Raw genomic sequence first — 57,362 nt, 5'->3', positions numbered from 1 at the left:
AAATCTTCAGCGCTTGGTACCGCTACCGGCCCGCAGCACCATAGCGCAACGCGAACTGCCAGCCCAGCTCGGCCAGCGGCACGGCCTTCCGGCCCGTCTCCATGGCATCGGCCGCGGCCGCGTTGCCCTGGCGGGCGCGCTGGCCGATGCCGTGCATGATCGCCGCGAGCCGGAAGAAGTTGTAGGCAAGATAGAAGTCCCAGTGTTCGAGCGCGTGCGTGCCGTTGCTCTCGCCATACCAGCGCAGGTAGGCCTGCTCGTTGGGAATGCCGAGCGCCTGCAGGTCCAGTCCGCCGATGCCGCGCCACAGGTCGGCCGGGATATGCCAGCTCATGCAGTGGTAGGCCAGGTCAGCCAGCGGGTCGCCCAGCGTGGACAGCTCCCAGTCCAGCACGCCCAGCACGCGCGGCTCGGTCGGGTGGAACACCAGGTTGTCCATGCGGTAGTCGCCGTGCACGAGGCAGGTCCGGTCGGCATCGGGAACGTGGTGCGGCAGCCATTCGGCCAGCGCCGCCAGTGCCGGGTTGCCGTCCATGCCGGCATCGCGGCACTGGGCGGACCAGCGTGCGAGCTGGCGCGCCACGTAGCCGCCGGTGCGCCCGTAATCCTGCAGGCCGGCGGCGCGGTAGTCCACCCGGTGCAGCGCGCCGATCACGCGGTTCATCTCGCGGTAGTGGGCGGCGCGCCGCCCGCGTGCCACACCGGGCAGCGACTGGTCGTAGATGACGCGGCCCTGCAGGAAGTCCATCACGTAGAACGCGCTGCCCACGACGGCGAGGTCTTCGCTGTACAGGTGGACCCGCGGCACCGGCACGTCGCTGTCGCGCAGCGCCTGCATGACGCGGAACTCACGGTCGATGGCATGCGCCGATGACAGCAGCTGTCCCGGCGGCCTGGTGCGCAGCACGTACTGCTGCGCACCGCACGCGATCCGGTAGGTCGGGTTGGACTGACCGCCCGCCAGGCGCTCCAGCGTCAGCCGGGGCTGCGCGATCAGGCCTTCGCGGTGCAGCAGCGCCGCCAGCGCGGCGTTGTCGAATCCCGTGCCGCCTGCGTCGGGCGGCGCCGCTTGGGCTGCTTGCATCGATTCGTTCTCCGTGTGGCCTTCGTTGTCGGCTTGCCGCGCGGCTCAGGCAGCCTTGACCATGTCCTCGACCACCTTCTTGGCGTCGCCGAACACCATCATGGTCTTGTCCATGTAGAACAGCTCGTTGTCCAGGCTTGTTCTCGGCATCGAAGGGATTGAGCATGCCCACCAGTACGGCCCCCGGCTTCATCTGTGCCAGTTCCGCGTCGTCGGGCGCGCGCACCTTGAGCACCAGCTGTGCCCCCAGCGCTTCGGCAGCGGTGCCGATGGTGGCACCGGCCGCTTCATACGCGCCGTCGGGCTGGCTGGCGCGAACGCCGGCGCCGGCCTGCACGACCACCTTGTGGCCCTGGGCGACGTACTTCTTTACGGTCTCCGGCGTCGCGGCAACACGCGCCTCCCCCGCCCGCGACTCAGTCGGGATCCCTATCAGCATCTTCATTCTCCGGATTGGCGCCGCATGGCGGCGCCGGTCTGTGGCGTTGCGGCTCAGCGCGGCACTTCGCCTTCCAGCGTGACGCGGTTCAAGACACGTTCGGCATTGCCGTAGTCGTGCACCGCGTAGTGCATGGTGCAGCGGTTGTCCCACATCAGCACATCGCCCTGCTGCCACATATGGCGGTAGACGTTGTCGGGCGAGACCGAATGCTCGTAGAGGAAGTCGAGCAGTGGCCGGCTCTCCGCCTCGGTCATGCCCTCGATGCACTGCGCGGTATCGGGATGGCCGACGTACAGCGCCTTGCGGCCGGTTTCCGGGTGAGTGCGCACGATCGGATGCACGGCGGCGGGAACCTTGTCGGAGCCGGTCATTTTGGCCAGCCGCGCGCCGGAGAAGCGGCAGCGCAGCCCTTCGATCATGCGCTGCATCGCCGGCGACAGCCGCTCGTAGGACACGTACTGGTTGCACCACATGGTGTCGCCGCCAACCGGGATGGTGACCGCCGACAGGATCGAGATCTTGGGCGGCACCTCGGTGTAGATCGAGTCCGAATGCCAGGCCTCGGTCGACGCGGTCTCCTTGGGAATCTTGGTCACCTGGGCCAGCTCCGGGAACTCTGTCAGGCCCTTGAGCAGCGGGTTGCCCTGCACCGGCTTGCCCCAGCGCCGCGCGAAGGCGACCTGCGCCGCGGGCTGCAGGTGCTGGCCGCGGAATACCAGCACACCGTATTCCAGGAATGCGCGGTGCAGGATGTCGAAGCTGGCATCGTCGAGCGGCTGGTTCAGGTCGACGCCGGTCACGGCGGCACCAACGGAACCGGTCAGCGGCTGGATCTGGATGGTCATCATGTCTCCTCGTCTTTTCTGTGGAATCAGTCTGCAAGCAGCACAATCTTGCCCACGTGCTGCTCTTGCTTCATGTAGGCATGCGCGGCGGCTATATCGGTCATGGCAAAGGTGCGATCGATTGGCAGCCGCACACGCCCCGCGCGCAGGAACGGCAGCATGTCGCGCGCGCAGGCCTGGATGCATTCCAGCCGCTCCTGTTCGGTGCGGGTGCGGAAGGTCACGCCGATCAGCTGCAGGCGCTTGAGCCAGAGCTGCGTCAGGTCGATCTGCGCGGTCGCGGAACCCAGCCGCGCGATGTTCACCAGCCGGCCCTTGACCGCCAGGCTTTGCATATTGGCTTCGAACAGCGGGCCGCCGACCGTGTCGATGATGATGTCGACACCCTTGTCGCCGGTGGCCGCCATGACCGCCGCGACCTGGTCGTCGCGCGAGGCATCGATGCCCACGTCCACGCCGAACTGGCTGATCTTGTCGAGCTTGGCCGCCGAGCGCGACGACGCGATCACGGGGCGCGCGCCCATCAGCGAGGCGATCTGGATCGCCGCCATCGCCACGCCACCCGAGGCGCCGTTGACCAGCACCGATTCGCCCGCCACCAGCCGGCCGTTGGTGACCAGCGCATCATGCGCGGTGATAAAGACATTGGGAAACGCCGCGGCATCGATCCACGACAGCCCGTCCGGCACCGGCATCAGCGCCAGCGGCTCGGCCACCACGTACTCGGCCTGGCAGCCGCGGCCATGACCCATCACGCGGTCGCCCTTGCGCCAGCCGCTGACGCCCGCGCCAACGTCGGCCACCTCGCCGGCAAACTCGACGCCGGCGGTGATGGTATTGCCCGAGCGCAATTCCTTCGCCTGGTTGATCTCGCCCCGGTTCAGGCCGGCGGCGCGCACCCTGACCAGCACCTGCCCCGCCGCCGCCACCGGCACCGGGATATCCTGCACTTCGACCTTGCCGCCCTCCGGGCCCGGCACTACGCGGACTGCCTTCACTGTTGTCTCCTTTCCCGATTGATCCCTGTGCTGCCCTATGCACTGCCTTATGTGCTACCAAGCGCCGTCGCCCTGATCAGCGACAGCAGTTCCAGTGCGCGCTCGGCGGCTGCTTCACCGCCGGGGTGGTTGCCGCGCACGAACGGCACGCGGCTGTCCTCGATCGCGGCCAGCGCATGCAGCGGCCGTTCCGCCGCCACCGCCAGCCGGCGGAATTCATTGACGGTCAGCAGGTAGCTGTGGAACACGTCCGCCTGCGGCGGCGTGGTGCCGAGCTTGTGCAGCAGCGCGTTGAGCCAGTGCGTGCCGGCCAGCATCGCGCCTTCGATCAGCATCTCGTAGTCGGCGCTGGTGCACTTCTGCAGCGATGCCTCGATGCCGCGCGCCATCGCCATGTGGCGTTCAATATCCATCCCTTGCTCCTTCCAGTCGCGCCGCCAGCAGCGCCAGGCAGCGGCGCAGCGCCGCATCGCAGACTTCGGCAATGGCCGGGGTGGGTTCAAGGCCCTCGCGCAGGCAGGGATCGCGGTAATGCTCGATCTCCTCCATCGCCGCCATCATCGCCGCGATGTCGGCAGGCACCGGTGCCTCGACCTTCGGCCGGCCCACATGGAGCACGTCGCCCAGCGGACCGAACGCCGGCCTGAGGCTGCCATCGGGCTGCGGCACCAGGTAGACGCCTGGCTGCGTGGGAAACCTGTCGTCGTCCTGCGTGACGCCCGCGTGGTGCAGCGCCGCGTTCACGGCATGGGTGCCCGCGGTCATGCCTGCCCAGAACCAGAGGCCGAAATCCTGCTGCGGATCGAGCCGCGCACGCAGCGCCTGCAGCCGCCCGATCTTCTCCTGGTGTGACCGAACCTTCATGCCTGTCTTCTCCAGTGGGTTCGCGGTGTCGATAAACCGGCGCCGACACCGCCGCCGTTGTCATGACGATAGACAGCAGAGATGCCGGTGTCAACAAACTTCTATATAGGACTTCCATGGATAGAGTAGTGGTTTCCTCGTAGAACCCGCAATTTTTCTTGACCATACGCCGGCCGGTTCCCTACAGTTGGCCTCAACACCTATACAGGAGTTGATCAAATGCCGCGAGCCATCGTACTGAACCCGGCCGACAACGTGGCCACCCTGCTGGGCACCGGCAATGCCGGCGAGGCCTGCGTGCTGGAAGGCGAGCGCGCCGGCACGCTGGTGCTGCTGCAGGACGTGCCGTTCGGCCACAAGATCTGCATTGCCGACACGGCGGCGGGCGCCACCATCGTGAAATACGGCCAGGTCATCGGCCGCGCCAGCCGCGCGGTGCGCGCCGGCGAACACATGCATGTCCACAACATCGAGTCGGCGCGTGCCCGCGGCGACCTGCACAAGGGGTAAAGCAGATGACAACAACCTTCCTCGGATACCCGCGCGAGAACGGCGCGGTCGGCGTGCGCAACTGGGTCGCGGTGGTTTCCGTGATGGACAACTGCAACCCGGTGACCCGGACCATCGCGCGCACCGTGGGCGGCTGCATCCCGGTGACGACGCTGTTCGTGCGCGGGCAGTTCGGCGCCGACCTGGACTTCGCCTTCGAGTCGCTCGCCGGGCTGGGCCGCAATCCGAATATCGCGGCAGTGCTGCTGGTCGGCCTGGAAGAGTCGTCGACCGAGGAAGTGGCGCGCCGCATCCGCAGCACCGGCAAGCCGGTCGAACGCGTGCACCTGCAGCCCGACGGCACGGTCGCATGCATTGCCGACGGCACGCGCAAGGCCGCGCGGCTGTCGCTGGCGGCGTCGAGGGCGCGGCGCGTGCCGTGCCCGGTGTCGTCCCTGGTGATCGGCGTGGAGTGCGGCGGCTCGGACACCACCTCCGGGCTCAGCTGCAATCCCGTGATCGGCCGCATGGCGGACATGGTCGTGGCGGAGGGCGGCACCGTGATCATCTCCGAGACCTCCGAGTTCATCGGCGCCGAGCACCTGTTTGCCGAGCGCGCCACCGATGGCCGCGTGCGCGAGGCCTTCGTCACCGCGGTGCGCAACATGGAAAACCTGGCGATCTCGCGCGGCGTGGACATGCGCGAGGACCAGCCCTCGCCCGACAACAAGCGCGGCGGCCTGACCACGGTCGAGGAAAAGGCGCTGGGCGCGATGGCCAAGGCCGGCACCAGCCCGCTGGTGGGCGTGCTGCGCTACGGCGAGGCACCGCAGAAGAAGGGCTTGCATTTCATGGACGCACCGGCCGCGGCAGTGGAAAATCTCACTGCGCTGGCTGCCGGCGGATGCCAGCTGACCTTCTTCGGCACGGGGGTGGGCAATCCGATCGGCAGCATGGTGGCACCGACGGTCAAGGTGTGCGGCAACGTCAATACCCTGCACACCATGGCCGACAACATTGACTTCGACGTCAGCGGCGTCCTGCAGCACGGGGACAAGATCCCTGACCTCGGCGAGCAGCTGTACGGCTATGCGATCGATGTCGCATCCGGCACGCGGCTGACCAGCGAGGTGCTCGATATCCGGGAGACCGCGATCAGTCGATTCGCCCTGAGCCTTTGAACGACCATGACCAAACTTAGCAGCGTCTCCGACGCCATCATCCGCTCCATCGAGTCCGGCGCCCTGCGCGAAGGCGACCGGCTGCCCTCCGAGGGCGAGCTGGCCACCTTCCACGGGGTCAGCGTGGGCACGGTGCAGAAGGCGCTGGCGCGGCTGACGCACTCGGGGCTGATCACGCGCGAGCAGGGCCGCGGCACCTTTGTCTCGGGCACCCGGGTGGCGCCGGCCGACGTGCGCTACCTGCGCTTTCGCGACGAGCAGGGCAACGAGCTGCCGTCCTATGTGCACGCCCGCTCGGTCAAGCGCGTCAAGCGCCAGGGTCCCTGGTCGGAATTCCTCGGCGGCGATGGCTGCGTGCGCATCGAGCGCGTCATCAGCGTGGGCGGGCGCCTGGACCTGTACAGCGAGTTCTGGATGCGCGACGAAGACTTCGCCCAGCTCGGCGGCCTGGACCGCGAGGCGCTGGAGAAGAACCTGCGCGAGCTGATCGGCCAGCGCCTGTCGCTGCCGACGCTGCGCGTGGACCAGTGGATCCGCTTCGGGCCGGCCCCCGCCACGGCGGCGCGCGAGATCGGGCTGGAACCCGACGCGCCGGCCTTCATCATGGAGCTGCGCGGCTACACGCTGCGCGACCAGCCGCTCTACTACCAGTCGGTCTATGCCGCCCCGTTCTCGGAGCGCCTGATGATTGTCAGGGAGAAGTCAACATGACGAGCCGTACCATCCGTCGCACTGCAGACCAGCTCACGCACTGGACCGCGGCCATCTTCGAAGCGTGCGGCGTGGCGTCCGGCCATGCGCACGAGGCCGCCGCCGGGCTGGTGCGCAGCGAGCTGCGCGGCTACAGGACCCATGGCCTGACCCGGGTGCCGTCCTACGTCGAGCGCCTGCGCGCGGGCGACTTCAACCCGCGTCCGCGGATGTCGCATCGCGCCTTCCCGGGCGGGATCGTGCTCGATGCCGATGGCGCCATGGGCCAGGTTGCGGCGCCGCACGCGGTGCGGCTGGGCCTGCAGGCGCTCGAGCACAGCGCCAGCGTGCTGGTCGCGGTGCAGTCGTGCGGCCACCTGGGCGCGCTGGGCCTGCCGGCCCTGCAGGCCGCCGAGACCGGCGCCTTCTGCATGGTCGGCCAGCGCACTCCGCCGATGCTGGGCATGGAAGGCTTTGCCCGCCCGGCGCTGGGCCACAACCCCATCGCTTTCGGCTGCCCGCTGCCGGGCGCGGCGCCGATCGTGTTCGACGTGGCCTGCAGCGTCGCCGCGCGCGGCCATATCCTGCTGGCCGCGCGCGCAGGCAAACCCATCCCGGAAGGCTGGGCGCTCGATGCCGACGGCCAGCCCACCACCGATGCCAGGCGCGCGCTGGAGGGCTCGCTGCTGCCCATGGGCGGGCACAAGGGCATCGGCATCGCCATGATGGTGGAATGCCTGGCCGGCGCCATGGCCGCCACCGCCGACTCGCTGTCGCCGGAGCGCAATACCGTCTCCGGTGCCGGCGCGGTCGGCCGCCAGGGCGGCTTTGTCTGGCTGGTCAAACCCGAGGCCTTCGCCGGCCAGCAGCTCTTTGCCGACTACATGGCGCAATGGACCGGCAACTACCTTGCCGCCGGCGGTGCCGACGCGCGCCTACCCGGCCATCGCGGCGACCTGCTCGAGCGCGAAGGGCGCCAGCACGGCATTGCCTTGCCCGATGCCTTAGCGCGGGAGCTGGACACGCTCGGCCAGGCGCTGGGCATCCCCCTGCCCGGGTAACCGGTTTTCTTTTCCGTCTTGCCGAAGATCCGGGTGCCATGCGCACACCGGCTGGCCCCCCTTCAACCCTGCTTGCCTGAAAAACCGCCACTATGAATGCCCCCATGCCCCCCGATGCGGCCCGCCAGGCCCTGGCCGCTGTGTCGATCGATGACAAGTACGCGCTGGAGTCCGGCCGTGCCTATATGAGCGGCGTACAGGCGCTGGTGCGCCTGCCGCTGCTGCAGCGCCGGCGCGATGCCGCGGCCGGCCACAACACCGCCGGCTTTATCTCCGGCTATCGCGGCTCGCCGCTGGGCACCTATGACCAGGCGCTGTGGCAGGCGCGCGCGCACCTGGCCGCCAGCAACGTGGTGTTCAAGCCCGGCGTCAATGAAGAACTCGGCGTCACGGCGGTGTGGGGCTCGCAGCAACTGGAGTTCGATGCCGCCAGCAGGAAGTTCGATGGCGTGTTCGGCATCTGGTACGGCAAGGGTCCCGGCGTGGACCGCAGCGGCGACGCGCTCAAGCACGCCAACCTGGCCGGCACCGCGCCGCTGGGCGGCGTGATCGCGCTGGCTGGCGACGACCACGTGTCCAAGAGCAGCACGCTGGCGCACCAGAGCGACCACACCTTCATGGCGTGCGGGCTGCCGGTGTTCTTCCCGGCGAACGTGCAGGACATCCTCGACCTGGGCGTGCATGCCTTTGCGATGAGCCGCTTCAGCGGGCTGTGGTCGGGCATGAAGACGGTGCAGGAAGTGGTGGAATCGGGCGCCTCGGTGGTCACCGACGCCGACCGCGTGCGCATCGTGCTGCCGGAGGATTTCACGCAGCCCGCCGGCGGCCTGCATATCCGCTGGCCCGACGACCCGCTCGCGGCCGAGGCGCGCATGATGGAGTTCAAGTGGCCGGCGGCGCTGGCCTACGTGCGCGCCAACCGCCTCAACCGCAATGTGATCGAGGGTCCCGATGACCGGCTGGGCATCATTGCCAGCGGCAAGGCCTACAGCGACACACGCCAGGCGCTGCTGGACCTGGGGCTGGACGATGCCGCCTGCCGCGCCCTCGGCATCCGCCTGCACAAGGTCAGCGTGGTGTGGCCACTGGAGCCGGACAGCGTGCGCGACTTCGCGCGCGGCCTGCGCGAGGTGCTGGTGGTCGAGGAAAAACGGCCTGTGATCGAGCAGCAGCTCAAGGACGAGCTCTACCACTACCCGCCCGCGGCGCGCCCCGCCGTGTTCGGCAAGTACCACCACAGCGACGGCAATGGCGGCGAGTGGAGCCACCGCAAGCCCGCCGAAGACTGGCTGCTGCGCGCCAAGGCCGACCTGTCGCCGGCGCTGGTGGCCAAGGCCATCGCGCTGCGGCTGAAGGCACTGGGCGTGCCGGCCGACATGGCCGCGCGCATGGACCAGCGCCTGCAGGAGATCGCCGCCGCCGAACGCGCCACCGCGCAGGGCGACAGCCGCGCCACCGACCGCCTGCCCTGGTTCTGCCCCGGCTGCCCGCACAACACCAGCACGCGCGTGCCGGAGGGCTCGGTGGCGACCGCCGGCATCGGCTGCCACGGCATGGTGGTGTGGATGGACCGGTCCACCACCTCGTGGTCGCAGATGGGCGGCGAAGGCGTGCACTGGATGGGCCAGGCGCCCTTCAGCAAGCGCGCGCACATGTTCGCCAACCTGGGCGATGGCACCTACAACCACTCTGGCCTGCTGGCGGTGCGCCAGTCGATCCACGCCGGTGTGAACCTGACCTACAAGATCCTGTTCAACAGCGCGGTGGCCATGACCGGCGGCCAGCCGGTCGACGGCCAGCTCGACGTGCCGGCAATGACGCGCGAACTGGCCGCCGAGGGCGCGCGCCAGATCGTGGTGGTGACGGACGAGCCGGGCAAGTACAAGGGTGTCGGCAACCTCGCGGCGGGCGTCACCGTGCGCCACCGCGACGAGCTGGACACCGTGCAGCGCGAGCTGCGCGAGGTCGCCGGCGTGACCGTGATCATCTACGACCAGGCCTGCGCCACCAAGAAGCGCCGCGAGCGCAAGCGCGGCACCATGGCCGATCCGGCCCGGCGCGTGGTCATCAACGAGCTGGTGTGCGAAGGCTGCGGCGACTGCTCGGTGCAGAGCAACTGCCTGGCCGTGCAGCCGGTGGAAACCGATTTCGGGCGCAAGCGCAAGGTCAACCAGGACACCTGCAACAAGGACTTCTCCTGCACCAAGGGCTTCTGCCCGAGCTTTGTCACGGTCGAAGGCGGCCAGCTGAAGAAGCCCGCGAAGCCGGCCGGCGGCAAGGCCACGCCGCCGGCGATCCCGATGCCCGCGCTGCCGGATGCCGGCAAGCCGCAGCGCATCGTGGTGGCCGGCATCGGCGGCACCGGCATCGTCACCATCGGCGGCGTGCTCGGCATGGCTGCGCACCTGGAAGGCAAGGGCGTGATCACGCAGGACGCGACCGGCATGGCGCAGATGGGCGGCGCCACCTGGAGCCATATCCAGATCGCCGCCAGCCCCGACGCGCTGCACGCCAGCCGCGTCGACCTGGGCATGGCCGACCTGGTGATCGCCTGCGACACCGTGGTCGCGGCCGGCAAGGCGTCGCTGGCGGCGATGTCGGCACGGACCTATGTGGTGCTGAACAGCCACCTGACCCCCACCGCGGCATTCGTGCGCAACCCCGACTGGGATCCGCAGGCCGGCGAGGCGGTGGCGCGTATCGCGCGCGCCGTCGGCGAAGGGCAACTGGCCAGCTTCGACGCCGAGCAGGTCGCGAAGCAGCTGCTGGGCCAGTCGATCTTCGCCAACCTGCTGCTGCTCGGCTATGCCTGGCAGCAGGGCAAGGTGCCGCTGTCGCACGCGGCGCTGATGCGGGCCATCGAGCTCAACGGCGTGCAGGTGGAAAGCAACAAGGCGGCGTTCGAATGGGGGCGCCTGGGCGCGCACGATATGCCTGCTCTGCAGTCGTACCTGCCGTCGCAGCCGGACGGCTCGCAGGTGATCCAGTTCGTGCGCAAGGTGCCGCTGGCGGAACTGGCGGGCAAATACGCCGGGTTCCTGGCCGGCTACCAGAACCGGGCCTATGCGGCGCAATACGAGTCGTTCATCAGTCGCGTCAGCGCAGCGGAATCGGTCGTCGGCGGCACCCGCCTCAGCGAAGCCGTGGCCCGCTCGCTGTTCAAGCTGATGGCCTATAAAGACGAATATGAGGTGGCGCGCCTGCACACCGGCGCCGCCTTCCGCGAGCAGATCGCGTCGATGTTCGAAGGCAAGGTCCGCCTGGTGCACCACCTCGCGCCGCCGCTGCTGGCGCGCAGGAACCAGGACGGCGAGCCGGTCAAGGGGGCTTACGGCCCATGGATGCGCAACGCCTTCGGCGTGCTGGCCCGCCTCAAGGGCCTGCGCGGCACGCCGTTCGATCCCTTCGGCTACACGCAGGAACGCAGGCAGGAACGCGCGCTAATTGGCGAGTACCGCCGCAGCATCGAAGCCTTGCTGCCGGCACTTTCCGCGCACAACCTCGAACTGGCACTGGAGATCGCGCGGCTGCCGCAGGAGATCCGCGGCTACGGCCACGTCAAGGCGCGCAACCTGGCCGCCACCCGCATCCGCTGGGAGCGGTTGATGGCGCAGTGGCACGCGGGCGGCACGCAGGTTCCGGCGCGGACCAGCGCGGCGGCATAGGCAAGCTCAAACAGCATCCACCACAGACTGAAGACAACGAACGGGTCCCGGCCGCCGCTGCTGCCGCGGGTCCCGCCACAGAGACAGCGAGGAGACAGAGATGATGAAGACCGTACTGAACCGCTTTGGCCGCGCCCTGGGTGCGATCGCGCTTGCCACCTCATTTGGCGCCCCATTTGCCGCCTGCGCCACCGGTGCGCTAGCGCAGGGCGGATATCCCAACCGCCCGATCCGCATCATCGTGCCCTGGCCCGCGGGCGGCGGTGTCGACGCCGTCACGCGCACGGTGGCCGAGAAGATGAGCGCCAGCCTGGGCCAGCAGGTGATCGTCGACAACCGCCCCGGCGCCACCGGCAATATCGGCGCCGGCATGGGCGCGAAGGCGGCACCCGACGGCTACACGCTGCTGGTCGCCAGCGCGCCGATGGCGATCAATGCCAGCCTGCACAAGAACCTGCCGTTCGACCTGGGCAAGGACTTCGCGCCGCTGGGCCTGATGGCGAGCTCGCCCTACATGCTGGTGGTCAACCCGTCGGTGGCCGGTTCCGTCAAGGAACTGGTGGCGCGCGCCAGGGCCGAGCCCGGCAAGCTGAGCTATGCTTCGGTCGGGCCGGGCACGCAGCAGAACGTGGTCAGCGAAGTGTTCAAGGAAAACGCCCAGATCAACGTCGTGCACGCTCCCTACAAGGGTGGCCCGCAGGCGCTGACCGACATGGTGGGCGGGCATATCCACATGATGTTCCACGGCGTGCCGGCGGTGATGCCATTCGTCAAGGGCGGCCAGCTCAAGGCCATTGCCGTGGCAAGCAAGCAGCGCCTGCCGCTGTTCCCTGACGTGCCGACCATGGCGGAGTCCGGCTTCCCCGGCATCGAGGCCAGCGAATGGTATGGCCTGGTGGCCCCTGCCGGCACGCCCAAGGAAATCGTCGCGCTGCTCGGCAAGGAAATCGACAAGGCGCTCAACGCCCCCGGCGTGCGCCAGCAACTGGCCAGCAAGGGCTATGACCCGGCCGCGCCGGGCACGCCGGACCAGTTCGCGTCCTTCATGGCGGCCGAGCAGAAGAAGTGGGCGCTGGCGATCAAGCAGACCGGGTTCCGCCTGGAGTAAGCGGCCACCGTCGCCCGCTCGCATTCCCCATCCTGCCTGCCTCCGCAATCGGTACGACGCTTCCGGCGCCGTACCGATTGGGGCTTTCCCGAGGGTTTCGCTGTCGCTATTTCGCTGTGCGGAATTGTCAGCCGGTTTCCTTGACGATGCCGCGAAGCCTGTGCAAAAGTCGGTGAAAACGAACGATCGTGCGGGAATAATCCCGACACCTCGTCACCGGGCTTTCGCTGCCGCCGATGGCACAGCGGTGCCCGGCAAGCCGGGCGGCCACGTTGCCGCATCGCACAGGAGACAGCCCATGCAGTATCCGCACCCCGCGTCCGCGCATCCGCCCCGTGACCGTCACGGCGCGATCCCCGCCACGCCGGCCGGCACACGCCAGCCAGGCGCCGGCGCCCGCTGTCAGGCCCGCACTCCGCGCACCTGATCCCCATACGCCCCGAATTCTTGCGCGGCAGCGCCCGGCGCTGCCGCGAGGGATCACGCGCGGCGTCTTGCCAGCGCGTGCCTGGATTTCCGATTCGCGAACCGCATGAGGTAACCCCGTGGCATTGTTCCTTCAACAGATACTCAACGGCCTGACGCTGGGCGGCGTCTACAGCCTGGTGGCGCTTGGCCTGACGCTGGTCTACGGCATCCTGCACGTGCCCAATTTCGCGCACGGCGCGTTCTACATGGCCGGCGCCTATGTGTCGTACTACCTGATGACGGCGCTGGGCATGAACTACTGGCTGGCGATGGTCGGCGCCGCGCTGGTGGTGGCGGTGCTGTCGATGCTGGCCGACCGGCTGGTGTTCCATCCGCTGCGCAACTCGCCCGAGCTGCACGACATGATCGCGGCCATCGGCATCCTGCTGTTCCTGGAGGCCGGCGCGCAGGCGCTGTGGGGCGCGGACTTCCATCGCATGCCGACGCCGTACGGCCAGATCGTCGACGTCTTCGGCCTGACCGCGCCGCTGCAGCGCCTGCTGATCATCGGCGCCGCGTTTGCGCTGATGGTGCTGCTGCACCTGTTCCTCACGCGCACCATGACCGGCGCCACCATCATGGCGATGGCGCAGAACCGCGACGGCGCCGCGCTGGTCGGCATCGATGCGACGCGCGTCACGCTGCTGGTCTTCGCCATCTCCGGCGCACTGGCCGCGATCGCCGCCACGCTGTACGCGCCGATCAACCTGGTCTACCCGAGCATGGGCAACCTGGTGATCACCAAGGCCTTCGTCATCATCATCCTGGGCGGCATGGGCAGCATTCCCGGCGCCATCGTCGGCGGGCTGATCATCGGCATGGCCGAGAGCTTCGGCGGCTTCTACGTTTCCACCGACTACAAGGACATCATCGCCTTCGTGCTGCTGGTGGTGATCCTGTCGATCCGGCCGCAGGGCCTGTTTGCCGGCAAGGCAGCCTGAGGAGTACGACATGAAAGCACTGCAAGGAAAGACCGGCTGGATGCTGCTGCTGGCACTGGCCATCGCGTTCCCGCTGGTCACGCCCAACAGCTACTACCTGACCGTGATGACGCTGGCCTTCATCTACGCCATCGCCACGCTCGGACTCAACCTCATCACCGGCTACACCGGCCAGCTCAACCTGGCGCACGGCGGCTTCATGGCCATCGGCGCCTACACGCTGGGCATCCTGACCGTCGATCACCAGGTGCCGTTCTGGCTCGCCTTCGTGCTGGCCGGCGTGGTCTGCATGGTGCTGGGCTACGTCGTCGGCGTGGTGTCGCTGCGGCTGAAGGGCCATTACTTCTCGATCTTCACCATGTGCATCGGCTACATCATCTACCTGGTGATCGAGAAATGGGAAAGCCTGACGCACGGCACCGTGGGGCTGATCGGCATCCCGGTGCCGGCTGCGATCGGACCGCTCGCGTTCGACAGCGTGCAGGCGCAGTACTACCTGGTGCTGTTCTTCCTGGCTGTGGGCACGTTCCTGATGCACCGCATCGTCACCTCGCTGCTGGGCCGCAGCTTCATGGCCGTGCGCAACAGCGATGCGCTGGCGGAAGCGCTGGGCATCAACCTGATGCGCACCAAGGTGCTGTCGTTCGTACTGTCGGTGGGTTACGCCGGTTTTGCCGGCGCGCTGTACGCCGGCCAGGTGCGCTTCCTGGGTCCGGACATCGCCCGCACCGACCTGACCTTCGACATGGTGATGTCGATGCTGGTGGGCGGCATCGGCACCCTCTTCGGGCCGTTGCTGGGCGCGGTGCTGGTGCCGTGGATCACGCAGTCGCTGCAGTTCATGCAGGACTACCGCATGCTGGTGTTCGGGCCGGTGCTGATCCTGCTGATCATCTTCGTGCCGGACGGCATCGTGGGTTCCTGGCTGAAGAAGCAGGCGCGCAAGGCCGCTGCCGCACGTCGCGCCGTACCCGCGCGGCCCGCGCAACCCGCCGCTGCCGGCAACAACGCTGTCCCGACCACCCGCGCCGGAGCCGACCATGCTTGAGATCCGCAACCTGACCAAGAAATTCGGCGGCCTGACCGCGGTGCACGATGTGTCGGTGACCTTCGAGCAGGGCCACATCAACGCCATCATCGGCCCCAACGGCGCCGGCAAGACCACCTTCTTCAACCTGGTCGCGGGCACGCACGCGCCCTCCTCCGGGCAGATCCTGTTCAAGGGGCAGGACGTGGCCGGCCTGCGCGCCGACCAGATCGCGCGCCTCGGCGTGGCGCGCACCTTCCAGGCGACCGCGCTGTTCGACCGCGCCACGGTGCTCGACAACCTGATCGTCGGCCACCGGCTGCGCACGCGCGCCGGGCTGGGCGACGTGCTGTTCAACACGCGCCGGCTGCGCGAGGAAGAACGCCTGTGCCGCGACAAGGCCGAAGCCGCGCTGGACTTCGTCGGCCTGTCGCACCTTGCGCATGAGGTCGCCGCCGATATCACGCAGGAAGCGCGCAAGCGCGTGGCCTTCGCGCTGGCGCTGGCGACTGACCCGGAGCTGCTGCTGCTCGACGAGCCGGCGGGCGGCGTCAATCCGGAAGAAACCGTCGGCCTGGCCGAGCTGATCCGCAAGATGGTGCGCCATGGCAAGACCGTCTGCCTGATCGAACACAAGATGGACATGATCATGCGGCTGGCCGACAAGATCATGGTGCTGAACTACGGCGAGAAGATCGCCGAAGGCACGCCTGCACAGATCCAGCAGGATCCGCATGTCATCGAGGCCTACCTGGGAGCCGACCATGTTGCAGCTTGAACGCGTCTCGCTGTCGTACGGCAGCTTCCGTGCGCTGGACAACATCACGCTGCACGCCGGCGCCGGCGAGCTGGTGGTGCTGCTGGGCGCCAACGGTGCCGGCAAGAGCTCGATCTTCCTGGCGATGAGCGCAATCCACCGCATCAGCGGCGGCAGCATGCGCTTCGACGGGCGCGAACTGTCGGGCATGAAGCCGTCGCAGATCGTGCAGGCGGGGCTGGTGCATTGCCCGGAAGGACGCAAGCTCTTTCCGGCGATGAGCGTGGAAAAGAACCTGGTGCTGGGCGCCTATGTGCACCGGCGCGACGGGGCGGGGATCCGCAGGACGCTGGAGGAAGTCTATGAACTCTTCCCGATCCTGCGGCAGAAGAAGGACGACCCCGCGGGATCGCTGTCGGGCGGGCAGCAGCAGATGGTGGCGCTGGGCCGCGCGCTGATGAGCCGGCCGCGCGCACTGCTGCTGGACGAGCCGTCGCTCGGGCTGGCGCCGCTGGTGGTCAAGCAGATGTTCGAGATCATCCAGCGCATCAACCGCGCCGGCACCACGGTGCTGCTGGCCGAGCAGAACGCGTACGCGGCGCTGGGGATCGCGCATCGCGCGTACGTGATCGAGAGCGGGAAGATCGTGATGGAGGGGGACAGGGATACGTTGCTGAAGGACGAGGGGATTCGGAAGGCGTATATCGGGGGTTAAGGAACCAAAGGCCTCCACTACCGATTGTGTGCTCCCTCTCCCGCTTGCGAGAGAGGGAAGCAAACCGTGCGGTCGTTAAGGGACAGCAGACATAACAAGCGCAGTACATCCAGGAGACATCACCATGCAAAGCAACATCATGCGCCGTATCTTCCCGCTGGCCGCCACTGCCGTGGCCGCCATGACCGCAATAATGGCTTCGGGCGCCGCGCTGGCGCAGGAAGTCGTCAAGATCGGCTATACCGGCCCGCTGTCCGGCGGCGCCGCGCTCTATGGCAAGAACGTGCTGTCGGGCGTGCAGATGGCGGTGGATGAAATCAACGCCACCGGCCTGGAAGTCAAGGGCAAGAAAGTCAAGCTGGAAGTGGTGGCGCTGGACGACAAGTACTCGCCCGCCGAGGCCGCCATCAACGGCCGCCGGCTGGTGCAGCAGCACAAGACCGCGGCAATCTTCGTGCCGCACTCGGGCGGCATCTTTGCGCTGCAGGCCTTCAACGAGCAGGAGAAATTCCTGGTGATGGCCTATTCCAGCGTGCCGCGCATCACCGATGCCGGCAACAAGCTGACCATCCGCATCCCCCCGGCCTATACCGGCTATATCGAGCCGTTCATCAAGGCGCAGATGAAGCGCTATGGCAAGAACGTGGCGCTGACGCCGGCGGATCACGACTATGCCAAGGCCTGGGTGCAGGCCTTCGTGCCGGCCTGGGAATCGGCCGGCGGCAAGGTGGTGGCCAACAACCCGATGTCGTACACCAAGGCCACCGACTTCTACAGCGGCGTGTCGCGCGCCATCAGCGAGAAGCCGGACGTGATGTTCGTCGGCGGACCGTCCGAGCCGACCGCGCTTGTGGTCAAGCAGGCGCGCGAACTGGGTTTCAAGGGCGGCTTTATCGTGATGGACCAGGCCAAGATGGACGAGATGGCCAAGGTCACCAACGGGCTGTCGATGCTGGAAGGCTCGATCGGCGTGCTGCCGCTGGTCAACGACAACCGCCCGGCGGCGCAGGCGTTCAATGCCAAGTACAAGAAGCTGCATGACGGCCGCGATGCGACCACCGAGATGTCGCTGAACTACACCATGGTCTATGCGCTGGCCGGCGCCATGAAGCTGGCGGGCACCACCAGCGATGCCGCGGCGATCCGCGCAAAGATGCCGGACGCGGTGAAGGGACTGGCCAGGGAGGTCAATCCCAACGAAGTCGACGGCATCGACGCCAAGGGCGGCTCGATGGCCGATACCGTGGTGGGCTGGGTACAGAACGGCAAGATCTCGCAGGTGCGGCTGTCGGAGCTGGCCAAGTAAGGTGGCCAGATGAGCTGGCCAAATGCGCTGGCCAAATGAGTTGGCCATCCACGCCGAAAAGCCCTGCAGGCCACGCGCCTGTGGGGCTTTTTTCTGTTGGCGGCAACCGACAGGATCCGACGCGTCTCAGCCGGAGGTCGGCGCGCCGCTACGAGCGAACGCCGAACAGGCCGTGCCAGAACGAATCGAAGGCGCCGGGATGGCGCCTGTGGCGCTCCGGGGCATCGTGCCCTGACGCCGCCGCTGCCTCGGGTTCCGGCGCCTGCGCGGCAGCCGCGCTTGCCTGCCGCGATGCCTGCAAGGCCGAAACGCTGTCGGCGATGCGGGCCGCCAGCTCCGCCTCGCAATCGCGGCCGAGCAGCACGCCAAACAGGACATCGCGGTTGTGGCCGTCATCGGCAAAGCGCATGGCGATGGTGACCATCTTCTCGTACTGTTCCTGCGCCGCGCGCTGGGCCTCGCGCTGCGCGGCGCGTTCCTGCTCTTCGTGTGCTTCCTGCTCCGCCTGCCAGCGGCGCATCTCGCGCTCGAACACTTCGTCGTAGATCTGGCGCTGTTCGGCGTCGGACAGGATCGCGTAGGCGTCGCGGATTTCCTGGAAGGCCGCGTGCGCCTCGGCCTCGCGGCCGAGGTTGCGGTCCGGGTGCCATTTCATTGCGGCGCGCCGGTACGCCAGCTTGATCTCGTCAAGGGTGGCGTCGGCTTGCACGCCTAGTGTCGCGTAGAGGGTCGTCATGGGGCGATGGGGGCGCTGCTGGGCTGGCGTTCATGCTAGCACGGCGCGCCGGCCCATCGGGGGCATCGCCGCTACTGGGGCCGGTCACCGTCGCGGTTACGTGCCTCCATCTGCCCACGGTCGTGCTGGGCGCGCTGCTGCTGTTGCTGTTGCTGGCGCTGCTGCTCCATCTGCTGGCGCTGGCGGTCCTGCATTTGCCGCTGCTGTTCCTGCTGGTGGCGCTGCTGCTCCTGCATTGCCCGCTGCTGCTCCTGCGCCTGCCGCTGCTGCGCCTGCGCGGCGCGCTGCTGCTGCTCAGCCTGCTGGCGCTGCATGGCCTGCTGGCGTTGCTGCTCCTGCATCTGCCGTTGTTGTTCCTGCGCCTGCCGCTGCTGTTCCTGCATCTGGCGCTGCTGTTCCATCTGCTGACGCTGGGCGGCCTGTGCCTGCCGCTGCTGGACTTCCTGCGCCTGGCGCTGCTGGGCCTCCTGCATCTGACGTTGCTGCTCGAAGCGCTGGCGCTGCATCTCCTGCCCCTGCCGCTGCTGGTCGGCCATCTGGCGCTGGCGCTCCACCTGCTGGCGCTGCTGCTCGGCGGCCTGGCGCTGCTGTTCCATCTGCTGGCGCTGGGCGTCATGCGCCTGGCGTTGCTGCTCCATCTGCTGGCGCTGCGCGTCCTGGGCCTGACGTTGCTGCTCCATCTGCTGGCGCTGGCGGCCTTCCTGCATCTGGCGCTGCTGGGCGTCCTGGGCCTGGCGCTGCTGCGCCTCCTGCATCTGGCGTTGCTGCTCGAAGCGCTGGCGCTGCATTTCCTGCGACTGCCGCGCCGGATCGGGGCGATCCTGCCCGTCCGCCCACTGCCGTTGCTGCCCGCGCTGCTGCTCCTGCTGGCGCCGCTCCATCGCATCCTGCTGCTGCCGCTGCAGTTCGCGCGCCTGCTGCTGTTCGCGGTCAGGCTGGCCTTGCCACTGGCGCTGCTGCTCCTGCTGGCGGCGCTCCATCGCTTCCTGCTGCTGCCGCTGCAGTTCGCGCGCCTGTTGCTGTTCGCGGCCAGGCTGGCCTTGCCACTGGCGCTGCTGGTCCTGCTGGCGGCGCTCCATCGCTTCCTGCTGCTGCCGCTGCAGGTCGCGCGCCTGCTGCTGTTCGCGCTGCATGGCCTGCGCCTGGCGTTGCGCATCAGGCTGGCCGGCAAAGCCGCGTCCATCGTCGGGACGCGCGCTCTGCCCACGGCCATTGCCGCGCCAGCCGTCCGGCGCCTGGGCCGGGTCCGGGCGGCCGGCGCGCGGCTGCTGCTCGCGCGCGGCCAGGGCGGCCTGGCTCATGCGCACGTCCGGCATGGGCTGCGCCTCGCGTCCCGGGCGCCCGGGGCGTCCCGGCCGTGGCTCGGGGCTGCCGCGCCATGCCGGGCCCGCCCCGGGGACGACACCGCCCTCGCGGGCGAAGCGTCGGGCCAGGTCATCGGTGGCCGGCCGTCCCGGCGGGTGCGCCGCGATCGCCTGGCGCTCGAAGACCGGGCGCGCCTGCGGCGGCAGCTGCCGCACCGGCGCGGCGCCGACCAGGCTGTTCTTGACCGGCGCCACCGGCGGGCCGCCGCGTGCCTCGCCGGCCGGCAGGTTGCGCCATTCGGCGCGGTGCATGCCGCGCACCGGGCGACCCTCGACGAAATTGCGCGCCGGCATGCCGGTGATGGCGCCAGGCACGTTGCGGTTGGCATACGGCACGGGCCGCCCGCGGTCGCCCATCACGATGTTGTTGACGGTGACGCGGTTGATGCGCGCGACATAGCTGGGACTGGCGCGGTACGCCGGCCGGTAGGCATCGCGCGGACCGAGCGGGTACCACGCCACGCCGGGGCCCCCGCCCACTTGCACGCTGCTCCAGCCGTGCCCGCCGCCGCCACCGCCGACAAAGGCCACCACGGCCGGCGAGTAGCACGGCCGCACCCGCGGGCCCGGCACCCAGCCCCAGCGCGTGCCCACGAAGGCCCAGCGCCCGTAGTGCGACGGGGCGAAGCCCCATGGGGCATCGTCGATCCAGGTCCAGCCCCACGGCGCGATCCATGCCCAGTGGCCGACGCTGTAGGGTGCCCAGCCGGCGCTGACGACGCGCGGGAACCAGACCGCGCCGTAGGCGGGTTCTTCCTGCCAGTCGCCGTAGTCGTCCAGCGCCGCGTAGCCCGGCATTTCGCGCGGCAGGTAGCGCGCCGACGGCGACGCGTCTTCGCGGGCGTCGCGGGCCGCGGTCCAGCGGTCGAAGCTGTCCTCGGCAATCGGACCGCCGCCGGCATCGGCCAGGTCGGTGCCGGCAAAGCGCATGCGATCGCCGCGCTGCAGCTCGATCGAGCGGCTATCGCCGTAGACCACGGCGCTGCCATGCCGCATCGTCACCGTGGTGGTGCTGCCGTCCGGCGCCACGTCGAGCCGGTAGTCGCCCGGCTCGCGCGGCACGAAGGCCAGGTTGGGGGTATCGATCTCGACGGTCTGGTCCTGCGGCAGCGCACGCACGCGCACCTGCATCGTGCCCTGCGTCAGCTTGACCTGGGTGGTGTCGTCGTCCAGGTTCAGGATGCTGGCCGCGGTCGCGCCGCCCATGCGCATGGCAACGTTGCCGGCGTGCAGCTCGGCGCGGCCGCCGGCGTCCATCCACAGCCGGTCGCCGGTAGTGACCGGGCGGTTCAGGCCGGTGGCGGCCCACTGGTCCGAGCCGGCCGGCGCGAAGCTCAGGTTGCCGTCGACCGCGGTAAGCGTGGCGATGCGGGCGGACGGGTCGGCCTGCGCAACCGGGGCGTCGACGATGGGCGCGTCCAGGTAGGGCTGGCCGGGTGGCGGCACCTGGGCCAGTGCAGCAGCCGCCACCGCAAGGGCCGAGGCGGCGGCGAGCGCAGTCAGGGCAAGCCGGGTGCGCGGGCCGGCGAGCGGGCGGGAACCACCAGATTGGACGGATTCGGACATGATTTCAGGTCGGGACAAGACGCTCCGGGATGCGGCGCGGGCAGCCGGTCGGAACCGATCGGCGAAGCCAATGGCAACGCGCCATCCTATTGGCACGATACATTGCCGGGAAGCCTGGCAACATGGCCCATGCGGCGGACTTTGTAAGCGCGTATTTCACCATGTGGCATGGTGGCCCGCCGGGAAACGAGGCGCGAGGCAGGCGGCGGGCGGGAAGGCGGGCGGCGGGCGATGCGCGGCGGCACACCGGGCGTCAAAGGTAGAAACAACTATTGCCGGTTTTGCCGGTATTGCCGGAGCCGGCGCGCGCCGGCCGGCCGGCGGCGGTTTCAGCGGCCTTGCTGCTCGCGCAGCAGTTCGGTCAGCCGGTCGGCCGGCATCGGCCGCCCATACAGGTAGCCTTGCGCCTCGTAGCAGTCGTGGGCCAGCAGGAAGTCGCGCTGCTCCGGGGTCTCGACGCCCTCTGCGACCACGCCGATGCGCAGGCTCTTGCCCACGTTGATCACCGAACGCACGATCGCGGCGTCGACCGGATCCTGGGTGACATTGCGGATAAAGGACTGGTCGATCTTGAGCCGGTCGACCGGGAACGACTTGAGGAAGCTCAGCGACGCATAGCCGGTGCCGAAATCATCGCAGGTCAGCGTCACGCCGTCGCGGCGCAGCGCCTGCAGCTGGTCCGAGACCTCGTCGCCCTGCTGCAGCGCGATGGTCTCGGTGATCTCGATCTCCAGGCAATCCGGCGCCAGCTCCAGCGCGCGCAACACGTGGCGCACCTCGGTCAGAAGGCGGCTTTCGGACAGCTGCGCCGCAAACAGGTTGATGGCGACGCGCGGCGGCTGCGAAAACGCCAGCGACCACGCGCGCGCCTGCGCGCACGTGGTCTGCAGCAGCCACATGCCGACGTCGCTGGCAATGCTGCTGGCAGCCAGCGCGTCGATGAACAGTGCCGGCACGATCAGCCCGCGGGTCGGATGCCGCCAGCGCATCAGCGCCTCGGCGCCGCGGATTCGGCCGTCGCGCAGGTCGACCTGGGGCTGGTACAGCAGCTCGAACTGGCGCTGCGCGTAGGCTTCGTGCAGGGCCTGGACCAGCGACAGGCGCGCGGTCACGTCCGAGCGCATCTGCGGCTTGAAGAAGCGGATGGTGCGGCCGCCGTCGTGCTTGGCACGGGCCAGCGCCAGGCTGGCGGCGGCGAGTACGTCTGAACCCAGTTCGCCGGCAGCGGGAATCACGCACGCGCCGATGCTGGCCAGCACATGGTGGCGGCGCCCGGCGTGCTCATGCGGGGAAGACAGCATTGACAGGATCGCCGCGCCGACATGCCGGACCAGCGTGGGATCGGAAATGGAAGGCAGCAGCACGCCGAACTCGTCGCTGCCGACGCGGCCGATGGCGGCATCGCGCGGCGAAGCATCGCGCAGGCGCCGGGCCACCCGCTGCAGGATGACGTCGCCCTCGGCATGCCCGTGCATATCATTGAAGGCACGGAAATCATCGATGCCGATCAGCAGCAATGCGCAGCGGGGCACCGCCTCAGCCTGCAGGCGCACCTCCAGCCGCTTCAGAAACCCCTGGCGATTGTCAACGCCGGTCAGCGGATCGAGATCCGAGCCTGGCGAGGCGCCAGCCGCCTTCGCCCCGGACTTGGCCACCATCCCTGCCCCATCTGTAATTGTCGACATTGTTACCCGCAAGCAATTTAGCAAGTGTGACGAAAACTTGGAAAAAATCAAGAAGTTCCCGCCGGCTGCCGTAACCCCAATGCGGCGGCGCAACGCTGGCGAGCCCGTCGCGCGGTTGCGCGTTGAATCGGCTTGCGGCATACAGTACCCTACCGCGCACCAGGGCCGTGCCGGCAGCCGCGCAGCCGGAAAGCGGCCCTGGACGCGGCGATGCGGGCAACGGCCGCCCCCGGTAACATTGCGCTCCGTCGCCCTGCTCCTCCCTGAACAAGAACATTACCGGGACCTTCACCGTGAACGCTTGGACCATCCGTACCCGCATCCTGGCCAGCTTTTCCATGATCCTGCTGGTCATGGCCCTGATGGGCGTGGTCGCCTATATGCGGATGAATGCGATCGAGCGCGAGACCGCGCTGATGCTGCATGACGCCCTGCCGGGGCTGAACTACAGCACCGGTATCCGCGGCGTCTGGGGCGAGCGCTACGTGCTTGCCTGGCAGACCATCAATGCCTCGAACGACGACGAGCGCCGCGGTTTCCAGGAACAGGGCAAGGACGCGGCCGCGCGCCTGGACAAGCTGGAGCAGCAGTACGAGGGCACGATCACGCGCAGCGAGGACCGCGTCGCGTTCCAGGCCTACCGCGACCTGCGCGCCCAGTATGAACAGGCCGCGCAGGTGCTGGCCCAGGCCGGCGACTGGAACGGCGCGGCCGCGGTCGCGGCGCTGCGCGGCCCCGTGCATGATCGCTGGATCGCCGCGCGCAAGGCGGCCCAGCACCTGGTCGACGACAACAGCGCGGTCAATGCACGCGCCGCGCGCGGCATCGACGATGCCGTCAACACCGCCAAGATCAGCATCGAGGCCGCGTTGATCGTCGCGCTGGTGGTGGCCGTGGTGTGCGGCTACCTGCTGCTGCGCGCGATCACCGTGCCGATGCAGTCGATCGTCGGCCTGCTCGCCGGCATCCGCGGCGGCGACCTGCGCCAGCGCATGGCGCTGCGCCGCAAGGATGAGTTCCACGAGGTCGAGGAAGGCTTCAACCAGATGACCGGCGAGCTGACCTCGCTGGTGGGCCAGGCGCAGCGCACCGCGATCCAGGTCACCACCTCGGTCAACGAGATCGCCGCCACCGCGCGCCAGCAGCAGGCCACCGCCACCGAGACCGCCGCCACCACCACGCAGATCGGCGCCACCTCGCGCGAGATCTCGGCCACCGCGCGCGACCTGGTGCGCACCATCCATGAGGTGTCCAGCGCCGCCGAGCAGGCGGCCGGGCTGGCCGGCACCGGGCAGGTGGGCCTGTCGCGCATGGAAGGCACCATGCAGCACGTGATGGAAGCCGCCGGCTCGGTCAACGGCAAGCTCGCCACGTTGAACGAGAAGGCCGGCAATATCAACCAGGTGGTGACCACCATTGCCAAGGTGGCCGACCAGACCAACCTGCTGTCGCTCAATGCCGCGATCGAAGCCGAGAAGGCCGGCGAGTACGGCCGCGGCTTCTCGGTGGTGGCCACCGAGATCCGCCGCCTGGCCGACCAGACTGCGGTGGCCACCTACGACATCGAGCAGATGGTGCGCGAGATCCAGTCGGCCGTTGCCGCGGGCGTGATGGGCATGGACAAGTTCTCGGAAGAAGTGCGCCGCGGCATGTCGGAGGTGACGCAGGTGGGCGACCAGCTGTCTCAGATCATCGCCCAGGTGCAATCGCTGGCGCCGCGCGTGGTCATGGTCAGCGAGGGCATGCAGGCGCAGGCCGGCGGCGCCGAGCAGATCAACCAGGCGCTGATGCAACTGTCGGAAGCCGCCCAGCAGACGGTCGAATCGCTGCGCCAGTCGGGCCAGGCCATCGACGAACTGACGCTGGTCGCCAACGACCTGCGCAGCGGCGTCTCGCGCTTCAAGGTCTAGGCGGCCCCTTACTGGACCTTATCGGCCCGTATTGGCCCGTATTGGCCCGCCCAGCCTTCCGCCTCGCAACCATGAAGCTCTTCCTGCTGTTCCGTCTTGGCGCCGACCACTACGCCCTGGATGCGGCCGAGGTCGCCGAGGTGCTGCCGCTGACGCGCCTGAAGCAGGTGCCCGGCGCACCCGCCTGGGTGGCCGGCATGATGGAGCGCCGCGGCCAGCCGGTGCCGGTGATCGACCTGCCGGCGCTGGCGACCGGCGTGCCGGCGGCGCTGCGCACCAGCACGCGCACGGTGCTGGTCCACTACCGCCATCGCGGCACCGCCGCGCCTCGGCTGCTCGGCCTGCGGCTTGAGTCCGCCACGCAGATGCTGCGCTGCCCGGCCGAATCCTTTGTCGATAGCGGCATAGCGGGCGCCAGCCCGCGCTACCTGGGGCCGGTGCGCCATGACGCGCGCGGCCTGGTGCAGTGGGTGCGCATCGACGCCCTGCTGCCAGACGAAATCCATGCGATGCTGTTCGCCGACACGTCCGGAGACCCCGCATGAGCACTGCCACACACATCGAGGCCCTGCTCAAGGCCCGCATCGGCCTGGACGCCGATGCCATCGGCAGCGGCGCGGTGGAACGCGCGGTGCGCGAGCGCAGCCACGCAGTGCAGGCAGCGGATACGCAGGCGTACTGGAACCTGCTGCACGGCACCGCCGGCGAGTTCCAGGCGCTGATCGAGGCGGTGGTGGTGCCCGAGACCTGGTTCTTCCGGCATCGCGAGGCACTACTGGCGCTGGGCCGCTTTGCCGCCGAGCGCGCCTTTGCCGACGGCACGCGCACGCTGCGCGTGCTGAGCCTGCCCTGCTCCACCGGCGAAGAGCCCTATTCGATCGCCATGGCCCTGCTCGATGCCGGCGTGCCGGCGGCGCGCTTTTGCATCGACGCCGTCGACATCAGCGCCCGGGCGCTGGCGCGCGCGCGCCAGGGCGAGTACGGCGCCAACGCCTTCCGCAGTGGCCCGCTCGACTTCCGCGACCGCTATTTCACCGCCGGCCCCGCCGGCTACGCGCTGGACCCGCGTGTGCGTGCGCAGGTGCGGCTGCTGCAGGGCAACCTGGTCGATCCCGACCTGCTCGCCGGCGAGCCGCCCTATGACTTCGTCTTCTGCCGCAACCTGCTGATCTATTTCGCTGCGCCCGACCAGCGGCGCGCGGTGCAGACGCTGGCGCGGCTGACGATGGCCGACGGCCTGCTTTTCGTCGGCCCGGCCGAGGCCAGCCTGCTGAGCGCGCAGGGGATGGTGCCGGTCGGCCTGCCGCTGACCTTTGCCTTCCGCAAACCCTCGCCGCGCGCCACACCGGTCGCCATCGCGCACCCGCCGCAGGGGGCAAGGATGGCTGCGCCGCCGCGCCTGCCGCGCTCGCCGGTGCCGGCCAGGCCCGTCGTGCGGCCAGCGCCCGCGCCCGGCACGCCTGCTGCTACCGTCATGCCCGGCCATGCGCACGCCAGCGAACTGGCCCGTATCGCCGGCATGGCCGACCGTGGCGAACTCGAGGCCGCTGGCGCCGCCTGCCAGGCACTGCTCGACCGCATCGGCACCGATGCGGGCGCCGCCGGCGCCTGGTGCATGCAGGGCGTGCTGCACGACGCCGCCGGCCGCACCGCGCAGGCGCACGCCGCCTACCGCAAGGCGCTGTACCTGGACCCGGCGCACCAGGAGAGCCTGTACCACCTGGCCGCGCTGCTCGACACCGAAGGCGACCACGACGGCGCCATGCGCCTGCGCCAGCGCGCGCAACGCCACACCCGCAAGCACCATGGCTGAACCGCAAGGCATTTTCCGCGGAACCTGCGCGGCCACCGTCGCAGTGGACGATTGCTGGCGCCGCATCGGCGTGCGCGGCGACGGCTCCTGCCCGGCGCTGGCCGAGCACGCGCACTGCCGCAACTGCCCGACCTACGCGCAAGCCGCGGCCATGCTGCTGGATGCGCAGCAGCTCGACCTGCCAGACCTGCTCGACCAGAACGCCGATGCGCTGCCCGATGCGGCAGCCATGGGCGGAGAAGCGGACGACCCGTACGCCGGGCACGGCAACGCGCTGTCGTGCCTGGTATTCCGCATCGGCGAAGAATGGCTGGCGCTGCCGACCGCGGCACTGGGCGAAGTCACCGCGCCGTGTCCGGTGCATTCGCTGCCGCACCGACGCGATGCCGCGGTGCTGGGCCTGGCGGCCGTGCGCGGCAACCTGCTGGTGTGCCTGTCGCTGGCACGGCTGTTCGGCACTGGCGAGGCCGGCGATGCCGGCGAGGCAGCGGGCAGCCGCTTCCTGATCCTCGGCCAGGGCCGCGCCGCGCTCGCGCTGCCGGTGGCCGAGGTTTCCGGCGTGGTGCGCGTATCCGGACCCGCGCTGCAGCCGCTGCCGGCCACGCTGGGCCGCGCGTCGGCGCGCTACACGCAGGCGCTATTCCTGGACCATGGCCGCAGCGTCGGCCTGCTCGACGCGGCCCTGCTGCGCCAGGCACTGGCACGGAGCCTGGCATGAACCCCGAACAGTTGCGCGACGCCTCGCTGCTCGAGCTGTTCGCGCTCGAGGCCGAATCGCAGGCCGAAATCCTCAACGCCGGGCTGCTGGCGCTGGAGCGCAACCCGGCCGCCGCCGAGCACCTGGAGGCGTGCATGCGCGCGGCGCATTCGCTCAAGGGCGCGGCGCGCATCGTCGGGCTCGACGCCGGCGTGCGCATGGCGCACGCCATGGAAGACTGCCTGGTCGCCGCGCAGGGCGGCATGCCGCTGACGGCCGCGCATATCGACGCGCTGCTGCAGGGCACCGACCTGCTGCTGCGCATCGGCCATCCGCCCGGCGGCGATCCGGGCTGGGCCGACGGCGCCGGCCGCGCCGGGATCGATGCGGTGGTGCAGCGGCTGGGCACGCTGGATGGCGGCCTGGCCCTGCCGCCCGTTGCAGCCCCGCAAGCCGCGCCGTGGACAGTGCCGGCAGACGATGGGCCCGCCATACCACCAGCGCCAGCCGCACCCATCCCGCAGCCGCAGGCAACGGGGCCACAGCCAGTCGCCCCCGGCGAGCCGCAGGAGCGCATGCTGCGCGTCAACGCCGATGCCCTCGACCAGCTGCTGGCACTCTCCGGCGAGGCCATGGTCGAGTCGCACTGGCTGCGGCCATTCGGCCAGGCGCTGCAGAAGGCCAGGCGCCAGCAGGCGCGCGCGCTGCGCGCAGCCGATGCGCTGCAGGACGCGCTGCAGGACACCCTCGCGGACAACGCCGGCGCGCGCGTGGCGCTGGCCGGATTGCGCCAGCTGCTCGAAGACGGGCATGGCGAGCTGTCGCGGCGGGCCGATGAATTCGACCAGTACGACCACCGCGCCACGCGCCTTGCGCGCCGGCTCTACGACAGCGCGCTGGGCTCGCGCATGCGCCCCCTCGCGGATGGGCTGACCGGCTACGCGCGCATGGTCCGGGACCTGGGCCGTGCGCTCGGCAAGTCCGTGCACCTGGAGCTGGTCGGCGCGGGCACGCAGGTCGACCGCGACATCCTGGAAGCGCTCGACGCCCCGCTCGCCCACTTGCTGCGCAACGCGGTGGACCACGGCATCGAGCCGCCCGCGGTGCGCCAGGCCCAGGGCAAGCCCGCCGAAGGCCGGGTCACGCTGCAGGCCCGCCACAACGCCGGCCGGCTGGTGATCGAGATCTTCGACGACGGCGCCGGCGTCCACCTGGACGCATTGCGGCGCGCGATCGTGCGGCGCAACCTTGCTTCGGAAGAGACCGCGGCGCGGCTGTCGCAGGCGGAGCTGCTCGATTTCCTGCTGCTGCCCGGCTTCAGCATGCGCGACACGGTGTCGGAAGTGTCCGGCCGCGGCGTGGGCCTGGATGCGGTGCAGGAGATGGTGCGGCGCGTGCGCGGCAGCCTGCGCCTGACGCAGCAGCCCGGGCAGGGCCTGCACTTCCACCTCGAGCTGCCGCTGACGCTGTCGGTGGTGCGCACGCTGCTGGTGGAGGTCGCGGGCGAGGCCTATGCCTTCCCGCTCGGGCATGTGCTGCGCGCCGCCGCGGTCGGACGCGCGCAGATCGAGCAGACCGAAGGCCACCAGCATTTCCGCCACGAGGGCCGTGCCATCGGCCTGGTCAGCGCGGCGCAGGTAATGCAGCGGCCGGAGAGCATTGCGCACGAGCGCGACGACGTGCAGGTGATCATCGTCGGCGAGGGCGAGCGCACCTACGGCATCGCGGTCGACCGCATGCTGGGCGAACGGCTGCTGGTGGTGCAGCCCCTGCCCGCCGCGCTGGGCAAGGTGAAGGACATCGCCGCCGGCAGCCTGACCGACGACGGCACGCCGGTACTGATCTTCGACGTGGAAGACCTGCTGCGCTCGGTCGAGAAGCTGGTCTCCGAAGGCCGCATCGAAGGCGTGCGCCACGCTGCCGAAGCCAGCGTGCAAGCGCGCGCGCGGCGCGTGCTGGTGGTCGACGACTCGCTCACCGTGCGCGAGCTGCAGCGCAAGCTGCTGGCCGGGCGCGGCTACGATGTCGCGGTGGCGGTCGACGGCATGGACGGCTGGAACGTGCTGCGCGCCGAGCCTTTCGACCTGGTCATCACCGATATCGACATGCCGCGCATGGACGGCATCGAGCTGGTGAGCAGGATCCGCCATGACGCCGCGCTGCGCCAGCTGCCGGTGATGGTGGTGTCGTACAAGGACCGCGAGCAGGACCGCCAGCGCGGCCTGGAAGCGGGCGCGGACTATTATCTGGCAAAGGGCAGTTTCCACGACGCCGCGCTGCTCGACGCGGTGCAGGACCTGATCGGCGAGGCACGCTCATGAAAATCGGCATCGTCAACGACTCCCCGCTCGCCGTCGCCGCGCTGCGCCGGGCCATCGCGCTGGACCCCGCCTTTGAGCTCGCCTGGGTCGCCGTCGACGGCGAACAAGCCGTGCAGATGGCCGCGGCCCGCACCCCGGACCTGATCCTGATGGACCTGCTGATGCCGGTGATGGACGGCGTCGAAGCCACGCGCCGGATCATGGCGGCCACGCCCTGCGCGATCGTGGTGGTCACCATGGATCTCGGCCGCAATGCCGAGCAGGTGTTCGAGGCGATGGGACACGGCGCCATCGACGCGGTCGATACGCCCACGCTGACGGAAGCCGATGCACAGCTCGCCGCCGGCCCGCTGCTGCGCAAGATGCGCAATATCGGCCGGCTGCTGGCTGGCCGCGTGGCCCCGCAGCACAAGCTGCAAGCCGCGCCGCGCGCCGTCGCCGCGCCCCGCCTGGTGGCGATCGGCGCCTCCGCCGGCGGCCCGGCCGCGCTGGCGGCGCTGCTGGGCGCGCTGCCGGCCGACTTCGGCGCGGCGGTGGTGGCCGTGCAGCACGTCGACGAGGCCTTCGCCGCCGGCATGGCCGAATGGCTCGACGGACAATGCGCGCTGCCGGTGCGCATCGCCCGCGCCGGCGACACGCCGCAGGCCGGCACGGTGCTGCTGGCCGGCACCAACGACCACCTGCGCCTGGCAAGCCCGACGCGCATGGTCTATACCGAACAACCGTGCGACTACCTGTACCGGCCCTCCATCGATGTATTCTTTGAAAGCGTGGTCGAGCACTGGCGCGGCGACATGGTCGGCGTGCTGCTGACCGGCATGGGCCGCGACGGCGCGCTCGGCCTGAAGGCGATGCATGATCGCGGCTTCCTGACGATCGCACAGGACCGCGCCACCAGCGCCGTGTACGGCATGCCCAAGGCGGCGGCGGCGCTTGGCGCGGCGGCCGAAATCCTGCCGCTGGGCCGCATCGCGCCACGGCTGGTGCAGGCGTGCGGCCGCACCGGCCTGGCCGCGCCACTGCCGTGAGCGCCGCCATACTGCCAGAACACGTCCCGGGCCCGGCCCGGGAGCGCAACACCCCAGGATTACAGCATGAACTCCCAACACCCTGCCCTCGCCTCTAACGCATCGGACTACCAGGTCATGGTGCTGCTGGTGGACGACCAGGCCATGGTCGGCGAAGCGGTGCGCCGTGCGCTGTCCACCGAGCCCGACATCGATTTCCACTATTGCTCGCAGCCCGGCGAAGCCGTTGCCGTGGCGCAGCGCACCCGGCCCACGGTGATCCTGCAGGACCTGGTCATGCCGGGCGTCGACGGCCTGACGCTGGTTCGCCATTACCGCGAGAACGCCGCCACGCACGATATCCCCATCATCGTGCTGTCGACCAAGGAAGAGGCCTCGATGAAGAGCGCGGCTTTCGCCGCCGGCGCCAATGACTACCTGGTCAAGCTGCCCGACAGCATCGAGCTGGTCGCGCGCATCCGCTACCACTCGCGCTCGTACCTGAACCTGCTGCAGCGCGACGAAGCCTACCGTGCGCTGCGGCAAAGCCAGCAGCAACTGCTCGAGACCAACCTGGAACTGCAGCGGCTGACCAACTCGGACGGCCTCACCGGGCTGTCCAACCGCCGCTACTTCGACGAATACCTCGGCGCGGAATGGCGCCGCGCGCAGCGCGAGCAGACGCAGCTGGCGCTGCTGATGATCGATGTCGACGCCTTCAAGGCCTACAACGATACCTATGGCCACGTCGCCGGCGACGACGTGCTGCGGCGCGTGGCCGCGGTGATCAGGGACAACTGCACGCGGGCATCGGACCTGCCCGCGCGTTTCGGCGGCGAAGAGTTCGCGATGGTGCTGCCGGGCACCTCGCCCGGCGGCGTGCGGCTGCTGGCCGAGAAAGTACGGCGCGCGGTGCAGGACCTTGCCATCGCCCACAGCGGCTCGCCCACCAGCGATTGCGTGACCGTCAGCATCGGCGGCGCGCTGCTGGTGCCGCAGGCCGGTGAGCCGTCGAGCCGGCTGGTGGAGGTCGCCGATGCGGGGCTGTACCAGGCCAAGCGCAACGGGCGCAACCAGGTCATGATGTCACTGCCTTAGCGATGAGCCCGATCGCGCCAAAACCCTTGCCTTAATGACGGGGTCAATGGCGTCGACACGCCGGTTGCAACAACCGGTTACACAGTAGTTGCCGCAGGCCCGCACAAGTCGGCGCTTCGGGCCGGCCGCCGCCAACCTATAGCCGGTCACGCTTTGCCGTATTTCGGACGCATTGTGGCCACCGCGTCTTGTGGGATTCCTCCGACAGGGAATTCGGAAGCGCGCGCCTGTCTCGCACCACACTTCATACCTATCGTTGCATCACGGCAGTTGCATCCCGGCACGCGCGTACGCCGCGCCTGCAGTCCATGCAGAAAGCCAACTGGCCAGCTACCGGCGCACCCGCCGCGCGGCATGGGCCAGCTCGTCTCTGAGTCCAACGGTAAGAGGTGACCCATGTTCCGATCCAAGTCCAGTCTTATATTCGGCCTTGCGCTGGCCGCAACGGCAATCCTGTCCGCCTGCGGCGGCGGCGATGACGGTATCGACGATCGCATCGGCCTGAGCAAGCCGAGCGTCCGCGCAATCCATGCGGTCACCGGCGGCCCCAACGTCGACATCCTGCAGAACGGCGCGCTGACCAGCTTCACCAACAAGCCGTACAAGTTTGTCTCGACCTACTTCAACGTCGAAACCGGCAACCAGCTGATCTCGTTCAACACTGCCGGCACGCAGACCGAACTCGGCCGCACCACCATCGTGGCAGCCACCGGCCACAAGTACACCGTGGTCGCACTGCCAGGCGCGACCGGCGCCGAAGTGCTGCAGATCGACGATCCGTTCGAAAAGGGCCTGTTCTCGCACAAGGCGCGCGTGCGCACGCTGAACGCTTCGTTCAATGCGCAGAACGTCGATTTCTACCTGACCATGCCGGCGGTCGACCTCAATTCGGTCGGCCCGAACTTCAGCAACGTGGGCTACAAGCAGGCATCGCCGGCCTCCGGGTCCGATTCGGTCGACATGGACGGCGGCACCTATCGGCTGCGTATTACCACGGCGGGCACCAAGACCGTGATCTTTGATTCGGGCACGCTGACGCTGGCCAACAACGCCGACTGGCTGATCACCACCATTCCGACTGACGGCGTCGGCGCGTCCGTGCCGAACAAGATCAAGGTGCTGGTGGCACGCGGCGATGACGAGTCGCAGGCCGGCCTGGAGCTGGTATCGCAATAACGCAGCAAGCATGATCCTGCCCGAGCCAGGCGCGCGGGCAGGCGCCGCAGGCCGGTCCACTGGACCGGCCTGTGCTTATTGCGGGCGACATTCAGCCGCCAAAACCTGTACGCTATCGGCGTGGGACGCGCGTGGCGCGCATGTCCGCCGTGGCATGCGCCGCGCCATGATGACGCGCTGCTCCCTCCACACAGCTTTGGGAGATTGCGGACATGGCTATCCAGCTCAATCACACCATCGTGTTTTCCCATGACAAGAAGGTATCGGCCGACTTCCTCTGCGAGATACTGGGTCGTCCGGCGGCAGTGCCGTTCGGGCCATTTCTTGCCGTCCGGCTCGACAACAGCGTCACGCTGGACTTTATGGACGCCGGAGGCGATGTTGCCCTGCAGCACTACGCCTTCCTGCTGAGCGACGCCGAGTTCGACCAGAGCTTTGCCCGCATCCGCGCGCGCCACCTGATGTACTGGGCCGACCCGTACCGCCGCCGGCCGGAACAGGTCAGTACCGACGATGGCGGCCGCCGGATCTATTTCGAGGACCCGAGCAAGCATTTCCTGGAGATCTTCACCAGGGAATGACGCTCAGGGCTGCTCGCCCTCGTCCGGCGCCAGCTCCGCCTTCAGCACCGCAAGGTGCGAGATGTACTGCTCCAGTTCGGCACGCCCGCGCTCCGTGATGCAGTACACGCGGCCGCTGCCTTCGACCAGCTCGGCGGTAATGGCACGCGCCATCATCAGGCTGCGCAGCACCGGCCGCAGCGAGCGGATGTTCTTGTCGATGCCGCGTTCGCGCAGGCGTTCGACCAGGCTCAGCACCGTCGAAGGACTCGACTGCACGAGCTTGAGGACGTAGATACGTGAGAAAAACCGGTCAAGGGTTGGCGGTTTCATGGGCGCTGTCGGCGCACCCGACGGTGCGGGAATCCTGATCATCATGCGCAGCCCATGACTGCTGCCGCAGTCGGGCACTCTCTTGTCGTGATGGCGGGCCGTGCGGCCCAGCCAAAGAAAAACGGGGTGCACAGAGGCACCCCGGAACGCTTGCGTTGTGATGCGCCGCCTGGGGTGAACCGTTCCAACGGCGCATTCCCGGGGCAGCACGCGCGGCGCTATTCTTCCTGGAACGCTTCTTCGCGCTTGGCCTTGATCGACGGCAGGGCTACCACCGCCACCAGCGCGGCAGCCGCGATCAGCAGGCCGACCGACAGCGGGCGCGTCACGAACACCGTGAAGTCACCACGCGACAGCAGCAGCGAGCGGCGGAAGTTCTCTTCCATCATCGGCCCCAGCACGAAGCCCAGCAGCAGCGGCGCCGGCTCGCACTTGAGCTTCAGGAACAGGTAGCCGATGATGCCGAAGCCCGCAGCCATGAACACGTCGAAGGTCTGGTTGTTGACCGAGTAGACGCCGATGCAGCAGAACGTCAGGATCGCCGGGTACAGGAAGCGGTACGGCACGGTCAGCAGCTTGACCCAGATACCGATCATCGGCAGGTTCAGGATGATCAGCATCAGGTTGCCGATCCACATCGAGGCGATCAGGCCCCAGAACAGCGCCGGGTTGCTGGTCATCACCTGCGGGCCGGGCTGGATATTGTGGATGGTCATCGCGCCCACCATCAGCGCCATCACCGCGTTGGGCGGAATGCCCAGCGTCAGCAGCGGGATGAACGAAGTCTGCGCCGCTGCATTGTTGGCCGATTCCGGACCCGCCACGCCTTCGATCGCGCCCTTGCCGAACTCGTGCGCAAACCTGGAGGTCTTCTTCTCGAGCGAGTAGGCCGCGAACGATGCCAGCGCCGCGCCGCCGCCAGGCAGGATGCCCAGCGCCGAACCCAGCGCCGTGCCGCGCAGCACCGCGGGAATCATGCGCTTGAAGTCGTCCCTGGTCGGGAACAGGTTGGTGACCTTGTTGGTGAAGGTCTCGCGGGCTTCCTTCTGCTCCAGGTTGGCGATGATTTCCGCGAAGCCGAACATGCCCATGGCCAGTGCCACGAAGTCGATGCCGTCGGTCAGCTCCGGCACGTCGAACGAGAAGCGCGCGGCGCCCGAGTTCACGTCGGTTCCGATCAGGCCCAGCAGCAGGCCCAGCACGATCATCGAGATTGCCTTGGGCAGCGAGCCGGAAGCCAGCACCACGGCGCCGATGAGGCCCAGCACCATTAGCGAGAAGTATTCGGCGGGACCGAACTTGAACGCGATTTCCGACAGCGGCGTGGCAAACGCGGCCAGGATCAGCGTGGCGACGCAACCGGCGAAGAACGAACCCAGGCCGGCGGTGGCCAGCGCCACGCCCGCCCGTCCTCGTCTTGCCATCTGGTAGCCGTCGATGGTTGTCACCACCGACGACGATTCGCCCGGCAGGTTCACCAGGATGGCGGTGGTCGAGCCGCCGTACTGCGCGCCGTAGTAGATGCCGGCCAGCATGATCAGCGCGGCCACCGGCGGCAGCGTGTAGGTGATCGGCAGCAGCATGGCGATGGTAGCCAGCGGCCCCAGGCCCGGCAGCACGCCGATCAGCGTGCCCAGCACGCAGCCGAGGAAGGCGTAGGCCAGGTTCTGCAGCGACAGGGCCGTGGAGAAGCCCAGCGCAAGATGGTCAAACAATTCCATGGTTTGCGACTCCTTAGCTGCCCAGGAAAGCCGGCCACACCGGCATCTGCAGGTTGATGCCGTACACGAACGCACCCAGGCTGATCAGCACCAGCACTACGCCGTTGAGCAACGCGCCCTTCCAGCTGAATTCATGGCTCGCCATCGACGACACCAGCACCAGCACGAACACGGACAGCACCATGCCGAGCGGCTTGAGCAGCAGGCCGAACAGCACTACCGAACCCAGGATCCACAGCAGGGTCTTCAGGTCCCAGCGGGCAAGGTGGTCTTCCTCGCCCTTGGACGAGAGCGAGCCGAGCAGCACTACCGCGCCCAACACGGCGAGCACCAGGCCCAGCAGGAAGGGGAAATATCCGGGTCCCATCTTTGCGGCCGTTCCCATGGAATAGCCGCGTGCGACCCAGGAAAAGCCCAGACCGACCAGGATAAACATCAGGCCGGAGGCAAAGTCCTTTTGGCTGCGTATGCGCAAAACGATTCTCCTCAAAGTTCATGAAATGCAAGGCCGGGACGTGCGCTGGCTCTGCGCAACGCGGCATGCCGTGGGCATGGTTTCCGACGGATGGATCGAACCTTAAAGAGGTGATCTTTCAGGTGCCTTTCATTTGTCTTTGTTTACGGGTATTTACCGATATACCCTTTAAATAAGGGGTTTTTTGACAGAATGGGCTGCTTCAATACATCATGATGTGATGCATCTGCTCGCAATGCCGTTCGTATTGGAAGTGGTGGTCGGCGCAGGCTGGATGAGGGTTGCTATTGGCCTGGCGAATAAGACGGCGCGCGCTTGCGTCAGGGCAAGGCGCGGCCGTTAAGACGCGCTGGTGTGTGCCGGCGCGTGTGCCGGGAGGGAGTGCCAGCGGTTGCAGGATGACAGGCTGATCTTTCGAATGGCTTTCAGCAAGCATCGGCGGGTGGCGCGGTATGGCAAAGTCGCCGGCGTAATCACGCTCCGCCGCGCCAGCGATCAGCTTCCCGCCGAAGCCGGCAATCACGCCCCCTCACAATCACACCTCCTCAACTAGGCAATCTGCATTGCCCCTGCCGCCATCGCTTGCTTCAGGCTTCGCCTGGCGGGATGGTCTCGCCACAAGCGTCGACGGCAGCGCTGGCCCGAAACGCCCCCCCGGGCGCCTGTACGCCGGGAAGTAGCCGTCCAGTTCGTCCAGCGTGGATTTGTCGCCGCCGGACAGCGCCACATAGCGCTCAGGATCCACAACCACGCGCTGCGTCCGGTACACATGCGTGTCAGGCGAAAAACCTAGCTTGAATTCCTGCAGAGAATCGTTCGCCGAACCCAATCCGCCGCCCAGGTGCAGGCAGCTCATGCGGTTAAGCCGGCCCCATTCGCGCGCGGCATGGATCACCGTCTTTGACGGCTGGCGATGACGGTATTCCCAATCCCAGCCTGCGAGGTGGTATTGCATGATGCCCGACTCGCGTGACACGGTGAACAATGCCCCGCCGATGACGCAGTCGTCCTCTTCGGCCACGAACAGCAACAGGTCGCTGCCGAGGGATCGCACCAGGGTCCGGTAGTATTGCGCGTCGAAGAAGTAATACGCTGACGCATTTAACCGCGTCATGGTTTCGTTGTAGAGCCGGATAAACCGCGGCAGCGTGGCGAAGTCACTATCTAGCCGTGCGGTGACGCCAGCGCGGCGGGCGCGGTTAATGCCGCGCTTGTGGCGCGCCTGGGTTTCCTGCCACAGCCGCTCCGGGCTCTTCGTGAGGTCGATCGAGACGGTGGCCCCTTGCTCGACCACCAACCCGAAGCGGCTCTGCCAGTCCGCATTCAGCAATGGGTGCATGCGGATAAACCACGACACGCAGCCTTCACGGCGCAGCAACGCCAGCGCGGCGCCAAGCGCCTCGTCGGCGAACCCGGCCGGTGCGCCGTGGCTCACTACCGGTCCTCCGTAACCGTAGGCCGAGGTGGCGTCCCAACTGACATTGGTAAGCGGCCGGCACACGAGCGGAACCAGCAAGTCGCGGGATCCGTCGGTGACATGGACGGCAGCCGCACTGCCGCGCTCACTGCGCTCTGCTGCTACGTACCAGCCTGGCGTGTGATGGCAGTCATGGTGGCAGCGTGCCAGCGTTTCCCGCCACGCTGGCATGCCTGGTTGAAGCAGGATCGATTGCATTGATGATTCCATATCAGAGAACCCGTGCCAGCGCGCTCAGCGCCGGGGCATTGGTCTCGCTGGCATCAGCTTACGGACTGAGGCGCCGCGATGCGCTTTCGATGGGTGAATGACTGGAATGACCGGAAAGTCGTGCCGTTCGCGTGGGCGAGGCCACCAGCCCGGCGGCACCCGCATCGAGGGCACAATTCACGCTGGCGCGAGAACTAGGCCACGATCATTGTTGCCAGGACGCCGAACGCGATCGCGCACACCGCTCACGGTGAGGGATCAGCCGCGTGGAGGACGCGGCAGGCGTGGCAGGTCGGGACCGGGCCGTGGCCCGTCGGTGTAATGCGGCCGGCTGGAACTACCCGCACAGGCCGCGGGATATAGCGGGGAGGGCGATAACAGCTGCTCGAAAGGATCGGGGCCGGGCTGCTCCGACGGCTCGGCGGCTTCCGAAGATGGTATGGGGTGGCCGGCGTCGCCGCGCTCTGCGAACTCGGCCTCGGCGGCCCTGGCCGTGGCGTCCGCCGACACGGTGTGCGCGACCGCATCCTCCCAGCCTTGGAGAGGCAGGAAGGCCAGCATCATGACCAGCAGAAGAAGCCGGATGGCGCGCACGTGAAGACGGTTTAGGGGGTTTAGGTATAGGTCCGACAAATTCTACAGGGCGCGGCACCGGGGGGTTCACGTCTATGTGGTCAACCACACATAGACCGGCGATATCGCGATGACATGGCGTACACGCCCCTGAGGCGTGTGCGGACGACAACGACGCGCAGCCCTGGCTTTGACTGGGACCTGGGCGTGATCGCACTGTCGGCGGTGATCGCCGTCGTGGTGTCGGTAGTGGCGCTGTGGCTGGCCACCACGGTGAAGACGGGCGGCAAGCAGCTGGCCGCGGCGGTGGTGATGGGCGTGGCGGTCTGCGGCATGCACTACACCGGCATGTCCGCCGGCACCATGGTCTGCACCAGCCCGACCTATGCGCCCAGCCTGTTCGCCATCGAGGGCGACAGCATCGGCTATGCCGTGTTCGGCCTGACGCTGATCACGCTGCTGGTGATCCTGGTGGTGGAAGCCACCCGCACCGGCGCCACCCCGGCCGCGCGGCCGCGCGACCTGGCCTGAGCGCCCACGGGCGCAGTCCGCTCCGGCCCATAGCTCCCTCGCGCCGGCGGGGGACGGGTGCCGCACTTTCCTCCCTGCCTGCGCCCGCCCCCCCGGCGCAGCGTCCACTGCATGATCGCCGCAGTCGCGGTAAGCTTGCGTTCACTGACGGCCGCGGCCGCGGGGTTGCCCGCCGCCGCGGCCTTGCCCTTCGCCCATCGAACGCCACCAAGGAGAACACGCATGTACCAGGATCTCGCCCTCTATATCGACGGTGAATTCATCAAGGGAGGCGACAGGCGCGAGCAGGACGTCATCAATCCGGCCACCGAGGAAGTGCTGGGCAAGCTGCCGCACGCGACCCGCGCCGACCTGGACCGCGCGCTCGCCGCCGCGCAGCGCGCGTTCGAGAGCTGGAAGAAGTCCTCGCCGCTGGAGCGCGGCAAGATCCTGCGCCGCGTGGGCGAGCTGGCCCGCGAGCGCGCCAGGGAGATCGGCCGCAATATCACGCTGGACCAGGGCAAGCCGCTGGCCGAAGCCATCGGCGAAATCATGGTCTGCGCCGAGCATGCCGACTGGCACGCCGAGGAATGCCGCCGCATCTACGGCCGCGTGATTCCGCCGCGCCAGCCCAATGTGCGGCAGATCGTGGTGCGCGAGCCGATCGGGGTCTGCGCCGCATTCACGCCGTGGAACTTCCCGTTCAACCAGGCGATCCGCAAGATCGTGGCCGCGGTCGGTGCGGGCTGCACGCTGATCCTGAAGGGCCCGGAGGACTCGCCCAGCGCGGTGGTGGCGCTGGCGCAGCTGTTCCATGACGCCGGCCTGCCGCCGGGGGTGCTGAACATCGTCTGGGGCGTGCCCAGCGAAGTGTCGACCTACCTGATCGAATCGCCGATCGTGCGCAAGATCTCGTTCACCGGCTCGGTGCCGGTGGGCAAGCAGCTGGCCGCGCTGGCCGGCGCGCACATGAAGCGCGTGACCATGGAGCTGGGCGGGCATTCGCCGGTGCTGGTGTTCGACGACGCCGACATCGAGCCCGCCGCCGAGATGCTGGCGCGCTTCAAGCTGCGCAATGCCGGCCAGGTGTGCGTGTCGCCGACGCGCTTCTATGTCCAGGAGAAGGCCTACGACAAGTTCCTGGCGCGCTTTACCGAGGTGATCGGCTCGATCAAGGTGGGCAACGGCCTGGACGACGGCACCCAGATGGGCCCGCTGGCGCATGAGCGCCGCGTGCTGTCGATGGAGCAGTTCCTGGACGATGCCAGCCAGCGCGGCGGCAAGGTGGTGGCCGGTGGCTCGCGCATCAGCGCCCTCGGCAACGACAAGGGCTATTTCTTCGCGCCGACCGTGGTGACCGACCTGCCCGACGATTCGCGCCTGATGACCGACGAGCCGTTCGGCCCGGTGGCGCCGGTCACGCGCTTCAAGGACACCGCCGAGGTGCTGCGCCGCGCCAACAGCCTGCCCTTTGGCCTGGCCTCGTATGTGTTTACCAACTCGCTGAAGACCGCAACGGAAGTTTCCAACGGGCTGGAAGCGGGCATGGTCAACATCAACCACTTCGGCATGGCGCTGGCCGAGACGCCGTTCGGCGGCATCAAGGACTCGGGCATCGGCAGCGAGGGCGGCCTGGAGACGTTCGACGGCTACCTTGTGACCAAGTTCATCACCCAGGTCTGAAGCCGAACGACGGCGACAGCCATTGAGGCGGCCTGCCGCCGGCTCCCTCCCGGAGCCGGCGGCGCCCTCCCCGTCAGCGGAAGAAGATGCCGCGCGTCAGGAACGTATAGTTCGCTTCTTCCGCCATCAGCCAGACCAGCACCAGCAGGCACAGCGGCGGGACCAGGATGGCGCAGATCAGCGCCATGCGTTCCCATGCCATGTGCATGAACACCGCCACGATCAGCCCCGCCTTCAGCGCCATGAACACCAGGATCAGCGTCCAGCGCAGGTAGCCGGTGACGTGGAAATAGTCGACCAGGTAGGACAGCGTCGACAGCACGAACAGCAACAACCAGATCTTCAGGTACAGCCCGATGGGATGCTGCTGGCCGCTATGCGCGCCGGCATGCCCGGATTCGTGCGCGGCCGGCTGCGCGGGCGTCGTGGAGCCTGCGGGGGATGCGGGAGTCGATGCCATGGCCGCCCTCACCAGAGATAGAACAACGCAAAGATGAACACCCAGACCAGGTCAACGAAGTGCCAGTACAACCCGGCAATCTCGACGATCTGGTAGTTGCCGGTGGCTTCGTAGCGCCCGCGCAGCACGCGCGTGGCCACCACCAGCAGGTAGATCACGCCGCACGACACGTGCAGGCCGTGGAAGCCGGTGATCATGAAAAACGTCGAGCCGAACTGCGCCGCGCCCATCGGGTTGCTCCACGGCCGCACGCCCTCGTCGACGATCAGCTTGGTCCATTCAAACGCCTGCATGCCGACGAAGAGCATGCCGAACAGCGCCGTCACCAGCATCAGCAGCGCGCATTCCCGGCGCGCGCGCCGGTAGGCAAAGTTGACGGCCATCGCCATGGTGCCGCTGCTGGTGATCAGCACGAAAGTCATGATAGCGATCAGCAGCAGCGGGATATCGGCGCCGCCCACGTGCAGCGCGAATACCTCGCTGGGATTCGGCCATGGCACCGTGGTCGCCATCCGCACCGACATATAGCCGGTCAGGAAGCAGCTGAAGACAAAGGTGTCGGACAGCAGGAAGATCCACATCATGGTCTTGCCCCACGACACCTTGAAGGCCTGCTGGTCCGACGACCAGTCGGCCAGCAGGCCGCGCACCCCGCCAAGTGGCGGAGCCGCGGGCGGCGTGGCCGACGGTGAAGACAGTTGCGTTGACATGCCGCTCTCCTCCTCTTGCGCGTGCGTGCCCGTCCTAGGCCGTGCCGCAGAGATAGCGCACCAGCTCGGGCGTGAGCCAGCCCAGCGCCGCCAGCAGCACCACCCATACCGCCAGCAGGAAATGCCAGTAGCGCGAGCACAGCCGCATGCGCAGCACGGCAACTTCGCCGCTGCCGCGCGCGGCAACCGCGAAGCCCCAGCCCACGAGCCCGCCCAGCACGTGCAGGCCGTGCATGGCGGTCAGCAGGTAGAAGAAGCTGCCCGCCGGATTGCCGGCCGGCATGACCTGCATCGCGCCCAGCGCCTGCCAGGCCCACAGCTGCGAAACCACGAAGGCGGCCGCGCCCAGGCCGCCGAGGCGCAGCGCCAGCCGCGCCACGCCCATGCTGCCGCGGCGTGCCGCGCGCGACGCCACCTCCATCGCCGCGCTGCCGGCGGCGAGCAGGGCGGTGGACAGCCACACCTGCCACGGCAGCGCGATGCGGTGCCAGTCCGGGCTGTCCATGCGCAGCGCATAAGCGGTCAGGAACAGCCCAAACAGCGACGTGACCACCCCCATGAACACCCACAGGCCGGTGCTTGCCGGCGAGCGGCGCCGCGGGTGGCGGTGCGCGGCATTCTCGCCGGAGGGGTTGCCGCCGAAGTCGTCGCGGCTGACCTTGTAGACGGCGTCGGCGTTCATGCTACGGCTCCGCGGCTGGCGTGGGGTTCAGGCTCCGATCCACCCGCTTCGGGCGGCGCATTCTGCGCGATGAAGTCCTCGGGCGCGCCCGGCACGCTGTAGGCATAGGCCCAGCGGTACACCACCGGCAGGTGCGGGCCCCAGTTGCCGTGCACCGGCGGCGTCTGCGGCGTCTGCCACTCCAGCGAGGCCGCGCGCCAGGGATTGCCATCAGTCTTGTCCCCATGGCGCAGGCTCCACACCAGGTTGTAGACAAAGAGCAGCTGCGCCGTCGCGACCACGAAGGCCGCCACCGAGATGTACATGTTCATCACGTGCGCGGATTCGGGGATGAAGGCGTAGTTCTCCCAAGCGTAGTAGCGCCGCGGCATGCCCAGCACGCCGAGATAGTGCATCGGGAAGAAGATGGCGTAGGTGCCGATGAAGGTGATCCAGAAATGCACGCGGCCCATGGTGTCGTTGAGCATGCGCCCCGTCAACTTGGGATACCAGTGGTAGATGCCGCCGAACACCACCAGGATCGGCGACACGCCCATCACCATGTGGAAGTGCGCCACCACGAAATACGTGTTCGACAGCGGGATATCCACGCTGACATTGCCCAGGAACAGCCCGGTCAGCCCGCCGATGACAAAGGTGCTGATGAACGCGATCGCAAACAGCATCGGCACCGAGAAATGGATGTCGCCGCGCCATAGCGTGATGACCCAGTTGTACACCTTGATTGCCGTTGGCACCGCGATGATCAGCGTGGTGGTGGCGAAGAAGAAGCCGAAGTACGGGTTCATGCCGCTGACGAACATATGGTGCGCCCACACCACCACCGACAGCACGCCGATCGCCAGGATCGCCCACACCATGGTGCGATAGCCGAAGATGCTCTTGCGCGCATGGACGCTGACCAGGTCGGAGACGATGCCGAACGCCGGCAGCGCGACGATATACACCTCGGGGTGGCCGAAGAACCAGAACAGGTGCTGGAACAGCAGCGGGCTGCCGCCCTTGTAGGTGAGCTGCTGGCCCATCGACACCATCGCGGGCATGAAGAAGCTGGTGCCCAGGGTCTTGTCCAGCAGCATCATCACCGCGGACACGAACAGCGCCGGAAACGCCAGCAGCGCCAGGATGGTGGCCATGAAGATGCCCCACACCGACAGCGGCATGCGCAGCAGCGTCATGCCCTCGGTGCGTGCCTGCAGCACGGTGGTGACGTAGTTCAGGCCGCCCATCGTCGCCGCGACGATAAAGATCGCCAGCGACACCAGCATCAGGATGATGCCCCAGTCATGCCCCGGCGTGCCGGGCAGGATGGCCTGTGGCGGATACAGCGTCCAGCCGGCGCCGGTGGGCCCGCCCGGCACGAAGAAGCTGGCCAGCAGCACGATCACCGACAGCAGGTAAACCCAGAAGCTGAGCATGTTGAGGAAGGGGAACACCATGTCGCGCGCCCCCACCATCAGCGGGATCAGGTAGTTGCCGAAGCCACCCAGGAACAGCGCGGTCAGCAGGTAGATCACCATGATCATGCCGTGCATGGTGACGAACTGGTAATAGCGGTTGACGTCGATAAACTCGAAACGCCCCGGAAAACCCAGCTGCATCCGCATCAGGTTGGACAACGCCACGCCCACCAGCCCCACCACGATCGCCACGATGGTGTACTGCACGGCGATCACCTTGTGGTCCTGGCTCCAGACGTAGCGGGTCCAGAAGCTCTGCGGCGCGTGATGGGCTGCATCGTCGGCGTAAGCCATGCGGGTCTCCTCACTTGCGTGGCGGCGCGGGCGCCGCGCCGGGCGGCACGGCCACCGCGGTCGAGGTCGTATAGGTGCCCGAGGCAGCGCCAGGGGCTGGCGCGGGCGCGGCCGTGCCGGCTGCCGCGGTCGTGGCGGCGCTGGTGGCGGCAGCGGGCGCGCCCGGCGCCGCGACCTCCGGTGCGGGGGCGCCGGTTCCCGCCGACTTGATATACGCAATCAGCGCAGCGGTCTCGTCCTCGCTCATCGGCAGCTGGGGCATCACCGGACCGAAGCCCTTCACCAGGCGCGCGTGCGGGTCGGTGATCTCCTTGTGCAGGAAGGCGTCGTCGACCGCGGCGCTGCTGCCGTCGGCAAAGGTCTCGGTCTTGCCGTAGAGGCCCTTCCACGTCGGGCCCACGCCGGGATTGCCGTCGATGCTGTGGCATGCGACGCAGCCCTTGCTTTGCGCCAGCGCGCGGCCCTTTTCCACCACGCCGGCGTCGCTGGCGGCGCCCGGCGCTGCGGCGGCCATGGCGGCCGGCGGTGCCGCCGCCTTCGCCAGCGCCATGGCAAAGGTCTGCTGCTTCGCCAGCCAGGCGTCGTACGCGGCGGGTTCGTCCACCACCACGATGCCGCGCATGTTGTAGTGCCCCACGCCGCACAGCTGCGCGCACAGGATTTCAAAGCGTCCCGTTTGCGTCGGCGTGAACCAGAACGACGTCACCATGCCCGGCACCATGTTCATGCGCGCGCGGAACTGCGGCACATAGAAATCATGCAGCACGTCCTTGGAGCGCAGCAGCACTTTCACCGGCTTGTTCAGCGGCAGGTGTACCTCGGGCCCCACGATGACGATGTTGTCCTGCCCGCGCGGGTCGTCCGGGTCAAGGCCCAGCGGATTGGAACCGGTAATGAAGCGCGGGTCGGAAGCACCCAGCTCGCCGCTCTTGCCCGGAAAGCGGAACCCCCACGACCATTGCTGGCCCACCACCTCCAGCACCATCGCCTCGCGCGGCGGGCGCACGTAGTCGGCGTAGACGAACAGGCCCGGCGCCAGCAACGCCACCACGCCCAGGGTGGTGCCGCCGATCAGCCACCACTCGAGCTTGCGGTTTTCCGGCTCGTAGGCGGCGCGGTGGCCAGTGCCGCCGTTGGGATGCGGCGCATTGTGCCGGTAGCGCCAGACGATGTAGCCGACGAACAGGTTGATGACGACGAAGAATATCCCGGTGATGACGAGGGTAATGGTCAGCGTGTCGTCCATCTGCTTCCAGTTGGACGCCAGCGGGGTCGCCCACCACGGGCTCAGAAAATGGAAGAGCACCGAAGCGACGACGATGACGACGAGTGCAATGGCCAACGCCATAACCACCCTCCTCCTCGCGCGCGGCGAGGGATGCGGAAGTCACGCAAGGTTAGATAAGACTAGTGCATGCCGTCAGGTCACTGCAAGGCGACATGGCGGGCAAATGCGTGCCTCCATGCACAAGCGGTCCGCCCAGAAAAAGCGGCGGCAGGAACCCTTCGGCTCCATGCCACCGCCATGGTCGCGCGCGGCCCCGTGTAATGGCCAAAGCGCGCAGGAAACGTGCATGCGTCTTGCCGTGCCGTTCGGGCACGATCCCCGGGTTGAAAAATGTCTCGGTTCGGCCGCTGAGCACCGCGGCTCATTGCGTCATCTCAGTGCGACACGTCCTTGCTTTCCAGCTTCCAGTAGCACGCCGCGGCCGTCACGCCGAAAATCAGGTGGCCGATGAACGTATGCCAGCCACGCACCTCGACAAACCACGGGAACGCGCGCGTCATCACATAGAAATTGAAGAAGTAGACGACCAGCCCGAACACGGCGCCGGCCAGCATCGCCATGCCGAGGCTCGAGTCCAGCGTGAACGGCGCGATGATCGCCGCCAGGATCATGCCAAGCACCGCGCCCAGCACGAAGTGGATCGCCAGTGCCGCGGCCGCCGTGCCGACGGTGAACAGCGACGTCTGCAGCTCGTCCGGGCCCATCACGATCGCCGCGATCATGCGCGTGGCCACCCACGGATTGACGCCCGACACCATCGACGACCAGAACAGTTCCAGCACCAGCAGCAGCGCGCCCGCGGCCAGCCCCGACACCGCTGCCGCGGTCCAGTCCGGCTGGCGCCGCACGTAATGGTGCGATCGCATGTGAAGTTCCATAGCCACCTCCGTCTCTCTCTCTTGAGTCGGCGGGACCTTCGACATGGATGGGATCGGGGCCCGCGTCTCTGATCAGCATAGGACACGCGCTTCCCATCAGGCTGCCGGCATGGCGAAAAACACTTCCGCTTCGTGCGTGGCGCAACGCCATCGGCGCAGGAGTGCCGATAACGATACCTGCGAACGCCCGGCTGCTGTGCACACTACGGGACAATCCCGATGCGCGCTGCCTTGCGCGCGGCACACACTGCCTATACTGGAATCACAAAAGAGAGACAGGAGACCGCCATGCACTTCACCGCGCATGATCTTGTATTCCTGATTCCGATGGCGCTGGTGGGCGTGATCGCCATGGGTTCGATCCCGGTGACCGCCAAGTACCTGCGTATCAGTTGCCGGACCATGGGAGCGCTGATCGGCGCGCTGGTCGCGGTGCTGGTGCTGGAAGCGCTGCCGATGCTGATCTGATACCGGCCCGGGAGGCCGGGCTGGCAGGTTTTGCACGATCCGCACGAATCGCGAAGAGGAGGGCCGCCATGTCGATCGCCCTGCTTGCCGCCATCATGGCGGCCCTGCTGCTTGTTACCGTGCTGGTGGCCCTGTGGCGCAGCGTTCACCCGTATCGGATGCGCTACCGGCGTTATGCCGCGCAACGTCACCACACCGGCCTGTGCCGGCCGCCTTTGCGGCGGCATGGCTAGTCAATGCATGACGGCGCTGCAAAGCGCCGTCATGCATTACAGCTCGATCATCGCGAACTCGCCCTTGCCGACGTCGCATTCGGGGCAACGCCAGTCGTCGGGGATGTCTTCCCAGCGCGTGCCGGGGGCGATGCCATCTTCGGGCCAGCCCTGTTCTTCGTCGTAGACCCAGCCGCAGATCACGCACACCCAGGTCTTGTAGGCAACGGCCGCTTCAAGTTGATCCTGCAAAACATTCTCCAGATTCGGTCATGACACATTGTCCGGGCCGAATCATACCGTTTTTTGCCGGCGGCGCCGTGATGGCGCCGCCGGCCGCCACGGCTACTGCCGGATCGAGAAATCGACCCGGTTCGGCGCGCCCTTGTCCTTGATGCCCTCGGCCGTGAGCTTGGGCGCGGTCAGGAACAGCCGGCTCTCCGGCACCTTGCCTTCGCGCTCCAGCGACTGCTTGACCACCAGCGCCCGCTGCTCGGCAAGGCGCTTCAGGTCGGCCTCGGAGACAGTGGCATTGGCCATCAGCAGCTTCTCCATTTCCTCGGGCGGCAGCGACTTGGCAAAGCCGACGAAATTGCGCGGCTTCTTCATCGAGGCGCGCTTGTAGACCTCTTCCAGGTACTTCGGGTATTCCTGCTTCGACACCTTGATCTCGGCGCCCTGCACGCCCGACTCGTCGTCGCCGGCCTCGGTGCCTGCCTGCGCGCTGTTGCGCAGGTCGCGCCGCTTCTGCTCGGCCACGCGCGCATCCAGCCACGCGCGGCGCGCGCCGGCTTCGTCGGTGGCCGGGTCGATGCGGCCGCTGATTTCCAGCCGCAGCGAAGGCCGGTCATTGAGCGCCTGGCCGAGCTTGCCGATCTTCTCCTTCGCCGCCGGCGTCAGCGTCGACGTGCCGGGCGCGAACTCGACGTAGCCGAGCTCCTCGCTGCTGCCGCCGAAGGCAGAGGCTATCAAGGAGAACGGCGAAGTGATCGCCTTGGTCAGCAGGTTGACGATCACGCGCACGATCACGCCGCCGATGCTGAATTCCGGATCCGACAGCGAGCCGGAGACGGGCAGGTTCACGTCGATCACGCCATTGCGGTCCTTCAGCAGCGACACCGCCAGCAGCACCGGCAGCTTGGTCGCGTCCGGGCTGTCGACACGCTCGCCGAAGGTAAGCTGGTCGAGGAACAGGTGGTTGCTCGCATCCAGCTTGCCGTTCTCGATCTTGTAGGCGACATCGACGGTCAGCTTGCCCTTGGTGATCGGGTAGCCGGCGTACTTGGCCGCGTACGGCGTCAGCCGCGTCAGCTCGACCCCCGATGCCTTGGCGGCGATGTCCAGGAACAACTGCTCGCCCAGCGGGTTGATCTTGCCGCTGATGGTGACCGGCGCATCGTCGTCGATGCGGCCGTCGAGCACCAGGTCGGCAGGCGCGGGATCGCCCGACGACACCTTGGACACCGAGCCCTTCATGCCGGTCAGGTTGGCCGTGTAGTTCGGCTTGACAAAGAAATCCGAGAAATTGATGTTGCCCTGGTTCACCGACACGCCGCCGATGCGGATCTGCGGCTTGGGGCCGCCCGGCTTCTGCTCGACCTGCGCGGTGCGCGTGTCACCGGCCTGCACCGGCGGCGTCGCCGGCGCCGAGGCCGGGTTGGCCTGCGTCAGGCTGGTGGACGGCGCCGCCTCGCCCTTGGCCGCGCCGCCGGCCAGCACGTCCTGCAGATTCAGGCGGCCGTTGGCGTTCAGGATCACGCGCGCATAGAAATCGGACAGCGCGATATTGCCCAGGCTGACGCGCATCGGGCCCTTGCTCTCATCCATCGCGAAGTCGATGCCCGACAGCGCGAGCGAGCGCCAGCGCAGGAAATCCTCGCCGCTGACACGGTCGACCGTGCGCACGTTGCCGGCCAGCACGTTGCCGGCAAACTGCGCGGCGATCGGCTTGCCGGTGGGCGCGTCGACATTGAGCTTGCCCTTGACGGTCAGCGTGCCGCTACGCAGCGCCGCGTTGAGGCGGTCGGCCAGGTACGGCTGCAGCGGCCCGATTTCGACCTGGCGCAGGTCCAGCTGCAGGCGGCTCGCCGGCATGGCAGGCAAGACGGTGCCGTCGATGCCGATCACGCCGCGCCGGCCGGATTCGGCGTGCAGCTTCACCGGCACCGCCGCCGGCGTCAGCGGCCAGGCAATGGCGCCGGTGCTGAGCTCGATATTGCGGAACTGGTGGATCACCGGGCGGCCGCGGTTGGCTTCGGCCGGCTGGTAGTCGGCCACGCGCGCGCTGCCGCCGTCGACGGCGATCTTGCCGATCCTGGCTTGCCAGACACCTGCGGCGGCACTGCCGTTCCTGCCATTGGCGCCACTAGCGCCATTCGTGGCATTCGCGGCAGGGGCCGGTGCCTTGCGCGGCGTGGCGCGAGCCTGCTGGGCGGATTCGCTGGCCCACAGCCGCGCCATTTCGAGCAGTTGGCCGCTATGGTCGCGCGTGGCCGCGATCTGCGGCTGCGCCAGCGTCACCTGGCTGGTCGCGAAGGTCTGGCGCGCGAGGTCAAACTGGATATCGTCGAGCACCAGCTTCTCGGCGCGCAGCAGCGGCAGGTTGGCGCCTGCACGGTCGGCCTCGGCGCGTTCGCGCGCACGACGGCTGACGCGCTGGGGGGCCTGCGTCGCGGCTTCATTCGCGGTGTTGGCGGTGTTGGCGGTGTTGGCGGTGTTGGCGGTGGCGGTAGGCGCGGCCGGCATCACCACCGGATCGCGTGTGGCGACATAGAGCGGCGCCAGTTCCACCCGGGACTTTTCCAGCACGAACTGGAACTGCGGCGCCGCCCACGACATGCGGTAGTGCAGCTCGGCATCGACCGCGGTCTCGCCGAACTGGCTGCGCAGCTCGCGCGGCCACCACGCGGCAAAGCCCTGCGGCCGCAGCCCCTTGGTCTCGAGCGTGCCGGCCAGCGTGCCGTCGCGCAGCAGCAGGTCGCCGGCATGGTGCAGGGTCTGGCCGTCGGCCACGGTCAGGGTGGCATCGATATGCGCCGGCTTGTCGCCTTCGGTGCCGGCAAAGCCCTTGACCTCGGCGTCGAGCGGGCCCAGCGCCAGCTTGCCCGGGCCCGAGGGCGCCAGCGCATCCTCAAACCCGAGGTTGGCCTGCTTTACTACGATGCGGTCGACCGCATAGCGCCAGGGCTGGTCCTTGGCCGCGGGGCCGGCCGGCGCGGCTTGCGCGGCAGAAGCCGAAGGAGCAGGAGCAGCGGAAGCAGCCTCGGCGGGCGCGGACGCCGCCGCAGCCGGAGCCGGAGCGGGAGCGGGGGCCGGTGCCACGCCGTCGGTCGACTTGCTTACCGCCTGCGGCAGGAACGCCGTCGCCAGGTTCAGCGTGCCGTCGGCGCGGCGTACCGCCTGCACCCCCAGCCCTTCGATTTCCACGCTACGCAGCTGGGCCCGGTGCGCCAGCGGCTCGAGCCGGGCAATGTCCAGCGCCAGCCGGCCGCTTTTCACCAGCGGCTGGCCCGCGCGCGTGCGGATATCCGCATCGCGCAGCGCGGCCGTGCCCATCAGCAGCATTTCCTGCGTGTCCTTCTGCTGGCGGAACGCCACCGTCAGGCGCGTATCAAGCTTGCCGGACTTGACCTCGGCATCGCGCAGCGGCGGCGCGAAGGCCATGAGGCGCGTCACGTCGAGCCCGTCGAGATTGACATTGAGCCGGGTCTGGCGCGAATCGGCGAAGGGCAGCACCTCGCCATCGAGCGCCAGCGGCGTGCCGTTGACCCGCGCGCTCAGCGTCGGCCGCGTCACGATCTCGACGTCATGCGGCAGGTTGGACAGGAACGGCAGCGTCAGCGTCAGGTGGTCGACGCGCAGGCTGGTGTCGAGCAGCCTGTCGTCATAGCTGAAGCTGCTGCCGGTCACGGCAATATTGTTGACTGAGAAGCGCGCCGGCTTGGCATCGGCCGGCTTGGGCGGCAGTGCTGCGAATTTTTCCTGGACATCGGCAAAGGTCATGCGCCCGTCGGCGCCGCGCGCGACGCGCACGGCAAGGCGGTCGACGTGCAGGTTGTCCACCACCGGTGCCAGATGCCACAGCGATGCCACCGAAGTATTGGCCTCGGCCTCGCCCAGCGTCACCGCAGGCGTCTTGCCGTCGCGCTCGTAGATCGTCAGGTCAGACAGCGTGGCGGCCAGTTCGAACGGCCGCACATGCGCCTTGCCCAGCGTGACCTTGCGCCCGAGTGCTTCAGTCGCGTTCTTTTCGATCAGGTATTTGAGCAGCGGCGGTCCGCCGATATAGCCCGCCAGCCCGAACACCGCGAGCGCGGCAACCACGCCGCCGGCAACGCGGGTCGCCAGCCGGCCGCGCGGCGTGGCGGCCACTGCCTGAATGGATTGCTTGAATTCCATGTCGTCCCAGAAAATCTGACCCCGCACTCCGGCGTTACACGCTGCTTTGTGCCCCGGATTTCACTTTTTTGTCGCCATTATGGCAACGGATTCGGACAAAGCAAAGACATGGGAATTGCTCAGTCACCGCCAAAAATGCCGATCTGGCATCTTTATGGCCTTTGCGAAGTGGTTGGTCGCAAGCCTGTGGCTTACCCGCCACACCGCGCCTGCCACTCCCGCGCTGTATCCGACGCGCTCGGGGAATGCCCCCGCGGTGACGACTTGTGTACGGTTCGATTGTCGACTGAGAGCTCGCGCGCGATTTCTTTCACCGTGCCGCCCTGGGCGCGCAGCGCCATCACCCACTCGCAACAGGCGCCCGTTCGGACCCGGTCGGACGAAATAGCCTTGCCTTGTGGAAGGCGCTTTCGCCGATATGCAGGCTGGTGTCCGAAGGCGCCGGCCGCTGCGCCACCTGCCATAGCGGCACACTGCTTACCGACGCCAATGCGCGCCTGCATCCGCCGAGCGACTCGATGGTCGAACCGGAATCGCCCAGCTATGCCTCACGTTCGGCAAGCAGTATCGAACCAGTCCGCTCAGGAGTGTGTGGCAGCATCCGCCTTACTTCCACGACGGGTCGGCTGCAACGCTGGAGGACGTTGCGCAGACCTATAACACCAGGCAAGGGCTGGGGTTGACCGCTGAGCAGATTGCGGATCTGGCCGAGTATCTGAAGTCGTTGTAGGCGCGCCTTCCGTGAATGACGCGTCAGGATTTCCTCGGTCACGATGGCGATCAACGGCTCGATCCACGAACTCTGCGAGACAGGGCCTCTCTAGCCAGCCAACTCGGCAACCGCCCGATTGAACGCGCCTGGGTTGGCAATATTCATGCCGTGAGAGGCTCCGGCAATTGTCTGACGCTTAGCGTGCACGATCCATTCTTGAAGCTTCTCGACCGTGCCACGGAACATGCGCGGACTCTTTTGCCCATCGATCAGCAACGTTCGACACCGGATTTCGCCGGCCGCTTCGCGTGTGTAGGCGGGCAACGGGTCACGCAGCTGCTTCGGCAGTGTGAGCGCATTATCGAGCGCCATCCTGCGGAAGCCCTGGGAACTCTTGCTCCAAAAACCAGGCATGGTTACCGAGTCTACGAACAGATTCAGACCGGCATCGAATTCGCCTTGCTCAACCAGTGCTGCAGCCTTCTCTCTCAACGCATGGGTGGCCGGCGGCAATTTGCCGGCCCCTGCTTGCGGCGTTGCCTGAAGTGGGCCGCCTGGATCAGCGAGCGTGAGCGTGTTCACCAAGTGAGGGTATTCACACGCTAGATGAAACGCAATGCAACCGCCACGCGAGTGGCCGACCAGATGGACCGGCCCCAGACCGAGCGCATCGATGAACTCCGCAATCTCCGCGACGTGCGCCTCCCAACTGAAGTCGCCGCGTCCGTTCGCACTGGTTTGTGGCCAATAGTGGCCCAGGCTCGGAGCGAGGCAGTGGAAGTCCTTCGACAGAGAAGCGAGCTGCGGCTCCCAATAGCGGTAGTCGCACAGCGACCCGTGCACGAATACCATTGGCTCGCCGCTCCCAGCTTCCACATAGGGAACGGAGGTGCCGGAGGCGGTGGAAACAAAAGAAGGTTGTGGCCAGGCACCGGCAAGAGCCAGCGCAGTCAGGGGCGCTCGTGCATTCATGTTTAACTCCTTGCCCAGACTTTGCGGCACCGCACTCAAAAAGAAAATCGAATAATATTGATGGAATCTCTCAGATTTTCTGATAGCTCCACATTCGCGGGGCTCCCTTGCGGCCTTGTCGAGTCCGAAGGCCTTGCCGGACGAACCGGGCACCGTGCGGAACGCGGACATCGTCCGACGCGACAGGCTGGATCAGCGCGGACGCGAGTGTGATCGTGTCGCCCTGTCCGGCCGACTGCACGATGCCGCCGAAAAATTCAAGGAACTGGGTCGACGGATTTCGCCTCGGAACAGATCGACATCGCGTTCCGCAACGGGCGGATCGAGGATTCGAGCATCATCGCCAGGCAGCTGATTCCGATGCAGATGGCATTGTGCGCAGCGCCGTCCTACGTGGCCAGGCACGGCCTGCCACAGACGCTGGAAGACCTGCCGCAGCACGAGTGCATCAATTTCCGCTATTCCAGCGGGCGCGTGTTCGATTGGGAGTTCAAGGTCGACGGCATTGTCCGCAAGTACACGCCAGCGGCTCGCATGACCTTCAACGATGCCGACCTTGTACTGCAGGCGGTGCTGCAGGGATGGGGCATTGCGCAGATGGCCGGCTACCAAATCTGCGATCACATCGCGAGCAAAAACCTGCTGGTTGCGATGAGCAGGCACTCGCCCGACGACCGCGGGCATTACATCTGCTATCTGAGCCGGCAACACCTGCCCACGCGAAATCGCGTCTTCATCGATTTCATGGTCGAGCACATCCGTGCGCTCGACCTGAATTGCCTGACCGAGTTCAACGCCGGAGACATTGATGCGACGGCGGAGGCGGCGTCAGCGTAGTTCTCCAGTTCAGGTGCCGCGTCTGCGCATTGGCAGTCCAGCTTCGACCACGGCGATGTGGTCGCTGTGCGTGCCGGGCATGGTGACGGCGCTGTTCGTCAAGGACCGCTTGCGCGGCTGAAGCTTGGTGGCCCTGAAACGCAGAGAAAGGGAGGGCAATTGCCGGGGCAATTGCCCTCCCTTTTTCCATGCGCGCGTGGTCGCGGCTCAACGCCGGTGCTGGCGCAGGAAATCCCACATCATCGCGCTGGCGTCGGGGCCGATGTCGCTATGGAAACCGTAGCTGGCGTCGCCACCGCTCCAGGCGTGGTCCAGCCCTTCCACCTCCACCAGCGCGACCAGGTCGCGGCTCCAGCGGCCGAAGCGGTACTCGCGGCAGCGGCCGGGTTCTTCGCCCGGCGCCGCGTCGGGCCCTGCGTCCGGAATCGCGGCAAGCCGGTCTTCCAGCTCGTTGTAGGCGAGAAACTGGCGCGCCAGCAGCCTGCCGTTGACCGGGTGCACCGCATCGTCGGCGAGGCCGTGGATCACCAGCGCCGGCATCTCGGGCCCGCCTGGCGTGACGCCAGCGGCGTCGAGCAGCCATGCCGGCTCGGCCGTGGCACCGTGCCGCATGGCGTGCAGGCCGGCGCGCGGCGTGTCGGCAGCGCCGATCACGACACCGGAATGCATCGCCACCGCGGCCACCTTGCCGGGGTAACGCAGCGCCACCACCGCGGCCATGGCCGCACCGGCGGACATGCCGGCGAGGTAGATCTCGCGCTCGCGCACATCGTGGCGCGCGGCCAGCGCATCGAGCAGTGCTGCCAGGGCCTGCGCCTCGCGCCCGCCCTCGGCGGCGCTCAGGTCGAACCACTGCCAGCAGCGCTGGACCTGCCGCCGCAGCGGCTGTTGCGGGTAAGCGACGATAAAGCCCTCCTGTTCTGCCAGCGCGTTCATGCGCGTGCCGGCACTGAGGGCATCGGGCGTCTGCCGGCACCCATGCAGCAGCACCACCACCGGCAACGGGCCGCGATGGCGCTTGGACGGGATATAGAGGTGATAGGACAGCTGCGGCACCAGTTCGCCGGGCAGCGCCGCCAGGCGCAGCCGGTGTGCCTGCCAAGTGCCGGGCAGTTCGTCCGGCGCGATGGGTGACGTGGCGGGCGACCTCGCGGGTGACCACGCGGGCGGCGTGGCGGGCGTCGTCAGGGGGGCAACAGCCGAGCGGCGTGGGCGGGCTGGCGCGTCCTGCGGACGTGACGGTGTCAGCGGGTTCAGCGAATCGAGGCGTCGCAGCCAGGACTTCACCTGAGTTTCAGTTCGGGCCTGCACCCGGCTCAGGCGCCGGAGTTGTGCGTGCCAGTCAGCGGCTAGGCTCTTGGTCATGAGGACTCCTGCTCATATGACGGAATCTCCCCCGGGGTGCCTTTGTTGTGCGTTGCAGCATACCACACCCCGGATGGACTTCCCGTGAGGCGGATGTGGCACGCGGATTGCCTTGGCGCCACGCCCGGGCCTCCCCCGCCATCGCGAAAATATTGAACACTGGAATCGAAAGAATAGAAGATCGCAGCAAGTTGGCTGGCGATGCGGGCGTTTTATACTGACTTGTCGATTGCCCTTGCGTCAAAATACCCATGCCGGATCAGGGCGCCCCCGCCTGTTCGCTTTGCCTTTTCCATCCCGTCTGTGGCGCAGCCGCGACGGCCGCCGCCACCGCGCCCGCCGGCACGCGCCTGCGGCCCGAGCGCCTGAGCCTGCGCGCCGGCGACTATGTCGTCCGCCAGGGACGCCCGGCATTGACGGTCTATCCGCTGCGCACGGGCAGCGCCAAGCAGGTCTACGAATCGCCGCTGGGCTGGCGCCAGGTCACCGGCTTTTCCTTGCCGGGCGATGTGCTGGGACTGGAACCGCATGAAGCGCCACAGCACGGTGCCGCGGCGATCGCGCTGCAGGACTCCGAGGTGTGCGCGGTGCCGGTCGAATCGCTGCGCGAGTTGATGGCTGCGCCGGCCTTCCGCATCGCCGCACTGGCGGTCATGCGCCGCAACGCCGAGCGCGAGCGCGTGCTGCTGGTTGCCGTGGGATCGATGAAAGCCCCGCAGCGCCTGGCCATGCTGCTGCTGGACCTTGCCGGCGAGCAGGCACGCCGCCATGGCCGGCAGGACAGCACGCTGACGCTGGCGATGTCGCGCGCCGATATCGCCAGTCTGCTGGGCCTGACGCTGGAAACGGTATCGCGGCTGCTGTCGCGCTTTGCATCGGTTGGTCTGATCGCGGTGCGCCAGCGGCGGCTGCGCATCATCGACTCCGCCGGGCTTGCCTCGATCTATGCCGACCTTGACGGCGGCGCACAGCGGCCTGCGCGCGAAGGTGATCCGGGCGCGGAATTCGCGCCCGCGATGGCGATGTGCCGGGGCCCGGCGTCCTAGCCGTCGGCGACGGCTTGCAGCCCCGGGGGTTGCGCACTCAGCGACGTTGCTGCGTGCACTCCTGCCGATACGCCTCTTCCAGCCGCTTGCGATCCGGCTGCCGCTCCAGTGTCGGATAGGTGCGGCCGTCTGCCGTGGTCACCGACGACTTGCCTTCGGACCACTGGGGCCCCTTCGGCAGCGCATCGATCTGGTCCAGCAGGCCCTGGCAGTGCTGGCGCTGCGATGCGGACAAGGTGCCACCGGGGCCTTCGACCACGGCGGTGGCTTCGTCCAGCATCCGCGGCGGCGGTGGCGCCACCATCGGCGTACCTCCGGCGGCGGCTGCGGATGCGGCAGGACTCGCTGCCCACGACGTGGCGTGCAGGGAAATTGCCACGATGGCGGCCGTCAGCAGGCCGCACTTGCAAACAAACCTCTTCAAAACCAGTACTCCAGGGGCCTGCGCAGGGCATGGCGACAGCCATGGTGCGCGGCATTGCGTTGCGGAAAAACCAGCCGTGCCTTCAGCGATCCTTGCCGTTGCCCTGGCGGCGGCCGGTACGGTTGCGCAGCAGCTCGAGCTTGAGCAGTGCGTCCGCAAGCATACTCTTAAGCCGCGCATTCTCCTCTTGCAGTTCGCGCAGCTTGCGCCCGTCGCGGGCATCGTTCTGGCTCTGGTCCCCGTAGCGCGCGCGCCATCCATAGAACGAGGCATCGCTGAAGCCATAGCGCGCGCACAGCTCGCGCACCGGCACGCCGCTGGCCGCTTCGGCCAGGTAGCTGCGGATCTGTTCTTCCGAATACCGTCTGTTCACGAATCTCTCCGCTCCACAACGGCGCCGGCGCTGGCGCAGGCAATGCCGGCCGCGCCGCCAACCGTGCCGACTCTGGCCGTACGTTAGCCCACGGCCGCGCCAAAAGGCAATTCAGTGTCTTCGCAAGGCGAGTTAAGAAAATTATCTGGATGGACGCCGCGCGCAGCGCCGCCCAAATGGCTGCCGCAAGCCACCTGCCAGCAGGCGCGCGGGCGTTTCCGGCACCT

49 protein-coding genes and 3 pseudogenes are annotated in these 57,362 nt (G+C 67.9%); 26 read left to right on the top strand and 26 right to left on the bottom strand.

Translation table 11 applies throughout. The features are described from left to right. Positions 1-22: 22 nt before the first annotated feature. The 6 genes and pseudogenes from ACAD63_RS24035 to ACAD63_RS24010 all read right to left on the bottom strand — a co-directional run bounded on the left by ACAD63_RS24035 (position 23) and on the right by ACAD63_RS24010 (position 4,233). A complete protein-coding gene (locus tag ACAD63_RS24035) occupies positions 23-1,084 on the bottom strand; it encodes a phosphotransferase (protein ID WP_434034449.1) in 1,062 nt (353 codons plus the stop codon). A 139-nt stretch (positions 1,085-1,223) separates the two neighbouring features. Continuing rightward, positions 1,224-1,523, bottom strand: a pseudogene (locus ACAD63_RS24030) (NAD(P)(+) transhydrogenase (Re/Si-specific) subunit alpha); the annotation flags it as partial. A gap of 53 nt (positions 1,524-1,576) precedes the next feature. Continuing rightward, a complete protein-coding gene (locus ACAD63_RS24025; protein ID WP_135703965.1) occupies positions 1,577-2,371 on the bottom strand; it encodes a TauD/TfdA dioxygenase family protein in 795 nt (264 codons plus the stop codon). Positions 2,372-2,397: 26 nt separating this feature from the next. Beyond that, positions 2,398-3,369 (bottom strand): zinc-binding dehydrogenase, encoded by a 972-nt coding sequence (locus ACAD63_RS24020; protein WP_135703095.1) that lies wholly within the window; start codon positions 3,367-3,369, stop codon positions 2,398-2,400. A gap of 47 nt (positions 3,370-3,416) precedes the next feature. Beyond that, positions 3,417-3,782, bottom strand: coding sequence for a hypothetical protein (locus ACAD63_RS24015; protein WP_133095776.1), 366 nt, complete (start codon positions 3,780-3,782; stop codon positions 3,417-3,419). Continuing rightward, the gene (locus ACAD63_RS24010; protein WP_133095777.1) at positions 3,772-4,233 is read right to left on the bottom strand and encodes a hypothetical protein; all 462 of its coding nucleotides are present in this window, start codon (positions 4,231-4,233) and stop codon (positions 3,772-3,774) included. The genes ACAD63_RS24015 and ACAD63_RS24010 overlap by 11 nt, the downstream gene beginning before the upstream one ends. Positions 4,234-4,452: 219 nt before the next feature. Between ACAD63_RS24010 and ACAD63_RS24005 the strand changes: the two genes are divergently transcribed. The 11 genes from ACAD63_RS24005 (at position 4,453) to ACAD63_RS23955 (ending at position 17,641) form a co-directional block, all read left to right on the top strand. Further along, positions 4,453-4,743 (top strand): UxaA family hydrolase, encoded by a 291-nt coding sequence (locus tag ACAD63_RS24005; protein ID WP_133095778.1) that lies wholly within the window; start codon positions 4,453-4,455, stop codon positions 4,741-4,743. A gap of 5 nt (positions 4,744-4,748) precedes the next feature. Further along, on the top strand, positions 4,749-5,903 hold the full coding sequence (locus tag ACAD63_RS24000) for a UxaA family hydrolase (RefSeq protein WP_135703097.1): 1,155 nt from the start codon (positions 4,749-4,751) through the stop codon (positions 5,901-5,903). A gap of 6 nt (positions 5,904-5,909) precedes the next feature. Further along, the gene (locus tag ACAD63_RS23995; protein WP_133095780.1) at positions 5,910-6,614 is read left to right on the top strand and encodes a GntR family transcriptional regulator; all 705 of its coding nucleotides are present in this window, start codon (positions 5,910-5,912) and stop codon (positions 6,612-6,614) included. Continuing rightward, positions 6,611-7,654 carry an Ldh family oxidoreductase gene (locus ACAD63_RS23990; protein ID WP_135703098.1) on the top strand — a complete coding sequence of 348 codons (1,044 nt, stop codon included), beginning with the start codon at positions 6,611-6,613 and terminating at the stop codon, positions 7,652-7,654. The genes ACAD63_RS23995 and ACAD63_RS23990 overlap by 4 nt, the downstream gene beginning before the upstream one ends. Before the next feature lie 92 nt (positions 7,655-7,746). Continuing rightward, entirely contained in the window at positions 7,747-11,319 is a 3,573-nt protein-coding gene (locus tag ACAD63_RS23985; protein WP_434034448.1) for an indolepyruvate ferredoxin oxidoreductase family protein, read from the top strand. Between the two features lie 103 nt (positions 11,320-11,422). After that, on the top strand, positions 11,423-12,427 hold the full coding sequence (locus ACAD63_RS23980) for a tripartite tricarboxylate transporter substrate binding protein (RefSeq protein ID WP_135703966.1): 1,005 nt from the start codon (positions 11,423-11,425) through the stop codon (positions 12,425-12,427). A 545-nt stretch (positions 12,428-12,972) separates the two neighbouring features. Beyond that, entirely contained in the window at positions 12,973-13,836 is an 864-nt protein-coding gene (locus tag ACAD63_RS23975; RefSeq protein WP_133095783.1) for a branched-chain amino acid ABC transporter permease, read from the top strand. A 10-nt stretch (positions 13,837-13,846) separates the two neighbouring features. Continuing rightward, complete coding sequence (locus tag ACAD63_RS23970; protein WP_434034447.1) at positions 13,847-14,884, top strand: branched-chain amino acid ABC transporter permease; 1,038 nt, start codon at positions 13,847-13,849, stop codon at positions 14,882-14,884. Continuing rightward, on the top strand, positions 14,877-15,641 hold the full coding sequence (locus ACAD63_RS23965) for an ABC transporter ATP-binding protein (RefSeq protein ID WP_133095785.1): 765 nt from the start codon (positions 14,877-14,879) through the stop codon (positions 15,639-15,641). Before ACAD63_RS23970 ends, ACAD63_RS23965 begins: the two co-directional genes overlap by 8 nt. Next, positions 15,628-16,335 (top strand): ABC transporter ATP-binding protein, encoded by a 708-nt coding sequence (locus ACAD63_RS23960; RefSeq protein ID WP_135703102.1) that lies wholly within the window; start codon positions 15,628-15,630, stop codon positions 16,333-16,335. The genes ACAD63_RS23965 and ACAD63_RS23960 overlap by 14 nt, the downstream gene beginning before the upstream one ends. 124 nt (positions 16,336-16,459) lie before the next feature. Beyond that, entirely contained in the window at positions 16,460-17,641 is a 1,182-nt protein-coding gene (locus tag ACAD63_RS23955; RefSeq protein ID WP_434034446.1) for an ABC transporter substrate-binding protein, read from the top strand. A gap of 148 nt (positions 17,642-17,789) precedes the next feature. Here ACAD63_RS23955 and ACAD63_RS23950 read toward each other — a convergent pair whose 3' ends face one another. From ACAD63_RS23950 to ACAD63_RS23940, 3 genes are all read right to left on the bottom strand, one after another. After that, positions 17,790-18,377: a J domain-containing protein gene (locus ACAD63_RS23950; protein ID WP_133095788.1), complete on the bottom strand. Its 588-nt coding sequence runs from the start codon at positions 18,375-18,377 to the stop codon at positions 17,790-17,792. A gap of 71 nt (positions 18,378-18,448) precedes the next feature. Further along, positions 18,449-21,307: a DUF6600 domain-containing protein gene (locus tag ACAD63_RS23945; protein WP_434034445.1), complete on the bottom strand. Its 2,859-nt coding sequence runs from the start codon at positions 21,305-21,307 to the stop codon at positions 18,449-18,451. Between the two features lie 329 nt (positions 21,308-21,636). Further along, on the bottom strand, positions 21,637-22,965 hold the full coding sequence (locus ACAD63_RS23940; protein ID WP_135703104.1) for a putative bifunctional diguanylate cyclase/phosphodiesterase: 1,329 nt from the start codon (positions 22,963-22,965) through the stop codon (positions 21,637-21,639). A 320-nt stretch (positions 22,966-23,285) separates the two neighbouring features. Between ACAD63_RS23940 and ACAD63_RS23935 the strand changes: the two genes are divergently transcribed. From ACAD63_RS23935 to ACAD63_RS23895, 9 genes are all read left to right on the top strand, one after another. Continuing rightward, the gene (locus ACAD63_RS23935) at positions 23,286-24,902 is read left to right on the top strand and encodes a methyl-accepting chemotaxis protein (protein ID WP_135703105.1); all 1,617 of its coding nucleotides are present in this window, start codon (positions 23,286-23,288) and stop codon (positions 24,900-24,902) included. 71 nt (positions 24,903-24,973) lie between these two features. Beyond that, the gene (locus ACAD63_RS23930) at positions 24,974-25,447 is read left to right on the top strand and encodes a chemotaxis protein CheW (protein WP_133095792.1); all 474 of its coding nucleotides are present in this window, start codon (positions 24,974-24,976) and stop codon (positions 25,445-25,447) included. Beyond that, positions 25,444-26,715: a CheR family methyltransferase gene (locus tag ACAD63_RS23925; protein WP_135703107.1), complete on the top strand. Its 1,272-nt coding sequence runs from the start codon at positions 25,444-25,446 to the stop codon at positions 26,713-26,715. The genes ACAD63_RS23930 and ACAD63_RS23925 overlap by 4 nt, the downstream gene beginning before the upstream one ends. Further along, a complete protein-coding gene (locus tag ACAD63_RS23920; protein WP_135703108.1) occupies positions 26,708-27,433 on the top strand; it encodes a chemotaxis protein CheW in 726 nt (241 codons plus the stop codon). Before ACAD63_RS23925 ends, ACAD63_RS23920 begins: the two co-directional genes overlap by 8 nt. Continuing rightward, on the top strand, positions 27,430-29,733 hold the full coding sequence (locus tag ACAD63_RS23915; protein ID WP_195429899.1) for a hybrid sensor histidine kinase/response regulator: 2,304 nt from the start codon (positions 27,430-27,432) through the stop codon (positions 29,731-29,733). Before ACAD63_RS23920 ends, ACAD63_RS23915 begins: the two co-directional genes overlap by 4 nt. Next, positions 29,730-30,761, top strand: a complete 1,032-nt coding sequence (locus ACAD63_RS23910; RefSeq protein WP_133095796.1) for a chemotaxis response regulator protein-glutamate methylesterase — start codon at positions 29,730-29,732, stop codon at positions 30,759-30,761. Before ACAD63_RS23915 ends, ACAD63_RS23910 begins: the two co-directional genes overlap by 4 nt. A 66-nt stretch (positions 30,762-30,827) precedes the next feature. Next, positions 30,828-31,838 carry a response regulator gene (locus ACAD63_RS23905; protein WP_133095797.1) on the top strand — a complete coding sequence of 337 codons (1,011 nt, stop codon included), beginning with the start codon at positions 30,828-30,830 and terminating at the stop codon, positions 31,836-31,838. Between the two features lie 396 nt (positions 31,839-32,234). After that, the gene (locus ACAD63_RS23900; RefSeq protein ID WP_133095798.1) at positions 32,235-33,014 is read left to right on the top strand and encodes a DUF4397 domain-containing protein; all 780 of its coding nucleotides are present in this window, start codon (positions 32,235-32,237) and stop codon (positions 33,012-33,014) included. A gap of 212 nt (positions 33,015-33,226) precedes the next feature. Further along, entirely contained in the window at positions 33,227-33,595 is a 369-nt protein-coding gene (locus ACAD63_RS23895; RefSeq protein WP_135703110.1) for a VOC family protein, read from the top strand. 3 nt (positions 33,596-33,598) lie between these two features. On the opposite strand, the gene ACAD63_RS23890 is transcribed toward ACAD63_RS23895, so the two are convergent. The 5 genes from ACAD63_RS23890 to ACAD63_RS23870 all read right to left on the bottom strand — a co-directional run bounded on the left by ACAD63_RS23890 (position 33,599) and on the right by ACAD63_RS23870 (position 37,778). Then, positions 33,599-33,907 carry a helix-turn-helix transcriptional regulator gene (locus tag ACAD63_RS23890; protein WP_135703111.1) on the bottom strand — a complete coding sequence of 103 codons (309 nt, stop codon included), beginning with the start codon at positions 33,905-33,907 and terminating at the stop codon, positions 33,599-33,601. A gap of 218 nt (positions 33,908-34,125) precedes the next feature. After that, the gene (locus ACAD63_RS23885) at positions 34,126-35,628 is read right to left on the bottom strand and encodes a tripartite tricarboxylate transporter permease (protein ID WP_133095801.1); all 1,503 of its coding nucleotides are present in this window, start codon (positions 35,626-35,628) and stop codon (positions 34,126-34,128) included. Between the two features lie 13 nt (positions 35,629-35,641). Continuing rightward, entirely contained in the window at positions 35,642-36,103 is a 462-nt protein-coding gene (locus ACAD63_RS23880; protein WP_135703112.1) for a tripartite tricarboxylate transporter TctB family protein, read from the bottom strand. 202 nt (positions 36,104-36,305) lie between these two features. Next, positions 36,306-36,626 carry a hypothetical protein gene (locus tag ACAD63_RS23875; protein ID WP_133095803.1) on the bottom strand — a complete coding sequence of 107 codons (321 nt, stop codon included), beginning with the start codon at positions 36,624-36,626 and terminating at the stop codon, positions 36,306-36,308. A gap of 12 nt (positions 36,627-36,638) precedes the next feature. Then, positions 36,639-37,778, bottom strand: coding sequence for a GNAT family N-acetyltransferase (locus ACAD63_RS23870; protein ID WP_434034444.1), 1,140 nt, complete (start codon positions 37,776-37,778; stop codon positions 36,639-36,641). 774 nt (positions 37,779-38,552) lie between these two features. Here ACAD63_RS23870 and ACAD63_RS23865 point away from each other — a divergent pair. Together ACAD63_RS23865 and ACAD63_RS23860 are read left to right on the top strand one after the other, a co-directional pair. Beyond that, positions 38,553-38,894: pseudogene (locus tag ACAD63_RS23865) on the top strand (MHYT domain-containing protein); the annotation flags it as partial. A 222-nt stretch (positions 38,895-39,116) separates the two neighbouring features. Next, positions 39,117-40,556 (top strand): NAD-dependent succinate-semialdehyde dehydrogenase, encoded by a 1,440-nt coding sequence (locus ACAD63_RS23860; RefSeq protein WP_133095805.1) that lies wholly within the window; start codon positions 39,117-39,119, stop codon positions 40,554-40,556. Positions 40,557-40,629: 73 nt separating this feature from the next. On the opposite strand, the gene ACAD63_RS23855 is transcribed toward ACAD63_RS23860, so the two are convergent. The 6 genes from ACAD63_RS23855 to ACAD63_RS23830 form a co-directional block, all read right to left on the bottom strand. Next, positions 40,630-41,016, bottom strand: a complete 387-nt coding sequence (locus tag ACAD63_RS23855) for a cytochrome C oxidase subunit IV family protein (RefSeq protein WP_133095806.1) — start codon at positions 41,014-41,016, stop codon at positions 40,630-40,632. An 8-nt stretch (positions 41,017-41,024) separates the two neighbouring features. After that, positions 41,025-41,726, bottom strand: a complete 702-nt coding sequence (locus ACAD63_RS23850; protein ID WP_133095807.1) for a heme-copper oxidase subunit III family protein — start codon at positions 41,724-41,726, stop codon at positions 41,025-41,027. 34 nt (positions 41,727-41,760) lie between these two features. Further along, positions 41,761-42,408, bottom strand: coding sequence for a bb3-type cytochrome oxidase subunit III (locus tag ACAD63_RS23845; RefSeq protein WP_133095808.1), 648 nt, complete (start codon positions 42,406-42,408; stop codon positions 41,761-41,763). Beyond that, positions 42,405-44,162 carry a cytochrome c oxidase subunit I gene (ctaD, locus tag ACAD63_RS23840; protein WP_434034443.1) on the bottom strand — a complete coding sequence of 586 codons (1,758 nt, stop codon included), beginning with the start codon at positions 44,160-44,162 and terminating at the stop codon, positions 42,405-42,407. The genes ACAD63_RS23845 and ctaD overlap by 4 nt, the downstream gene beginning before the upstream one ends. Positions 44,163-44,172: 10 nt before the next feature. After that, positions 44,173-45,510: a cytochrome c oxidase subunit II gene (locus ACAD63_RS23835; RefSeq protein ID WP_133095810.1), complete on the bottom strand. Its 1,338-nt coding sequence runs from the start codon at positions 45,508-45,510 to the stop codon at positions 44,173-44,175. A gap of 314 nt (positions 45,511-45,824) precedes the next feature. Then, a complete protein-coding gene (locus ACAD63_RS23830; RefSeq protein ID WP_135703116.1) occupies positions 45,825-46,328 on the bottom strand; it encodes a hypothetical protein in 504 nt (167 codons plus the stop codon). 288 nt (positions 46,329-46,616) lie between these two features. Here ACAD63_RS23830 and ACAD63_RS23825 point away from each other — a divergent pair, with 288 nt between their 5' ends. Both ACAD63_RS23825 and ACAD63_RS23820 read left to right on the top strand, forming a co-directional pair. Further along, positions 46,617-46,796: a hypothetical protein gene (locus tag ACAD63_RS23825; protein WP_029047537.1), complete on the top strand. Its 180-nt coding sequence runs from the start codon at positions 46,617-46,619 to the stop codon at positions 46,794-46,796. A 68-nt stretch (positions 46,797-46,864) separates the two neighbouring features. After that, the gene (locus ACAD63_RS23820; protein ID WP_165971506.1) at positions 46,865-47,029 is read left to right on the top strand and encodes a hypothetical protein; all 165 of its coding nucleotides are present in this window, start codon (positions 46,865-46,867) and stop codon (positions 47,027-47,029) included. A 36-nt stretch (positions 47,030-47,065) separates the two neighbouring features. Here the strand turns inward: ACAD63_RS23820 and ACAD63_RS23815 are convergent, their stop codons facing one another. The 3 genes from ACAD63_RS23815 to ACAD63_RS23805 all read right to left on the bottom strand — a co-directional run bounded on the left by ACAD63_RS23815 (position 47,066) and on the right by ACAD63_RS23805 (position 53,090). Further along, on the bottom strand, positions 47,066-47,260 hold the full coding sequence (locus ACAD63_RS23815; protein WP_135703117.1) for a rubredoxin: 195 nt from the start codon (positions 47,258-47,260) through the stop codon (positions 47,066-47,068). A 93-nt stretch (positions 47,261-47,353) separates the two neighbouring features. Then, entirely contained in the window at positions 47,354-51,406 is a 4,053-nt protein-coding gene (locus ACAD63_RS23810; protein ID WP_434034442.1) for a DUF748 domain-containing protein, read from the bottom strand. Positions 51,407-52,226: 820 nt separating this feature from the next. After that, positions 52,227-53,090: an alpha/beta fold hydrolase gene (locus ACAD63_RS23805; protein ID WP_434034681.1), complete on the bottom strand. Its 864-nt coding sequence runs from the start codon at positions 53,088-53,090 to the stop codon at positions 52,227-52,229. A gap of 276 nt (positions 53,091-53,366) precedes the next feature. Here ACAD63_RS23805 and ACAD63_RS23800 point away from each other — a divergent pair. Next, a pseudogene (locus tag ACAD63_RS23800) lies at positions 53,367-53,927 on the top strand (substrate binding domain-containing protein); the annotation flags it as partial. 207 nt (positions 53,928-54,134) lie between these two features. Here ACAD63_RS23800 and ACAD63_RS23795 read toward each other — a convergent pair. Further along, positions 54,135-55,292, bottom strand: a complete 1,158-nt coding sequence (locus ACAD63_RS23795; protein WP_133095814.1) for an extracellular catalytic domain type 1 short-chain-length polyhydroxyalkanoate depolymerase — start codon at positions 55,290-55,292, stop codon at positions 54,135-54,137. A gap of 251 nt (positions 55,293-55,543) precedes the next feature. Between ACAD63_RS23795 and ACAD63_RS23790 the strand changes: the two genes are divergently transcribed. Further along, positions 55,544-56,338, top strand: coding sequence for a Crp/Fnr family transcriptional regulator (locus ACAD63_RS23790; RefSeq protein WP_434034441.1), 795 nt, complete (start codon positions 55,544-55,546; stop codon positions 56,336-56,338). A gap of 37 nt (positions 56,339-56,375) precedes the next feature. On the opposite strand, the gene ACAD63_RS23785 is transcribed toward ACAD63_RS23790, so the two are convergent. Further along, entirely contained in the window at positions 56,376-56,762 is a 387-nt protein-coding gene (locus tag ACAD63_RS23785; protein ID WP_431189868.1) for a hypothetical protein, read from the bottom strand. Positions 56,763-56,844: 82 nt separating this feature from the next. Further along, positions 56,845-57,135 carry a transposase gene (locus ACAD63_RS23780; RefSeq protein WP_158577668.1) on the bottom strand — a complete coding sequence of 97 codons (291 nt, stop codon included), beginning with the start codon at positions 57,133-57,135 and terminating at the stop codon, positions 56,845-56,847. Between the last annotated feature and the right edge of the window lie 227 nt (positions 57,136-57,362).

It is taken from the genome of Cupriavidus sp. a3, assembly GCF_051015765.1.
GTDB lineage: Bacteria > Pseudomonadota > Gammaproteobacteria > Burkholderiales > Burkholderiaceae > Cupriavidus > Cupriavidus oxalaticus_A.
Note: the sequence above shows the minus strand (reverse complement) of the source record. Positions and strands in the feature narration are given on the sequence as shown.

Coding starts and splice junctions, on each gene's coding strand:
- ACAD63_RS24035 (WP_434034449.1), bottom strand. CDS start 1,084: ATGCAAGCAGCCCAAGCGGCGCCGCCCGACGCAGGCGGCACGGGATTC.
- ACAD63_RS24025 (WP_135703965.1), bottom strand. CDS start 2,371: ATGACCATCCAGATCCAGCCGCTGACCGGTTCCGTTGGTGCCGCCGTG.
- ACAD63_RS24015 (WP_133095776.1), bottom strand. CDS start 3,782: ATGGATATTGAACGCCACATGGCGATGGCGCGCGGCATCGAGGCATCG.
- ACAD63_RS24010 (WP_133095777.1), bottom strand. CDS start 4,233: ATGAAGGTTCGGTCACACCAGGAGAAGATCGGGCGGCTGCAGGCGCTG.
- ACAD63_RS24005 (WP_133095778.1), top strand. CDS start 4,453: ATGCCGCGAGCCATCGTACTGAACCCGGCCGACAACGTGGCCACCCTG.
- ACAD63_RS24000 (WP_135703097.1), top strand. CDS start 4,749: ATGACAACAACCTTCCTCGGATACCCGCGCGAGAACGGCGCGGTCGGC.
- ACAD63_RS23995 (WP_133095780.1), top strand. CDS start 5,910: ATGACCAAACTTAGCAGCGTCTCCGACGCCATCATCCGCTCCATCGAG.
- ACAD63_RS23990 (WP_135703098.1), top strand. CDS start 6,611: ATGACGAGCCGTACCATCCGTCGCACTGCAGACCAGCTCACGCACTGG.
- ACAD63_RS23985 (WP_434034448.1), top strand. CDS start 7,747: ATGAATGCCCCCATGCCCCCCGATGCGGCCCGCCAGGCCCTGGCCGCT.
- ACAD63_RS23980 (WP_135703966.1), top strand. CDS start 11,423: ATGAAGACCGTACTGAACCGCTTTGGCCGCGCCCTGGGTGCGATCGCG.
- ACAD63_RS23970 (WP_434034447.1), top strand. CDS start 13,847: ATGAAAGCACTGCAAGGAAAGACCGGCTGGATGCTGCTGCTGGCACTG.
- ACAD63_RS23965 (WP_133095785.1), top strand. CDS start 14,877: ATGCTTGAGATCCGCAACCTGACCAAGAAATTCGGCGGCCTGACCGCG.
- ACAD63_RS23960 (WP_135703102.1), top strand. CDS start 15,628: ATGTTGCAGCTTGAACGCGTCTCGCTGTCGTACGGCAGCTTCCGTGCG.
- ACAD63_RS23955 (WP_434034446.1), top strand. CDS start 16,460: ATGCAAAGCAACATCATGCGCCGTATCTTCCCGCTGGCCGCCACTGCC.
- ACAD63_RS23950 (WP_133095788.1), bottom strand. CDS start 18,377: ATGACGACCCTCTACGCGACACTAGGCGTGCAAGCCGACGCCACCCTT.
- ACAD63_RS23945 (WP_434034445.1), bottom strand. CDS start 21,307: ATGTCCGAATCCGTCCAATCTGGTGGTTCCCGCCCGCTCGCCGGCCCG.
- ACAD63_RS23940 (WP_135703104.1), bottom strand. CDS start 22,965: ATGGTGGCCAAGTCCGGGGCGAAGGCGGCTGGCGCCTCGCCAGGCTCG.
- ACAD63_RS23930 (WP_133095792.1), top strand. CDS start 24,974: ATGAAGCTCTTCCTGCTGTTCCGTCTTGGCGCCGACCACTACGCCCTG.
- ACAD63_RS23925 (WP_135703107.1), top strand. CDS start 25,444: ATGAGCACTGCCACACACATCGAGGCCCTGCTCAAGGCCCGCATCGGC.
- ACAD63_RS23920 (WP_135703108.1), top strand. CDS start 26,708: ATGGCTGAACCGCAAGGCATTTTCCGCGGAACCTGCGCGGCCACCGTC.
- ACAD63_RS23915 (WP_195429899.1), top strand. CDS start 27,430: ATGAACCCCGAACAGTTGCGCGACGCCTCGCTGCTCGAGCTGTTCGCG.
- ACAD63_RS23910 (WP_133095796.1), top strand. CDS start 29,730: ATGAAAATCGGCATCGTCAACGACTCCCCGCTCGCCGTCGCCGCGCTG.
- ACAD63_RS23905 (WP_133095797.1), top strand. CDS start 30,828: ATGAACTCCCAACACCCTGCCCTCGCCTCTAACGCATCGGACTACCAG.
- ACAD63_RS23900 (WP_133095798.1), top strand. CDS start 32,235: ATGTTCCGATCCAAGTCCAGTCTTATATTCGGCCTTGCGCTGGCCGCA.
- ACAD63_RS23895 (WP_135703110.1), top strand. CDS start 33,227: ATGGCTATCCAGCTCAATCACACCATCGTGTTTTCCCATGACAAGAAG.
- ACAD63_RS23890 (WP_135703111.1), bottom strand. CDS start 33,907: ATGAAACCGCCAACCCTTGACCGGTTTTTCTCACGTATCTACGTCCTC.
- ACAD63_RS23885 (WP_133095801.1), bottom strand. CDS start 35,628: ATGGAATTGTTTGACCATCTTGCGCTGGGCTTCTCCACGGCCCTGTCG.
- ACAD63_RS23870 (WP_434034444.1), bottom strand. CDS start 37,778: ATGCAATCGATCCTGCTTCAACCAGGCATGCCAGCGTGGCGGGAAACG.
- ACAD63_RS23860 (WP_133095805.1), top strand. CDS start 39,117: ATGTACCAGGATCTCGCCCTCTATATCGACGGTGAATTCATCAAGGGA.
- ACAD63_RS23855 (WP_133095806.1), bottom strand. CDS start 41,016: ATGGCATCGACTCCCGCATCCCCCGCAGGCTCCACGACGCCCGCGCAG.
- ACAD63_RS23850 (WP_133095807.1), bottom strand. CDS start 41,726: ATGTCAACGCAACTGTCTTCACCGTCGGCCACGCCGCCCGCGGCTCCG.
- ACAD63_RS23845 (WP_133095808.1), bottom strand. CDS start 42,408: ATGAACGCCGACGCCGTCTACAAGGTCAGCCGCGACGACTTCGGCGGC.
- ctaD (WP_434034443.1), bottom strand. CDS start 44,162: ATGGCTTACGCCGACGATGCAGCCCATCACGCGCCGCAGAGCTTCTGG.
- ACAD63_RS23835 (WP_133095810.1), bottom strand. CDS start 45,510: ATGGCGTTGGCCATTGCACTCGTCGTCATCGTCGTCGCTTCGGTGCTC.
- ACAD63_RS23830 (WP_135703116.1), bottom strand. CDS start 46,328: ATGGAACTTCACATGCGATCGCACCATTACGTGCGGCGCCAGCCGGAC.
- ACAD63_RS23825 (WP_029047537.1), top strand. CDS start 46,617: ATGCACTTCACCGCGCATGATCTTGTATTCCTGATTCCGATGGCGCTG.
- ACAD63_RS23820 (WP_165971506.1), top strand. CDS start 46,865: ATGTCGATCGCCCTGCTTGCCGCCATCATGGCGGCCCTGCTGCTTGTT.
- ACAD63_RS23810 (WP_434034442.1), bottom strand. CDS start 51,406: ATGGAATTCAAGCAATCCATTCAGGCAGTGGCCGCCACGCCGCGCGGC.
- ACAD63_RS23805 (WP_434034681.1), bottom strand. CDS start 53,090: ATGAATGCACGAGCGCCCCTGACTGCGCTGGCTCTTGCCGGTGCCTGG.
- ACAD63_RS23795 (WP_133095814.1), bottom strand. CDS start 55,292: ATGACCAAGAGCCTAGCCGCTGACTGGCACGCACAACTCCGGCGCCTG.
- ACAD63_RS23790 (WP_434034441.1), top strand. CDS start 55,544: ATGCCGGATCAGGGCGCCCCCGCCTGTTCGCTTTGCCTTTTCCATCCC.